General features: G+C 64.1%; 50 protein-coding genes (2 of these 50 cut by a window edge). 28 read left to right on the top strand and 22 right to left on the bottom strand.

The genetic code is table 11. The features are described from left to right. Positions 1-86, bottom strand: partial view of a signal peptide peptidase SppA gene (gene sppA, locus Pla111_RS04505; protein ID WP_146571835.1) — the 5' portion only. Its footprint begins 1,864 nt before the window's first position; 86 of the gene's 1,950 nt are visible here — the first part of the coding sequence; the start codon lies at positions 84-86; the stop codon falls past the left edge of the window. 304 nt (positions 87-390) lie between these two features. Here sppA and Pla111_RS04500 point away from each other — a divergent pair, with 304 nt between their 5' ends. The 3 genes from Pla111_RS04500 to Pla111_RS04490 all read left to right on the top strand — a co-directional run bounded on the left by Pla111_RS04500 (position 391) and on the right by Pla111_RS04490 (position 3,756). After that, a complete protein-coding gene (locus tag Pla111_RS04500) occupies positions 391-1,620 on the top strand; it encodes a hypothetical protein (protein WP_146571833.1) in 1,230 nt (409 codons plus the stop codon). Positions 1,621-1,767: 147 nt separating this feature from the next. Then, positions 1,768-2,391: a non-canonical purine NTP pyrophosphatase gene (locus Pla111_RS04495; RefSeq protein ID WP_146571831.1), complete on the top strand. Its 624-nt coding sequence runs from the start codon at positions 1,768-1,770 to the stop codon at positions 2,389-2,391. Between the two features lie 69 nt (positions 2,392-2,460). Continuing rightward, complete coding sequence (locus tag Pla111_RS04490; RefSeq protein ID WP_146571829.1) at positions 2,461-3,756, top strand: amidohydrolase; 1,296 nt, start codon at positions 2,461-2,463, stop codon at positions 3,754-3,756. Between the two features lie 63 nt (positions 3,757-3,819). On the opposite strand, the gene Pla111_RS04485 is transcribed toward Pla111_RS04490, so the two are convergent. Genes Pla111_RS04485 through Pla111_RS04475 form a run of 3 tightly spaced genes read right to left on the bottom strand, consistent with a single transcriptional unit; the run spans position 3,820 to position 7,887 of the window. Next, positions 3,820-5,046 (bottom strand): ABC transporter permease, encoded by a 1,227-nt coding sequence (locus tag Pla111_RS04485; RefSeq protein ID WP_197524749.1) that lies wholly within the window; start codon positions 5,044-5,046, stop codon positions 3,820-3,822. Between the two features lie 58 nt (positions 5,047-5,104). Continuing rightward, positions 5,105-6,019, bottom strand: coding sequence for an ABC transporter permease (locus tag Pla111_RS04480; protein ID WP_231930734.1), 915 nt, complete (start codon positions 6,017-6,019; stop codon positions 5,105-5,107). After that, entirely contained in the window at positions 6,016-7,887 is a 1,872-nt protein-coding gene (locus tag Pla111_RS04475; RefSeq protein ID WP_197524748.1) for a peptide ABC transporter substrate-binding protein, read from the bottom strand. The genes Pla111_RS04480 and Pla111_RS04475 overlap by 4 nt, the downstream gene beginning before the upstream one ends. A gap of 148 nt (positions 7,888-8,035) precedes the next feature. On the opposite strand from Pla111_RS04475, the gene Pla111_RS04470 reads away from it, so the two are divergent. Then, positions 8,036-8,536, top strand: coding sequence for a TrmH family RNA methyltransferase (locus tag Pla111_RS04470; protein WP_231930732.1), 501 nt, complete (start codon positions 8,036-8,038; stop codon positions 8,534-8,536). Between the two features lie 82 nt (positions 8,537-8,618). Here the strand turns inward: Pla111_RS04470 and Pla111_RS04465 are convergent, their stop codons facing one another. Next, positions 8,619-8,975 carry an ATP-dependent Clp protease adaptor ClpS gene (locus Pla111_RS04465; RefSeq protein WP_231930730.1) on the bottom strand — a complete coding sequence of 119 codons (357 nt, stop codon included), beginning with the start codon at positions 8,973-8,975 and terminating at the stop codon, positions 8,619-8,621. Between the two features lie 242 nt (positions 8,976-9,217). Here Pla111_RS04465 and Pla111_RS04460 point away from each other — a divergent pair, with 242 nt between their 5' ends. The 7 genes from Pla111_RS04460 to Pla111_RS04425 all read left to right on the top strand — a co-directional run bounded on the left by Pla111_RS04460 (position 9,218) and on the right by Pla111_RS04425 (position 16,900). Beyond that, positions 9,218-10,603: a dipeptidase gene (locus tag Pla111_RS04460; protein WP_231930729.1), complete on the top strand. Its 1,386-nt coding sequence runs from the start codon at positions 9,218-9,220 to the stop codon at positions 10,601-10,603. 59 nt (positions 10,604-10,662) lie between these two features. Continuing rightward, positions 10,663-11,988 carry a serine--tRNA ligase gene (gene serS, locus Pla111_RS04455; RefSeq protein WP_146571822.1) on the top strand — a complete coding sequence of 442 codons (1,326 nt, stop codon included), beginning with the start codon at positions 10,663-10,665 and terminating at the stop codon, positions 11,986-11,988. A gap of 299 nt (positions 11,989-12,287) precedes the next feature. After that, positions 12,288-12,734, top strand: coding sequence for a response regulator (locus Pla111_RS04450; RefSeq protein WP_146571820.1), 447 nt, complete (start codon positions 12,288-12,290; stop codon positions 12,732-12,734). A 1,491-nt stretch (positions 12,735-14,225) separates the two neighbouring features. Beyond that, positions 14,226-14,453, top strand: a complete 228-nt coding sequence (locus Pla111_RS04440) for a hypothetical protein (RefSeq protein ID WP_146571816.1) — start codon at positions 14,226-14,228, stop codon at positions 14,451-14,453. Positions 14,454-14,587: 134 nt separating this feature from the next. Further along, complete coding sequence (locus Pla111_RS04435) at positions 14,588-15,298, top strand: type II secretion system protein (RefSeq protein ID WP_146571814.1); 711 nt, start codon at positions 14,588-14,590, stop codon at positions 15,296-15,298. Positions 15,299-15,387: 89 nt separating this feature from the next. Continuing rightward, entirely contained in the window at positions 15,388-16,080 is a 693-nt protein-coding gene (locus tag Pla111_RS04430) for a hypothetical protein (RefSeq protein WP_146571813.1), read from the top strand. Next, on the top strand, positions 16,073-16,900 hold the full coding sequence (locus Pla111_RS04425; RefSeq protein WP_146571811.1) for a hypothetical protein: 828 nt from the start codon (positions 16,073-16,075) through the stop codon (positions 16,898-16,900). Before Pla111_RS04430 ends, Pla111_RS04425 begins: the two co-directional genes overlap by 8 nt. Before the next feature lie 18 nt (positions 16,901-16,918). On the opposite strand, the gene Pla111_RS04420 is transcribed toward Pla111_RS04425, so the two are convergent. Further along, on the bottom strand, positions 16,919-17,713 hold the full coding sequence (locus Pla111_RS04420; protein WP_197524747.1) for a DedA family protein: 795 nt from the start codon (positions 17,711-17,713) through the stop codon (positions 16,919-16,921). Between the two features lie 378 nt (positions 17,714-18,091). After that, complete coding sequence (locus tag Pla111_RS04415) at positions 18,092-19,264, bottom strand: FAD:protein FMN transferase (protein WP_146571807.1); 1,173 nt, start codon at positions 19,262-19,264, stop codon at positions 18,092-18,094. A 108-nt stretch (positions 19,265-19,372) separates the two neighbouring features. On the opposite strand from Pla111_RS04415, the gene glmM reads away from it, so the two are divergent. The 3 genes from glmM (at position 19,373) to tadA (ending at position 21,980) form a co-directional block, all read left to right on the top strand. Next, positions 19,373-20,722: a phosphoglucosamine mutase gene (gene glmM / locus Pla111_RS04410; RefSeq protein WP_146571806.1), complete on the top strand. Its 1,350-nt coding sequence runs from the start codon at positions 19,373-19,375 to the stop codon at positions 20,720-20,722. A 37-nt stretch (positions 20,723-20,759) separates the two neighbouring features. Beyond that, positions 20,760-21,398 (top strand): DUF6624 domain-containing protein, encoded by a 639-nt coding sequence (locus tag Pla111_RS04405; protein WP_146571804.1) that lies wholly within the window; start codon positions 20,760-20,762, stop codon positions 21,396-21,398. A 114-nt stretch (positions 21,399-21,512) separates the two neighbouring features. Further along, positions 21,513-21,980, top strand: coding sequence for a tRNA adenosine(34) deaminase TadA (tadA, locus tag Pla111_RS04400; RefSeq protein ID WP_146571802.1), 468 nt, complete (start codon positions 21,513-21,515; stop codon positions 21,978-21,980). Positions 21,981-22,005: 25 nt separating this feature from the next. Here the strand turns inward: tadA and Pla111_RS04395 are convergent, their stop codons facing one another. Together Pla111_RS04395 and Pla111_RS04390 are read right to left on the bottom strand one after the other, a co-directional pair. Further along, the gene (locus Pla111_RS04395) at positions 22,006-24,327 is read right to left on the bottom strand and encodes a DUF7507 domain-containing protein (RefSeq protein ID WP_146571800.1); all 2,322 of its coding nucleotides are present in this window, start codon (positions 24,325-24,327) and stop codon (positions 22,006-22,008) included. A gap of 179 nt (positions 24,328-24,506) precedes the next feature. Then, the gene (locus Pla111_RS04390) at positions 24,507-26,513 is read right to left on the bottom strand and encodes a BBP7 family outer membrane beta-barrel protein (RefSeq protein ID WP_197524746.1); all 2,007 of its coding nucleotides are present in this window, start codon (positions 26,511-26,513) and stop codon (positions 24,507-24,509) included. A 289-nt stretch (positions 26,514-26,802) separates the two neighbouring features. Between Pla111_RS04390 and Pla111_RS04385 the strand changes: the two genes are divergently transcribed. From Pla111_RS04385 to Pla111_RS04365, 5 genes are all read left to right on the top strand, one after another. After that, positions 26,803-27,444, top strand: coding sequence for a sigma-70 family RNA polymerase sigma factor (locus tag Pla111_RS04385; protein ID WP_146571796.1), 642 nt, complete (start codon positions 26,803-26,805; stop codon positions 27,442-27,444). Positions 27,445-27,581: 137 nt separating this feature from the next. After that, positions 27,582-29,276: a serine/threonine-protein kinase gene (locus Pla111_RS04380; RefSeq protein ID WP_146571794.1), complete on the top strand. Its 1,695-nt coding sequence runs from the start codon at positions 27,582-27,584 to the stop codon at positions 29,274-29,276. A 181-nt stretch (positions 29,277-29,457) separates the two neighbouring features. Beyond that, positions 29,458-30,723: a hypothetical protein gene (locus tag Pla111_RS04375; protein ID WP_146571792.1), complete on the top strand. Its 1,266-nt coding sequence runs from the start codon at positions 29,458-29,460 to the stop codon at positions 30,721-30,723. Continuing rightward, a complete protein-coding gene (locus Pla111_RS04370) occupies positions 30,720-31,718 on the top strand; it encodes a DUF1559 domain-containing protein (protein WP_197524745.1) in 999 nt (332 codons plus the stop codon). Before Pla111_RS04375 ends, Pla111_RS04370 begins: the two co-directional genes overlap by 4 nt. A 106-nt stretch (positions 31,719-31,824) precedes the next feature. Next, positions 31,825-32,703, top strand: a complete 879-nt coding sequence (locus Pla111_RS04365) for a class I SAM-dependent methyltransferase (RefSeq protein ID WP_146571787.1) — start codon at positions 31,825-31,827, stop codon at positions 32,701-32,703. 32 nt (positions 32,704-32,735) lie between these two features. Here Pla111_RS04365 and Pla111_RS04360 read toward each other — a convergent pair whose 3' ends face one another. The 5 genes from Pla111_RS04360 to Pla111_RS04340 form a co-directional block, all read right to left on the bottom strand. After that, positions 32,736-33,773: a PIN/TRAM domain-containing protein gene (locus tag Pla111_RS04360; RefSeq protein WP_146571785.1), complete on the bottom strand. Its 1,038-nt coding sequence runs from the start codon at positions 33,771-33,773 to the stop codon at positions 32,736-32,738. A gap of 164 nt (positions 33,774-33,937) precedes the next feature. Beyond that, complete coding sequence (gene dgt / locus Pla111_RS04355) at positions 33,938-35,092, bottom strand: dGTP triphosphohydrolase (protein ID WP_146571783.1); 1,155 nt, start codon at positions 35,090-35,092, stop codon at positions 33,938-33,940. A gap of 54 nt (positions 35,093-35,146) precedes the next feature. Continuing rightward, entirely contained in the window at positions 35,147-35,704 is a 558-nt protein-coding gene (locus Pla111_RS04350) for an HIT family protein (RefSeq protein WP_146571781.1), read from the bottom strand. Positions 35,705-35,783: 79 nt separating this feature from the next. After that, positions 35,784-36,380 (bottom strand): hypothetical protein, encoded by a 597-nt coding sequence (locus tag Pla111_RS04345; protein ID WP_146571780.1) that lies wholly within the window; start codon positions 36,378-36,380, stop codon positions 35,784-35,786. 104 nt (positions 36,381-36,484) lie between these two features. Continuing rightward, on the bottom strand, positions 36,485-36,994 hold the full coding sequence (locus Pla111_RS04340; protein ID WP_146571778.1) for a DUF4339 domain-containing protein: 510 nt from the start codon (positions 36,992-36,994) through the stop codon (positions 36,485-36,487). Between the two features lie 322 nt (positions 36,995-37,316). Between Pla111_RS04340 and Pla111_RS04335 the strand changes: the two genes are divergently transcribed. Continuing rightward, a complete protein-coding gene (locus Pla111_RS04335) occupies positions 37,317-37,937 on the top strand; it encodes an ATP-dependent Clp protease proteolytic subunit (protein WP_146571776.1) in 621 nt (206 codons plus the stop codon). A gap of 119 nt (positions 37,938-38,056) precedes the next feature. Beyond that, positions 38,057-39,343: a hypothetical protein gene (locus Pla111_RS04330; RefSeq protein ID WP_146571775.1), complete on the top strand. Its 1,287-nt coding sequence runs from the start codon at positions 38,057-38,059 to the stop codon at positions 39,341-39,343. Positions 39,344-39,422: 79 nt separating this feature from the next. Here the strand turns inward: Pla111_RS04330 and Pla111_RS04325 are convergent, their stop codons facing one another. Then, on the bottom strand, positions 39,423-40,094 hold the full coding sequence (locus Pla111_RS04325; protein WP_146571773.1) for a hypothetical protein: 672 nt from the start codon (positions 40,092-40,094) through the stop codon (positions 39,423-39,425). A 512-nt stretch (positions 40,095-40,606) separates the two neighbouring features. Here Pla111_RS04325 and Pla111_RS04320 point away from each other — a divergent pair. Beyond that, positions 40,607-41,413 carry an inositol monophosphatase family protein gene (locus tag Pla111_RS04320; RefSeq protein WP_146571770.1) on the top strand — a complete coding sequence of 269 codons (807 nt, stop codon included), beginning with the start codon at positions 40,607-40,609 and terminating at the stop codon, positions 41,411-41,413. Between the two features lie 49 nt (positions 41,414-41,462). On the opposite strand, the gene Pla111_RS04315 is transcribed toward Pla111_RS04320, so the two are convergent. Both Pla111_RS04315 and Pla111_RS04310 read right to left on the bottom strand, forming a co-directional pair. Then, the gene (locus Pla111_RS04315; protein WP_146571768.1) at positions 41,463-42,065 is read right to left on the bottom strand and encodes a helix-turn-helix domain-containing protein; all 603 of its coding nucleotides are present in this window, start codon (positions 42,063-42,065) and stop codon (positions 41,463-41,465) included. 513 nt (positions 42,066-42,578) lie between these two features. Then, on the bottom strand, positions 42,579-43,196 hold the full coding sequence (locus Pla111_RS04310) for a glycosyltransferase (protein ID WP_197524744.1): 618 nt from the start codon (positions 43,194-43,196) through the stop codon (positions 42,579-42,581). 334 nt (positions 43,197-43,530) lie between these two features. Here Pla111_RS04310 and hisI point away from each other — a divergent pair, with 334 nt between their 5' ends. Both hisI and Pla111_RS04300 read left to right on the top strand, forming a co-directional pair. Then, positions 43,531-43,938, top strand: coding sequence for a phosphoribosyl-AMP cyclohydrolase (gene hisI / locus Pla111_RS04305; protein WP_146572758.1), 408 nt, complete (start codon positions 43,531-43,533; stop codon positions 43,936-43,938). Between the two features lie 108 nt (positions 43,939-44,046). Then, positions 44,047-44,514, top strand: coding sequence for a RidA family protein (locus tag Pla111_RS04300; RefSeq protein WP_146571765.1), 468 nt, complete (start codon positions 44,047-44,049; stop codon positions 44,512-44,514). Between the two features lie 27 nt (positions 44,515-44,541). On the opposite strand, the gene Pla111_RS04295 is transcribed toward Pla111_RS04300, so the two are convergent. Both Pla111_RS04295 and Pla111_RS04290 read right to left on the bottom strand, forming a co-directional pair. After that, entirely contained in the window at positions 44,542-45,867 is a 1,326-nt protein-coding gene (locus Pla111_RS04295) for a hypothetical protein (protein ID WP_146571763.1), read from the bottom strand. A gap of 136 nt (positions 45,868-46,003) precedes the next feature. Further along, a complete protein-coding gene (locus tag Pla111_RS04290; RefSeq protein WP_197524743.1) occupies positions 46,004-47,497 on the bottom strand; it encodes a trypsin-like peptidase domain-containing protein in 1,494 nt (497 codons plus the stop codon). Positions 47,498-47,870: 373 nt separating this feature from the next. On the opposite strand from Pla111_RS04290, the gene metG reads away from it, so the two are divergent. After that, a complete protein-coding gene (gene metG / locus Pla111_RS04285; protein ID WP_146571759.1) occupies positions 47,871-49,979 on the top strand; it encodes a methionine--tRNA ligase in 2,109 nt (702 codons plus the stop codon). Positions 49,980-49,986: 7 nt separating this feature from the next. On the opposite strand, the gene Pla111_RS04280 is transcribed toward metG, so the two are convergent. The 3 genes from Pla111_RS04280 to Pla111_RS04270 form a co-directional block, all read right to left on the bottom strand. Then, complete coding sequence (locus tag Pla111_RS04280; RefSeq protein WP_146571757.1) at positions 49,987-50,373, bottom strand: DUF2237 family protein; 387 nt, start codon at positions 50,371-50,373, stop codon at positions 49,987-49,989. A gap of 205 nt (positions 50,374-50,578) precedes the next feature. Continuing rightward, entirely contained in the window at positions 50,579-52,870 is a 2,292-nt protein-coding gene (locus Pla111_RS04275; protein ID WP_146571755.1) for a polysaccharide biosynthesis tyrosine autokinase, read from the bottom strand. A 345-nt stretch (positions 52,871-53,215) separates the two neighbouring features. Then, on the bottom strand, positions 53,216-54,373 hold the full coding sequence (locus Pla111_RS04270; RefSeq protein WP_146571753.1) for an exosortase/archaeosortase family protein: 1,158 nt from the start codon (positions 54,371-54,373) through the stop codon (positions 53,216-53,218). Positions 54,374-54,916: 543 nt separating this feature from the next. Here Pla111_RS04270 and Pla111_RS04265 point away from each other — a divergent pair. From Pla111_RS04265 to Pla111_RS04255, 3 genes are all read left to right on the top strand, one after another. After that, entirely contained in the window at positions 54,917-55,993 is a 1,077-nt protein-coding gene (locus Pla111_RS04265; RefSeq protein WP_146571751.1) for a polysaccharide biosynthesis/export family protein, read from the top strand. 210 nt (positions 55,994-56,203) lie between these two features. Continuing rightward, entirely contained in the window at positions 56,204-56,986 is a 783-nt protein-coding gene (locus Pla111_RS04260; RefSeq protein WP_146571749.1) for a hypothetical protein, read from the top strand. Between the two features lie 179 nt (positions 56,987-57,165). Beyond that, on the top strand, positions 57,166-57,671 hold the 5' portion of the coding sequence (locus tag Pla111_RS04255; protein ID WP_146571747.1) for an exosortase-associated EpsI family protein. It continues 256 nt past the right edge of the window; 506 of the gene's 762 nt are visible here — the first part of the coding sequence; its start codon is at positions 57,166-57,168; its stop codon lies beyond the right edge, outside the window.

The raw sequence follows: 57,671 nt of genomic DNA, 5'->3' as shown, positions 1-57,671 counted from the left end.
GCCCAAGACGGTGCCGCCGAGCAGAGGGTCAGTGCAATCAAAAACGACGCGATCGAAAGAAGCGCTCCGACGGTATTGAGCCGCATGTTTTTATCCTGGGTTAGCTAGTGGCGAGCCTTACCGGCTCGAGCCGGCTGATCGATCGGGCCTGGCGGATTGCTCCCGGGTTGGGTCACCGAGTCCTTCGCCGCAGGACTCAAAACCTTGCTCGGGGGCCGCCCAGTTTATCTAAGCCGTTCCATCCTACCGCATCCAGCGGGTGCCGGAGTGTGATTCTGCCCCGCAGATCCGTCTGGGACCGCCGCCGCCGGTTTGCTACGGTCCCTGCCCATTCGACCCCCAACCCCGCACCAGAAACGGTGTGCGTTAAAGTCCGAGGAGACCCTCGACATGCGGCCAATCGCCCCCACTGCAACCGTCTTTTTCCTGGCGACCCTCACCGTCGCTACAACGGCCCAGGCCTGGAATCCGTTTGCCTCGAAGGCCAGCGAGCCCCCCGCCGAGCCGGTCAGCCTGCAGCTCACCCAGCAGTCGGGGCCGTGGCTGATCGTGGCGACCACGTTTTCTGGCGAAGGGGCCGAGCAGCAAGCCCGCGAATTGTGCGCCGAGCTGCGGCAGACCCTTCAAACGAACGCCTACGTTCATCAGATGACGTTCGACTTCACCAAGGGAGACGAACGAATCGGACGCGGCGTCGACCAGTACGGTCAGCCGGTGAAGATGCGTTACCGGAGCGGCCAAACACGCCGCGAGTGGGCCGTCTTGGTGGGCGATTATCCGGCGGTGGATGACTCATTGGCAGAAGACCACTTGGACACAATCAAGCACCTGGCACCCGAATCGCTCGAAACGCCCAACAACGGCGAGTCAGCGCAGAACTACGCTCAGATCCGGCGGATGCAGCAGCTCGTGCTCCAGCAACGAGGCAAACGTGTCGATGAGGGCCCCATGCGGACCGCGTTCTTGACACGCAATCCCTTGTTGCCCGAGGAGTACTTCGTGCCGCAGGGCGTTGATGAGTTTGTCTCGAAACTCAACAAGGGGATCGACCACAGCCTGCTGGAATCCTCGGGTCGTTATACGGTTAGGGTCGCCACGTTCCGCGGTCGCGGAACGCTGCTGGGGGCGACCAATGCGCGCTCTTCGCGGGCCCAGAAAAAACGCGACAAAGACGATCCGCTCATGGAGGCCGGCTGGAACGCTCACATGCTCTGCCTGGCGATGCGCGAGGCCGGCTGGGAAGCCTACGAGTTCCACGATCGCACCGAGAGCTACGTCTCGGTCGGATCGTTCGATACGGTTATGAACGGTGATCAGCCGATCCCCGAGGTGATGAAGATCGTCCGCACGTTTGGCGCGCAGCACCCGGGCCCCACGACACCACTCGACAACGGTCGCGAGGGGTCCATCAAGAGCCAAAAGGCCGAAGTCGTGCGGGCGCAGTTCAACCAGATGTTTTCGAGCGAGGTGGGGCAGGTCGCCAACGGCCTGAACCCCAAGTACGCGAACATCGATTTCGAGCCGGGCAAACCACCCCGCCCGGTCACGTTCGACGTCCGACCCTTGGTGGTCGAGGCACCGCGCCGCAACCTCAGCAGCCGCCTCGCTTGGCGCCGATGAGCGCTACGACGGGGCCTTTCCAACGCGCTGAAATCCCACCGCCGGCCTGTGCCGGCGGTTTTTTTCTGCGCTCATGCGGCGTAGCCTCTTATTAATGCCTGCCGAGACCGCTCGGGCGGCACTCCCCCCGCCCTCCTTCACTTCGCGATGAGCAAACCTCGGCTCGTGATCGGCTCGCACAACCGCAAGAAGCGCGACGAGCTGCTCGCGCTGCTCGCGCCGCACGGGATTCCCGTCGTGACGCTCGCCGAGGTCGATTCGAACCTGCCCCCCGCCGTGGAAGATGGCCAGACGTTCGAGGAGAACGCCGCGAAGAAAGCGACCCATTACGCCCGCGCGCTGGGTGAATGGGTTATGGCGGACGACAGCGGTCTGTGCGTGGAAGCTTTGCGTGGCGCGCCCGGTGTCGACTCCGCGCTCTACGCCGGACAGCACGGCGACGACGAGGCGAACAATGCCCTGCTGATCGAGAACCTTGCGGGCGTTTCTGCCGAAAAACGTGCGGCGCATTATGTCGCGGTGCTCGTGCTGGCCGATCCGCTCGGTGCCGTTGCGGCGGTCACCCGCGGCGAGTGCCACGGACGAATCGTTGCCCAGCGCCGCGGCAGCAACGGTTTCGGCTACGATCCGCTCTTCGAGGTCCGCGAGTATCACCGAACCTTCGGCCAGTTGGGCCCCGCGGTAAAGCGCGCCCTCAGCCATCGCAGCCGAGCGATGCGGCAGATGCTCTCGCGGGTGATTACCCTGCTGGGAGACGGCTCAGCGGCGTGACACGGTAACGCTAACGCTGGGCCGATCTGGCTCACCATCTCGCACTGCCTTATCCCCCCTCAGTAAGCCATGGCCCGCACGCTGCTTGCTTTCGTCGCCTTGTTCGCACCCGTGATCGGCGCCCAGGCCGAGGAGATGCAAGATTGGCTCGACAAGAATTTGCCGCACCTCGAGGTGTTCTACCAAGAGCTGCATGCCGCGCCCGAGCTCTCCCTGAAAGAGAACGCCACCGCCGTAAAACTGGCTGAAGCCTGGCGTGAGGCGGGCTTCGCCGTTACCCAGGGTGTAGGCGGCACGGGGGTGGTGGGCGTACTAGAAAACGGCTCCGGCCCAACGCTCATGTTGCGCTGCGACATGGATGCGCTGCCGATCGTCGAAGAGACCGGGCTGCCGTTCGCTTCGGACGTCAAGACACAAGACAATCGCGGGGCGACTGTTGGTGTCATGCACGCCTGCGGGCACGACCTCCATATGACGAATCTGCTGGGAGCGATCCGCTATCTTGCCATGTACCAAAACACCTGGCAGGGCAAACTGGTTGTGATCGCCCAGCCCGCCGAAGAGCTCGGCGAGGGTGCCAAGGCAATGCTTGCCGACGGGCTCTTCGCCCGATTTCCTCGGCCCGATTACGCCGTCGCGATCCACGTCGGCAACGACCTGCCCACGGGGGCCGTCCAAGTTCGTCCGGGGTTTGTCGGGGCGAATGTCGACTCGGTCGACATCACGGTCCGCGGTCGCGGCGGACACGGTGCCGCTCCCCAAACCACGATCGATCCGATCGTGATCGCGGCTCGGCTTGTGCTCGATCTGCAAACGATCGTCGCGCGCGAGATCAAGCCGACCGAGCCCGCCGTGGTAACGGTCGGTTCGATCCACGGGGGCTCGAAGCACAACATCATCAGTGACGAGTGCGTGCTCCAGCTCACAGTGCGCAGCTACTCTCCCACGGTACGCGCCCAGCTAAAGGCGGCGATTCTGCGCAAGACGCTCGCCGCGGCCGCTTCGGCAGACGCCCCCGAGCCCCAGATCGACTACAGCGAAGGAACGCCCTCGTTGTTCAACGATCCGCAGCTGACAGAGCGGGTCGCCGGCGTGCTCCGCCAAACGCTGGGCGACGCGAACGTCTCGGAGGGGGAACCTTCCATGGGGGCCGAAGACTTCAGCCGCTACGGCCGCGCCGGCACGCCGATCTGTATGTTCCGGCTGGGAACCATCGCCCCCGCACGGCTTGCCGAGCTGCAGCGGCAGGCGGGCGGCCCCCCGTCGTTGCACTCAGCAAAGTACTACCCCGACGCGCGTGAGTCGCTACGCACCGGGGTGCCATCGCTGGTGGCCATCACGCAAGATCTGCTGCCGACCGAGTAACGCAACTTCGCCCAAGTCGTAAAGCGTTCCGCGCCGCTACCGAGTCCGCGCTTGGGCGAGAGCTTAGCGCCCCTTGAGACGCGGGTCGAACGCGTCGCGAATGGCGTCGCCCAGGAAGTTCAGCGCGAACAGCGTGACGCCGATCGCCAGACTCGGGAACAAGATCAGCCACCAGTAGATCTTGATCGGCGTAATGACCTGGATCCCCTCGTTGGCCAGCAATCCCCACGAGACATCCGGCGGTTCAACGCCCAGACCGAGGAACGACAGAAACGCCTCGAACAAGATCACGCGCGGAATGGTGAGCGTTAGGTACACCACCACAATGCTCAACAGATTCGGCACGATGTGCCGAAAGATGATTGCGGTTTGCGAAACGCCGATCGAACGGGCCGCCTCGATAAACGGCTCGTTTCGCAGGCTAACCACCTGACCCCGCACAACGCGGGCCATCGTCAGCCAGTAGATGGCCCCCACTACAAAGTAGAAGATCGTGATCCGATCGATGCCGTAGCCCGCCAGCGCGTCTTTGACGCGATCTTCGCTGAGGATCGAGATCAAGAAGATCACGAGGAACACGAACGGCACGCTGTAGAGCACATCGACAATGCGCATCATCAGGTTATCGACCGACCCGCCGACGTAGCCGGCGACGGATCCCCAGGTGACGCCGATTGCCAGCGACACGAGCGTCGCAACAACGCCCACGATCAGCGATACCCTGGCCCCCCAAAAGATGCGGCTCAACAGGTCGCGACCGAGCTTGTCGCGTCCGCACACGCTTGCCAGTTGCCATTCGCCAAACAGCGCGTGACGCGTACGCACCATCCAACGCGAGAGGGGACCGAGGTGTGGGTAGCCCACCGAGGCGTAGGCGCGCTGCTCGAGCGCAACAATCGCGGCCTCGGCCTGACGCAGGTTGCGCCGCGACTGGCTCTCCGCCTCGGGCGTGCGCTTGGCGTCGGCCAGCAGCGACTTGAGCTCAGCCTGCCGAACGCCGCGCTTCTCCAAGGCCGCCGGCAACCGCTCGCGGGCGACGGCGTTCACCTGCGGATCGAAATTAAACGTCTTCTCAAAGAGGCGCTCCGCCGTCGGCTCGGCGAACATCTGGGCCGTTAGGTCGCGATCAGGAGGCTGCAGTGGCAAGAGCGGCGTGAGCACCGCCAGACCGACCACCACAACCAGCACGGCGAACGAGATCATCGCCGTCAGATTCTTCGACAGCCGACGGATCGCATCCTGCGTGAGCGACACACCGGCTCGTTTGGCGTTGAGAGGAGGCGTTGTCATACGATCCCTCCCGCGCGAGCGACAACCCATTTTTTGTGATCAAACCGTCGCATACCGCTCAGTCCCATTCCACGCGAGGATCGAGCAGTCCGTAGCTGAGATCAACCAGGAGGTTCATCGTGTAGAGCAGCCCCGTGTAGAGCAGCACGAGGCCCATCGCCATTGGGTAGTCACGATTGATGGCCGATTGCACAAAGTGCCAACCGAGTCCCGGAATGGCGAAGATCTGCTCAACAACCGGCGAGCCCGTCATGATGCCCGCCACGGCGGGACCAAGAAACGACACCACGGGGAGCATCGCCGTTGGCAGGGCGTGCCGCAGGACGACCGACAACGGCCCCAAACCCTTGGCTCGCGCGGTGCGGATGTGGTCTTGCGAGAGCACGTCCAACATGCCGGTCCGGGCGATGCGGGCGACGTAGGCCGCGTAGGGGGCTCCCAAGCAGAAGGCGGGCAGCACGAGCTGTTCGAGCGATCCCCAGCCCGCCGCGGGGAGCCATTCCAGCACAAAAACAAACAGGATGATCGCGAAGCCCGCGACGACAAAGTTCGGCAAAGCGATGCCGATCGTGGCGATCGACATCAACGCCACGTCGGCGAAGGTCCCCCGTGCGACGGCCGAGATAATCCCGGCGGGCAGCCCGATCGCAAAGGCAATCGCCAGCGCCAACAAGCCCAGCGCACCCGAGACCGGCAGCCCCTCGGACACGATCCGATTGACGGGCGTGCGGATCTTGGTGGAAGAGCCAAGGTCGCCCGACGCCACCTGTTTCAATTTGAGCCAGTACTGCTCGTACAGCGGCTTATCGAGATTGAACTCACGGCGAATGTTCGCCTCGATCTCGGGTTCGAGCTGTCGATCGCTGGCGTAGGGGCCACCGGGAACGGCGCGCATCAAGAAGAACGAGAGCGTGAACACCACCCACAGGGTGATGAGCATCCAGACAAGTCGGCGAGCGATGAAACCGATCAACGGGAGACGCCTCCCCGATCGATCCGGATGTAGCGCAGCGGGTGGGTATCCTGTACGTTGTAGAAGAATCCCTTCACGTAGGGTTTCACCAGATAGCGGGTCGCGTAGAAGAAGATCGGGATCAGCGGACCCTCGGTCATCAGGATCTCTTCCGCGCGGGCGAGCATCGCCAAGCGCTGCGCGGGGTCGCCCTCGTACTTGGCGGCGTCGATGATCCGGTCGTACTCTTCGTTGCCCCAGCCGGTCTGGTTATTTTCACCCCCGGTTACGAACATGTCGAGGAACGTGTTGGGGTCCAGGTAGTCGCCGATCCACGCCCGGCGTGAAAGATCGAACTGGAGCTGACGCGTGCTGGAAAGGAAAGTTTGCCACTCCTCGTTCCGAGTCGAGACGTCGATGCCCAACCCCCGTCGCCATTGCTTGCGGACCAACTCGGCGATCGTTTGATGCTGCTCCTCGAAGTTGTAGAGGATCTCGATCTTGGGAAAGCCTTCGCCCCCCGGGTAGCCGGCCTCGGCCAACAGCCGCCGCGCCTCGGCAAGATTCGTGTCGTCACAACGCGGCGGATCGTATCCCGGGATGCCGGGGGGCGTGAAGGAAAAGGCGGGCGTCTCGATCGAGCCGGCGGTTGCGATGATCTCTGTGCGATCGATCGACAGCAGCAACGCCCGCCGGACACGCGCGTCGTTCAGCGGGGGCCGCGTGACGTTCATTGAGTAGAAATAAGTGCCAAACTGCGGCGCTGGGAAAAAATCTTTCCGCGGCGGATCGGCTTTGACAAGCTCACGTGCCGTGATCGGCGAGACCTTGGTGATGTAGTCACACTTGCCGGTCTCGTACAGATTGAACTGCGTGGTAAGCGACTCGACCGCAAGGGCATCGATGGTCTCCACGCGCACGTCATCGGCGTCCCAGTAGTCAGCGAATTTGCGCAGCCGCATCCGATCGCGAATGCGGCGAAACTCAAGCGTGAAAGGGCCGTTCGTCACGATCTTGTCGGGCTCGGTCCAATCAAGCGGGCCGTGTGTTTCGACGCACGCTTGGTTGACCGGCCAGAGCGGATAAAACCCGACCAGCTGGAGCCAGTAGGGGGTCGGAGATTCGAGCACCATCTCGATGGTGTACGGATCGACTGCTCGGAAACCAACTTCGCTAAAGTCGAGGAGCAGCTGCCGACACGAGTCGGCACCGGCGCGCGCAGCGCCCGGCTCGCCAACACGAAACCGGCGAGAGCGACCCTCGCTCTCAACAACGAACGTCCTCAGCTCGACGTACTTGGCGGGGTCCGCCAGATCGGCCTGCGACGCGTCGGCGTCGGTTTCGATCTCGATCAGCTCGCCACGCAGCACCACCCCGCGGGCGTACTCGCGAGCGCCCGGCGTCCTTTCGTGCAGCTCGACTTCTACCGGATCGCCCACCGCCAGGCTGCGGGCGGCCCGGCTGTATCGCTCGCCGTTCTTCAGGTACCAAGCCTGGTAGGCGTACTCCGCCAGCGTTAGCGGATCGAGAAACCGCCGCATGCTGTAGACAAAGTCTTGCGAAGTGATCGGTTCGCCATTGGACCAGACCGCGTTCTTGCGGAGCTTGAACGTATAGGTCAGGCCGTCGTCTGAGAGGGTCCAGCTCTCGGCGATGCCGGGGCGTGGTTCGCGTTTCTCGGGCCCCAGGCGGACGAGTCCCTCGAACAGGGCCTCGATGATCCGTCCTTCAGGCTGCCCCGTGACAATGGCCGGATCAAGCGACTTGATCTCGGTGTCGTTGTTGAAGGTGAACTCGGCGGGGGGGAGCTGGCCCCGCGCAACGACCCACACAATGCCGGCAAAGCAGGCAAGGGCGAGTCCCAACGCAGCGGCGATCCGAGGCGACATGGGCGTCAGCTTAGGCTGAGGCGATCCGGGTCGCCAGGACAGGCCTGTCAGGGGCATCGGCGATTCGGTCGCACAGCTGGACACCGGCGTCCGAATCGCCACGATGAAGCGACAACCTCCGTTTGTCCCCCAACCCCCCCCGCCCCCTTTGACGTCAGAGCAAGTCCGTCATCGCCCGCCGCGCGCGCTCGCCCAGCCGCGCGAGCTGGTCATCGTCTGCGCGCCGCTGCGTTCGAACGTAAACCTGTCGCGGATCGCCCGGGCGGCCGGTTGCTGTGCGGTCTCGCCGATTATCGCGACAGGGCGACCCATGAAGCTCGATCCCGAGATTGCGCGTGACGCGTCCTCGTCGGTCGAGCTCGTTTGCCGCCGTTCGCTTACGCCGGTGCTCAAAGACCTGCGGCAGCAGGGGTATCAGCTGGTTGGCCTGGAGCAAACCACCGACTCGCAAGACCTGCACCACTACGCTTTCCCGCGACGCACGGCGCTGGTGATCGGGAACGAGCGTTCGGGCATTCCCGATGAGGCGCTCGCGGTGCTGGACGAAACGATCGAGATCCCCGTTTGGGGACTCCCCTACAGCTACAATGCCGCGACAGCCACCTGCATGGCGCTCTACGAGTATTGCCGCCAATGGCCCGACGGTTAGCAGTGCTGAGCTGAGCTGAGGGCATGAGCGCTGACGAGCATGGGCGCTGACGGGCTGGGTCGTCACCCGCACGAGCGACGACTCACTCGGCTTCGATCGAAGCCGACATCGAACCGGCGGTCCCTCGCTCCTCGTCCTTGCCAAAGGCATGGATCTGATCACGCTTGAGCTCCGCGTGCTCAAGCGTGGTCGTGAGCACCACCGCCCGGCCCTCAGCGTCCACCTGCTTGGCGAGTTTCACGCATTCCTGGGAAGAATGCCCAAACAGCTCGCGGAGCATCTGCTGAACATACTCAAAGGTATGGTCCTCACTGTCCCACAGGATGACGTGGTAGCGGGGGACCCGACGCTCGGTGGACTTCGCGGCACGTGCGCGACGGGGGGCCACCACCACGGTCATGCCGGGCTCGTTGTCCGACGGTTCAGAAGGGTCGTCCATATTAAAAATGTTCCACCGCTGCCGAAGGCCCGGAAGCGGTTTTTTGGGGGGGCTATCGGCAGTTAACGCTCAGCAGCAAGCGGTCTCGGATACCTGTTTTCGCCGGGCGCGGGCGTCGCTGAAGCCCCGCCCCCCTGCGCGGCGGCGTGCTGGTGAAGCGGTTCTCAAGTGAGTATATTCGCGGGTTTCGCTGGCGGCCACGCCCGCATCCGCCTTTCGACCTTCTGTTCAAGCTCCCCCTCGTGCCCCCCGAACCCAACGCCCCGCTGGACAGCTCCGTGTTCGCGTCACGTCGCGGAGAACACGAAGCAAAACTCTTTGAGCTGCTGCGGATCCCCAGTGTGAGCGCTGACTCACGCCATAAGCCAGATATCGCACGGGCCGCGGATTGGGTCGAGGCACAGCTGAAAGGGATGGGCTTGTCCGTCTCGCGGCTCTCGACACCGGGCAACCCGATCATCTACGCCGAGTCGCCCCCCGTGCCCGGTGCCCCGATTGCGCTGGTCTACGGCCATTACGACGTCCAACCCCCCGATCCATTAGAAGAGTGGATCACCCCGGCCTTTGAACCCACCGTCCGCGATGGCAGCGTTTACGCCCGCGGCGCGACGGATGATAAAGGACAGATGCTGACGCACGTGCTCAGCGCAGCCACCGTGCTCGCGGAGCGTGGCAAGCTGCCGATCCAACTGAAGTACGTCATCGAGGGCGAAGAGGAAGTCGGCAGCGAGCATCTCGAGGCCGTTGTCGAGCGTGAACGCCAGCGATTGGCCTGCGACGTGGTGGTGGTCAGCGACAGTTCGCAGTTTGCCCCCGGCGTGCCGGCGGTGACCTACGGCTTGCGCGGCATCGCGTACTATGAGCTGCTCGTCGAGGGGCCGAAGCAGGACTTGCACTCGGGCACCTTCGGTGGTGGCGTAACGAACCCGGCCAACACGCTCGCCAAACTCATTGCGGCACTGACCGACGCCGATGGTCGGATACAGGTGGACGGATTTTATGACGATGTCATTCCGCTGAGCGACGCGGAGCGGGCCGAGTTCGCGCGGCTGCCTTTCAGCCAGGAAGGTTTCCAGAAGCAGCTGGGGGTCGCGGGCGTCTGGGGCGAGGCGGGCTACAGCACCCTTGAGCGTCGCTGGGCGCGGCCGACGTGCGATGTCAACGGCTTGTGGAGCGGCTATCAGGGCGAAGGGGCCAAGACCGTGCTGCCCGCCCGCGCGGGAGCCAAAGTGAGTTTCCGTCTGGTCCCCAATCAAGATCCGAAGAAAGTCTCGGCGGGGCTGCGCACGCTGCTCGAGCCACTGGTGCCGCCCGGAATCCGGTTGACGATTGTCGATCATCACGGCGCCCCCGGTGTCGTGTTCCCGCTGGAGAGCCCCTACATGGCGGCGGCGGCGGCGGCCATTGAACACGGCTTTGGCACACCCCCCGTGTTCATCCGCGAAGGCGGATCCATACCGATCGTCAACACGTTTGCGCGCCTGCTAAACGCCGACGTCCTGCTGCTGGGCTGGGGACGCGATGACGACAACACCCATAGCCCGAACGAAAAATTCAACCTCGACGACTTCCATCGGGGCATCACCGCCAGCGCGGCGTTGTGGAACACGCTCAGCCGCCAGGCTTGAGCGCTCGCGCGTAGGTTCGGCCGTCGCTACTTCCCTCTCTCGCACCAACTGCTCCCCTCATGCTCGACACCCGCTTCGTTCTTGAGAACCCGGAAGCCGTTCAAAAGAACTGCGTCGCACGCGGCGTGAAAGCCGACCTGGGCCGCTTTGTCGAGCTGGAAACCCGCCGTCGGGCCCTGCAGCAAGAGGCCGAGGAACTCAACCGCCAAGCGAACGCTGTCAGCAAGACCATCGGCCAAGCCAAAGATGACAGCGAGCGCGAGGCACGCAAGGAAGAAGGCCGCCGGCTGCGCGAAGAGAAAGAGCGGAAGCAGGCCGAAGTTGAGCGGTTCGGGGCCGAGTCAGAGGCAATCCTCCGCAGCCTGCCCAATATGACGCACCCCGAGTCGCCGGTCGGAGCCGAAAGCGCCAGCCGCGAGATCCGGCGGGGCGAACTCCAGCCGCCACGGTTCAGCTTCCCCGTGCTGGACCACGTCGATCTGGCAGCGCAACACGACTTGGTCGATTTTGAAGGGGGAGCGCGGGTTTCGGGGCACGGCTTCTACTTCCTGAAGAACGAGGGGGTGCTGCTCGAGCTCGCGCTGCAACGCTACGCGCTCGATCTGCTGATGCGCGAAGGCTTTACCCCGCTAACAACACCGGACCTCGCCCGCGGCGAGATCCTGCAGGGGGTCGGCTTCATCCCCCGCGGCCCTGAGACCCAGATCTACAGCGTCGAGAACCACGACCTGAATCTGGTCGCCACGGCCGAGATCACGCTGGGCGGACTCTACGCCGGCCAGGTCGTCGATGAGTCGCAGCTGCCAATCAAGCTGTGCGGCATCAGCCACTGCTTCCGCACCGAGGCCGGCGCGGCGGGCCGGGCCAGCCGGGGACTGTACCGAGTCCATCAGTTCACCAAGATCGAGATGTTCGCGTTCACCACCCCCGAACAGAGCGAGGACATGCTCAACATGTTCCTTGATCTGGAGTGCGAGCTGTTTAACGGCCTGGGGTTGCCGTTCCGCGTGCTCGATATCGCTTCGGGAGACCTGGGCGGGCCGGCGTATCGCAAGTTCGACCTCGAAGCCTGGATGCCCGGTCGCGGCACCGCCGGCGAGTATGGCGAAGTCACCAGCACGAGCAACTGCACCGACTACCAGTCACGCCGGCTGAACGTGCGGTACAAAAAGGCGGGCGAGAAGGGGACCCACTTCGTCCACACGCTCAACGGGACCGCGATCGCTTGCAGCCGAGCGATCATCGCGATCCTGGAAAACTGCCAGCAGGCCGACGGGACGATCCTCGTGCCTGAGGCGCTCCGCCCTTACGTCGGTAAGGATCGGATCGGGGCCGTCGCTGATACCGACGACATCGAGAGCCCCGCGGTCGGCACGGCACGCTAACCCCGTGCGCGCAATTTGAACAGCGGCTCGCTCTGATCCGCTTCGGTACCCGCTCGGCCCAGGGGCCCCTGGCATTTCGGGGGCTCCCTCATCGGGCGAAAGTCTGCGATTAGGCCCCGTTCTCGGGCGGTCCTTCGGGAAACCGTCGGACGGATAACCGTGCCCGTTCGCGAATACAAACGCCTAGGGCCACTCCATAAACCAACTTTGTGGCGTCGCACGAGTTGAGTGCCGGTGCCCCTGGGCCCCAATTCCGCCGCGTGCTGTAGCCCCCGCAATCGATCTTCGTTGAGGTAACTATGTTCGCAAATCGCAAGGCGGTTATGCATGTTGACGACGACCAACTAATCACCCGTTTAGTGGCGGAGCAACTGCGCGCCGCAGGATACGAATCCGAAGCCGTTAACGACCCGTTGTTGGCACTCCCGGCGCTCGTGCGGGGTCAGTATCGGATCGTCCTCATGGACATCCATATGCCGCAGCGCTCGGGGCTGCAGCTGCTCAGCGAGATCAAGACGCTCGATGCGGGTATCCAGGTGATCATGCTCACGGGCCTCGTCAACGAAACGACGGTCATCGAAGCGATGCGTCAGGGGGCCGAGGCCTGTCTGTTCAAGCCACTGAGTGACCCGTCGGTGTTGATTGATGCGGTTGATGACGCCTACCGGCGGAACAATCGCTGGTGGGATTCGTTGCGTGATTTGACCCAACGGCGTCGCACCGCCGAGACCGTCGCAAGCGCCTAAGGCAGCGCAACCGGCACAACCCCTCCGAGCCCCCGGGCAGTCTGGGAAAGAGGGGCGAAGTTGGCCGTCTGGCCAAAGCGTGCTAGCGGGCGGGCCGATATCAACGACGGACTCGATTGGGCATCGCTTGCTCGGCCGATCCAAGCCGTCCCGCACTTCGCTGGGTCTCAAAACAAAGATGACCAGCGTTTGGCGGGGAGGCGAAGCCCCGTGTGAATCCCCTCCCCGTTTCGTTAAGGAATTTGCTGATGAACGTTCGTGCTTCACTTTCGTCTTTGTGTTTGGGCCTGGTTGTGGCTCTTGGCAGCGCTTCGAGCGCCGACGCCTTTGGCTTCGGTCTGCTGGGCGGCTGCGGTGGCTGCGCGTCGGACTGCGGTTGCGCGGTTGAGCCCTCGTGCGGCTGCGAGCCCTCGTGCTGCGTCGCTGAGCCGGTTTGCTGCGACCCGTGCTGCGCCCCGCGTTGTGGTCTGCTGTCGGGCCTGAAGGGTCTGTTCCACCGCCACAACTGCGGTTGCTGCGAGCCCAGCTGCTGCGTCGAAGAGCCCTCGTGCTGCGTTGCCGAGCCCAGCTGCTGTGCCGCTGAGCCCTCGTGCTGCGTCGAAGAGGCCGCTTGCTGCGACCCCTGCTGCGCCCCGCGTCGCTGCCGTCTGCTGGATGGGCTCAAGGGCCTGTTCCATCGCCACAGCTGCGGCTGCTGCGAGCCCAGCTGCTGCGTCGAAGAGCCCAGCTGCGGCTGCGAGCCGAGCTGTGCCGCTGCCCCCGGCTGCGGTTGCTGAGATTGTTTTACGAGCAGTAAGCCATCCCCGCCCCCAGCGGACCGATAGGCTAACCTGCTGAAAATAAGCGGACACCAACAGCCGTCGTCGGGCTCCTCTGCCCGACGACGGCTGCCGTTTTTTCTGCTCTAACGCCTTCGCTCGAAGATGCGTCGGCCGCAATCCTCCTTGCCGTGACATTCTGTCACCTGAAGCACGCGCTCCGCCATCGTCGGTGGTCAGGTAAACTCGCTGCTTACCTTTCCACGCGATTCAGTCACCACGCTTGCGGATGACGGCTCAGCGGCTCATTGCGACACTCCTCGCCGGCTGGACGCTGCTGCTTGTTAGCGGAGCGCCGCTGCCGCTGGCCGCGTTAACTTCTCGCTCAACGGTGCCTTCCACCGAGCGGTTCCCCTGCGAGAAGTGTCCGTGTGGCTGTGGCACGGCCGAGCACTGCTGGAGCCAGTGCTGCTGTCACACGTTGCCACAGCGCTTGGCCTGGGCACGACGTGAAGGGGTCACTCCCCCCGCCGCTGCCCTTGCCACCGCGGTGCGGGCAGGCCTCGATACAAGCTTCTGGACAGGTGCAGCCTCCACACGCGGCGTGAAAGCCTGCTCTGCAATAGTTGCCCCGCCCTGTGAAGCAGAAGCGGCACCCGTGCGAACGTGCTGCTCTACGAAGGCCAGCCGTCCCTCATGCTGCACGGCGAAACTGCCTGCTGAAACCCAATCCATGCCAGCTGCGTCTGCTCGTGCCAAGCCGGCAGTATCGGTGATTCGTGCGCTGGCTTGCCAAGGCTTGGTCGAGCTGTGGCTGTCGCTCGGAGTGTTGATTCCGCCGACGCCTGCCGAGGTGATCACGCCTGACGTGTCCGTCGAGTACGTCGGACCGGTTAGCGCCCTCTTCGTTGTTCGTCTTGCTGAAAGCCCCGACACCCCACCGCCCGAAGGGCGTGTGTGAGGCAAGATCGGTTTCGCAAAGCATCAGTTTGCCCCGGCTGCAAACCGGCGGTGCGATTTCTTGACCGCTTGTGATCTGTCCTTGGTAGCGCCTGCGCTGAGGCAGATTACTTCACCTGCGGCGGAGGGCATCCAGTGCTCCGCAATCCCTACGAAAGAGTCGGCTACACGCTGATTGAGCTGCTTGTTGTCGTAGCGGTAATAGGGATCCTGATCGCGCTGCTCTTGCCAGCCGTTCAGGCCGCCCGAGGTGCCGCTCGCCGCGCTAAGTGTCTGCACCAACTCCGTGAGATCGGCGTCGCGGTGCATCTGCACTTGGAGGCTCACGAGGGGCGGTTCCCGCGCAGCTCACACTCGGCCTACGCCGTGGGCGAAGCGCCGTGGGCCTGGTCCCTCGCGGCGACACTCGACCCCACGTTCGACTCCCTACGCGACGCGTATCCCACGGGCCTCCTCGACGGCGCTTACCGCTGCCCCGAGGACGACCGCCGCGGGCACTCGGCGTGGAGTTACGGCAAGAACGTTTGGTTCGAACTCGATTCGTACGAAACGCAGTTCGCACTGGGCTTGCCGTGGAACGAGGCGGGGCCGACCTATCAGCGGCTCAATCGGGTGCCGGCAACGGGCCGCACGGTGTTATTCGCCGAGGTCAGGGGAGCGCAGGACCACCTGATGGCCCACTTCTGGCTCACCGGGGGTGAACCCGAAGTCGCTGCCGATCGGCACGCTGGTGTGAGCAACTACCTGTGGGTCGATGGTCACGTCACCACCGCCGCGTTCGAAACGACGTTCGCCCCCGGCGAGCGTCTCGACCGCTGGAACCCCGACACCGCGGCCGAGCTTTAGCGAAGCCGGGGTGCGCGCTTTCTCGCCTGTTCTCGGCTGACTCCGGGGCGGCGTTAACTCAGCAACTTCAACTCCCGTGAGGGACAATTATGAAACGTAACTCAACACTACTCCTTCTCGTGCTGGCCTCGGCTGCGCAGGGCACCACCGTTATGCCGCAAATGGGGGGTGCCCAAGTCCCCATGATGCAGGCTGGCATGAAGCACGCTGGCATCGACTTCGATGGATCATCGCTATCGGTTCATATCGATGAAATGGTGGCGACCCCCGTCCTGCGTGAACTCGACCCCGCCGACTCCTTTGATCCGACCAAGCCGTGGGCTGTGCTGGAAGACATGGCCTACAACTTTCAGTACGGCTGGGTGGCCGATTCCATCTGGGCGCCGCCGGCGGGACTGGCCGTTTTCATTGAACCCAACTTTGTGACTCCGGGTCTGGAGGTGTACGACCGCAGCTGGATCACCAGCGGGATGAGCTTCAACGAAATGTCGTACGAGCCCCTGTTTGTCGGGGGCGCGGCGTGGCGCTGGAACGGCAGGATGACACACCATGCCTATGCCGTCAGCAACCCAGCGCTAACCGAGTACGAGGCGAGCTATCGCGTTTTCTTGGCCGACGAACTTACGGGCGTCGAATCGTTAGATGGTTCCGGAATGCCTCTCTACGGCTCGGGCTTTGCGACATTCTACTTTGCCGCGACGCCGATCCCTGAACCCGCTTCGCTGCTGCTGGCAGGCGCCGTTGTAATGAGCTTCTGTGCAGGAGGGCGTCGTCATGCGTAGCGCACTCTGGATTTATCTGTTGGTCGCCCCGGCTTCGGCCGGGGCGGCCTTGGTAGCCCCGCAACTCGGCGGCGGCTCACCCGGCACAACAACCGCCATGAAGCACGCCGACATCTTCTTTGAGTCGGGATCGCTCGTTGTGCATCTCGATACGTCGGTGGCGACCCCGCGCCTGCGTCCGCTCTTGCCCGCCGACGCCTTCGATCCGGCGGCCCCCTACGCCCTGCTCAGCGGCAAGGCTTACAACGCGCAATACGGCTGGAACGCGGGAGGCTTCATCTCGCTCCCCCCCGGTGCCGGTATCTGGATCGAGGTGCTTCAATCAACGCCCGGCCTGGAGGTCTATCAGGCACCGGTGGACGCCAACGGCTACGCGCCAATCCTCGGCACACAGGGCACCTCGCTTCGCTGGAAGTGGAGCGGACGCATGTCGCACAACTACTATGCGGCAACAAACTTCGCTTCGCAGTCGCACGAGGCGACGTACCGGGTTTACTTGGGGGATTCCTCTTCGGGAACACCACTGGCCGGCTACGGTTCGACCGAAGTGACTTTCGCGTTCGCTCCGCCGGGCGACTACGACGGCAGCGGCAGTGTCGATCCGCTCGACAAATACTTGTGGCAGCAGCAGTATGGTGCCACCGGCCCACAACTCGCCGCCGATGGCACCGGCGACGGCCTGGTCGACGTGAGCGACTACACCGTCTGGCGCGACGCCCTCGGCGCACAACTCACGCCCGCGACGCAGACGATTCCCGAACCGTCAACGGTTGGCTTAGCGATCCTCGTTACCGCTTTTGCACCGCTTTTGCGGCTATAGCAAGCCCGAAACGCTACGCTAGCGCTCAGAAATCGACTTGGGCGGCGTTGCGCTTGTCGGTTGCCTGCGGCTTCGGCCCGCTGCGTTCGGCTCGTCGGAGTCTTGGTCTTCTTCGTGGCTATCGTCGAAGTCGGCCGCGGCGTCGGCGTGCGCGACACCCCCTGACTCGGCCTTCTCGCGTGCTGCGGCTTCGGCGTCGTGCTGCGCAATCTCTTGCAGCGCCGCCGCCATCCGCTTGGTCTGGCTCTTGTACAGGAAGAACAATCCGACGCTCGCCAGCACCAGCACCACGCCGATGGTGAGCAACTCTTCCGCATTGTGGATGATCTTGGCGATCGGCTCGCCGAAGCGATAGCCCAGCCCGAAGACCACCCCAACAACCAACGTTGCGCTGACCAAGTCCCACAGCAAGAATCGCAGGTAGGGCACTTTCGCTGCTCCCGCGGCGTAGTACACCGGCCCGCGCACCCCCACCAAGAAGCGCGTCAGCAGCAACACCTTGAAGCCGTGTCGGCCGACGGCGTGCTCAAACATCTCTTCTTTGTCGGCGTTGATAAACCGCGCGACCGACTTGTGCTGCGTCAGCCAACTATGCCCCAAGCGCCGACCGATAAAGTACATCATCGAGTCGCCTAGCAACGCTCCGGACAGGCACGCCGAAAAAGCGAGCCAAGGCTTCAGCGTGCCCTGCGAGCTGAGCACCCCGGCAAGCACCAGCGGGGCCTCTTCGGGTACCGGAATGCCGCAACCGCACAGCGCCAGGAACGCGACGATCCCCAAGTACCCAAGATGGTTTACGAGATAGTCGAGCACGATATCGGGGGGTGTAATTGCGGAGGGTCAACGCTCGGGGGCTGGTCGCCCCGCTTCTGCCCGTTGCGGCAAGAGCCGGGCAGCCACTGCGGCAAGAGCGGGGGGGAGAGCACCGAATTGTAGCTAGGCAATCGCCAAGGCAGTACCGGCCGGCCCAGCGTTCTGCCGTGCAGCGCCTCGGGCTAAACCGCTCGAACCGGCGACAAAACGGGGAAACCCCTTAAAAAATCGCGGGGGACAGCGGGAGAGGTCTGAGCTTGCCCAGCGGGCCGCTAGCGTCCGAAGTTGGGGCGGGATCGTTTCCACTCTTCGCCGCTAAGAAAACGCTGGCAGACCAGGGCTCCCCCCCCGTCCGCGAGCCATGCCCACCTTCGGACCTTAACGACATCCGCCGCTGAGCACCTCGACGCCCTCCCGAAACGGATGCGGCTCGTTCGGCCTTGCTCGCTGAAAGTTGAAGGCGTGGATCCTGACCGACGGAGCACCGTCGGCGTCGGTCGCCGGTGCCAGCAGCACCGCGCACAAGTCGGGGCGGCGCTCGCACAGCTCGGCCGTCCCCTCAACACCCAAGATATAGCAGGCGGTCGAGAGTGCGTCGGCCTGGGCCGCGGTGGGTGCGATCACCGACGCGGAATGTAGCCCCTCCGCCGGCCAACCGGTGCGCGGATCGATCAAGTGACCGTAACGTCGCCCCTCATACTCAAAGAATTGCGTGCCCGAACCCGAGGTCGAAAACGCCTCGTCCCGCAGCACGAACTTTGCCAAGCGCTGGTCCGGCTGGGTCGGATCGCCCAGGCCGACTTCCCAGCCAGCGCCCTCGGCCAGGGGGTTCACCCCCCGCGCCAGCAGCGTGCTTGTCCCCCCGTGCATCAGGCTGGCCTCAACACCGCGTTCGCTCAGCAGCTCACCGGCGCGATCCAGGGCGTAGCCTTTGCCGATGCTGTTGACGTTGATCTCGATCCCTTCCCGCAGGTACTGAAGCGTGCGCTCCGCAGGATCCAGCATCACGTCGGACCATCCCACCTGTTGCAACGCTGCAAGCCGAGCGTCTTCTTGAGGCAGAACGCCGGCGCGTTGCGCGAAGCCCCACACCTGCGAGAGCGGTCCGCTCGTCAGATCGAACGCTCCGCCTGTCTCGTCGTAGAGTTCGCCCGCCAATTGCAACAGCTCGAACAGCCGGGCCTCGACCGGCCAGGGGGTCGCTGCGGCGTTTCGGTTAATATCGATCAGCTCGCTGTCGTCGCGATAGACGGTGAGTTGATCCTCGAGTCGCTCGACCAAGTCGAGCGCCGCCATGCCGGCCGTGGTCTCGTTCTGTTCGCGTGACACCACCAGCCGCAGCTCCCACTCGCATGCCATCGCCCTGCGCGCGAGCGTGACGATACGCTGCTCGGTGTGGCGCGGCAGCGCGGCGGGGGGAGGCGATTCGGGGAAAACGTTGCCGATCGCATCGGCTGCGGTGTCGATCGCGGAGCCGATCAGATCCGCAGCGGCACCCAGCGCAGAGCGGCCGCGGAGAAAGTCTCGACGTGATTGGCGACGGTGATCCATACCCGCTAGTCTACCCACCGCGCCCCCTCAAGGCACTCGGGGTATAAGATAAGTACAAAGTGTGTCGAACGATCTTTTGCCCGTGCCCCTTGCTTGAAGAGCCGTACCATGGACCAGCCCATCATCAGCGTTTCGGGGCTACGCGGCGTAATCGGACAGACGCTAACCCCCGAGATTGCCACCCGCTATGTCGCCGCCTTCGCGGCCATGCTGCCGCGGGGCAAAGTGCTCGTTACGCGCGATGGCCGCAGCACCGGGCCGATGATCGCTCAGGCGGCGCGGGCCGGCATTTCCGCGGCAGGCCGCGACGTGCTGGACGCCGACGTGGCGGCAACCCCCACGGCCGGCGTTCTTGTGCAGAGCGAGGGCTGCGTCGGCGGGGTGCAGATCTCCGCCAGCCATAACCCCGCCGAGTACAACGGGCTGAAGCTCTTCGGAGAAGACGGACGCATCATCCCGGGCCCCGCCGGCCAAGAGGTCAAAGACCGCTACCTCTCCGGCCAGATCGCCTACGCCGACCACGCGAACCTGGGCGCGTTCCATGTGCTGACGGACTCGCTCAGCGAGCACCTCCGGCGTGTCGAAGCGATTGTCGATACCGAGCGGATCCGCTCGCACGGGTTCCGCGTGCTGCTCGACTCGAACCACGGCTCGGGCTGCGTGCTGGGCCGCAAGTTGCTGGAACGTCTCGGCTGCGATGTGTGCGTGCTGGGGTGCAGCGCCGACGGGCAGTTCGCTCACCCGCCTGAGCCCACCGAGGGCAATCTGGCCGATGTCGCGCATCAGGCGATCGAAGGGGGCTACGACGCCATCTTCTGCCAAGACCCCGACGCCGATCGGCTGGCAATCATCGATGGCGAAGGCCGCTACCTGGGCGAAGAACTGACGCTCGCGCTGTGTGTCGATCACCAACTGCGCAAGCGTCCGGGGCCGATCGTCTCGAACTGCTCAAGCAGCCGCGTGACGCGTGACTTGGCCGAGCGCTACAACGTGCCGTTCACCCAGTCAGCGGTCGGTGAAGCGAACGTGGTCGATGCGATGCTCCGCAGCGGGGCCGTGCTCGGCGGCGAGGGTGCCGGCGGGGTGATTCATCCCGAGGTGGTGCTGGTACGCGACAGCTTTGTCGGCATGGCCATGGTGCTCGACGCGATGGCCGCGCGCAGCCTGCCGCTGGCCGAACTCGCCGACGAGCTCCCCCAGTACGCGATCCACAAGACCAAGGCGACCTTGGCCCCGGAGCGACTCGAAGCGACACTGAGCAAGCTGCAGAAGCAGTTCGCCGGTGCCGAGGTTGATCGGCTTGACGGCTTGCGGCTCGACTGGCCGCACGAAAAGAAATGGCTGCTGGTACGGGCCAGCAACACCGAGCCGATCGTGCGGCTGATCGCTGAGGCCCCCGAGCGCGACGCCGCCGTTGCCGTGTGCGAAGCGGCCAGCGCCGTGATCGCCGCGAGCTGAAGCTCCTCGCGTTTACTCACCAATCAGGACGCGCTTTATGCCTCGCCACCTGCGCCTGCTGCCGCTGGGGAGTCTCTTGTTAGCCACCACGCTTGGCGTCGCGGCACCACCATCGGCCAACCCGGTCGATACCGAGCTGTTAGCGGAACTTGTCGCCCGCTACGAACGCGATCAGTTCATCCGCAGTCAGTTCTCGGGTGGTGTGCTGCCGATCGAGCACCACGCGATAGCCGCTGCGCTCACAATTCAGCTGGTCGGCACCGCGATCGACAGAGAGAACACCGCTTGGCTGGAAGGGATTGTCGCAGAGCGCGGTTGGCCCTCGACGCAACTCGTTGGCCAGCGTGGCGCTCATTGTGCGTGGCTGCTGGTGCAGCACGCGGACCTTCGCCCCGATTTTCAGGAACGTTGCCTCGAACTCATGCGCGCCGCCAGCGACGAGAGCGTCGCCCCGCAAGAGCTGGCCTATTTGGAAGACCGCATCGCCGTCGGCCAAGGCAAGCCACAGCGCTACGGCACACAACTGCATATGCAAGAGGGCCGCTTAGCCCCGCAACCACTCGCCGATCCGCAGCGGGTTGACACGCTCCGCGCGGAGGTCGGCCTCCCGCCGCTCGAGGAGTACCTACGCATGGCGAATGCGTTCTTCTTGCACGAGGCAAACGGTCAGCCGTAGTCGATAGACAACGGCTTCAAAGCCGGCGTTCTGCGTACTAAAGAATCTCCTGCGCCACACACCGCGGCGCTCTCACCTACCCCTTGCACCACGACAAACCTTTAACGGCCAAAGATGCTCCTCGATCCCCTCGATGACCAGCTCTACATGCAGCGCGCGCTCGACGAGGCGCGCGCTGCGGCGGCGGAGGGGGAGGCCCCCGTGGGGGCGGTGATTGTCTCCCGGGGCGAGATCATCGCCGCGGCGCACAACCTGCGCGAAACGCTCCGCGATCCGACGGCCCATGCCGAAATGATTGCCATCACGCAGGCGGCGGAGTCGCTCGGTGCGTGGCGGCTCGAAGGCTGCACGCTCTATGTAACGCTCGAACCGTGCCCGATGTGCGCCGGAGCGATCGTCCAAGCACGCGTGCCACGCGTAGTGTACGGTGCCATCGATCCCAAAGCGGGTGCCGCGCAGAGCCTGTATCAACTGCTCACCGACGAGCGGCTCAACCACCGTGTTGACGTCACAGCCGGCGTGTTGGCCGAGCCGTGCGGAGAGATCCTGCGTGAGTTTTTCCGCGCGCGGCGGGTGCGTTAAATCGACCTACCGAATGCGTCCGCGATCAGGCGATGCTGGTCGAGAGGAACGCGCGCTTGCTAATCGGCTGGCGCTGGATCACGACGTCGGCGTCGTCCAGGTTGGGCAGCACGTCGTTCTCCACCTCGGTGGTCGAAAGCAGCTCAACCCGGGCGTCGTTGGTATAACGGGCCGGCGTGTCATCCACGACTTGCGCGCGGAAGCGGATCGTCTGCGTGGCATTGTTCGCGAGGGCCCCCAGGTTATAGACCAGCTGGGTTCCCGTCGCGGTTGCCGACACCACAGGCTGCGGCCCGGCGGTCGTGTCGAGATAGGTTAGACCGGTTGGCAGATCATCGACGACTCGCACCGACGAAGCGTCGGAGGGACCCGCGTTGCGTGCGACCAGCTCAAACGTGACGATCTCGTTCAGTTCAACCGTCCCGCCCGTCGTGTTCTCTTTGGTGATCGTTAAATCAACCGTCGGCACCACGGGGGTATCGACCAGAGCCGCATTGTTGGCCAGGTTGATATCGCCGGGCGTCGAGACCGACACGTTGTTGCGGAACGGGTTGGCCGCTGTGGCACCGACCGCCGCTAAGATCGTGATCGTCTCTGATTGACCAATGGCCAGCGTCCCCAGGTTGGAGGTGACGGTCTGGCTGGCAGAGCTGCCGATGACCGACTGGCCGATGACGCTCGTTGTACCCGAGACGAAGGTCAGGCCGGCCGGCAAGGTGTCCGTGAGCGTCACACCGGTCGCTTGTTTGTTTCCGTTGTTGGTGACAACCATCGTGTAGGTGATGTTTTGACCGACACTGGCCGAACCCGTGGGCGGGATTCCGTCGTCCTTGGTGACCGTGATGTCAGGTGCCAGAAACGCAAAGTCAACCAGCTGATTGCCATCGGTTCCATCGCCATCGACGCCCGCGGCAGGCTCAGCGCCGCCCACCAAAGTCACGGTGCGCGAGACAACGCTGCCATCACCGGCGGCCGTGCCGCGATCCTTGTTGTTATCGAAGGGAGCATTGTCGACGTCGGGCGCCAGGCCTCCCGACTGATTCGAGGTGCTCGTCATTCGGCCCAAGAGCGGCCCGCTAGTGAAGTTCGCCGCATCGACCTGCACGATGTAATCGCTCGGCAGCAGCCCCGTGAACTGATAGAGGCCGCCGCCTGCGGTGGTGGTGGTTGCCAGCGGGGTTTCGTCGGTGTGGTCGTTGTCGCCATCGGTGTCCTCGTACAGCGTCAGCGCGACGCCATTGAGCGGCACGTCGCCCGCCATGAACATCGAGTCTTCGGTACCGACCTCGACCCATACCTGGTTGCCGAGAGCGAGCGAGGGGTAAACGGCAAGGTTTGCGGTTTCGGTCGTGAAGCCAACAACGCCAATCAATCCAAACTGCGCGTCGAGGGCTTCCGAGCTGAAGTCAATGAACAGCTCAATCGCCCCCACGTTGGAAAGGTCTGCCCCCGTGCCCGACGTCGTGACAAAGTTGAGCGAGTTGAGGGCGATTGATATTTCTTCGCCTGGATCGCCGTCGATGGCGGCGTCGCCAATATCTACGACTGGAACCGTCGCCGTAGAAATATTTCCAGCCCCGCTATAGAGCCGGACAACAAGATCAACCGCTTTGTCGGAAGAGGCGACAATGCTCAGCGCGTCGTTTGCTCCGCCGTTCAGCAAGTCGAGAGATAGCCCGCTTGGATTGATCGTGGTTGCGGATCCGTCAGTGCCATCCCAAACAACGCTGGCCGATCCTGTTGCGCTCCCAGTGTTACTCAGATTGAGTACGTTGTCCGTAAGGAAGTTCGACACTAAGTCAACCGTGCCTGTCCCGCCGGTGATCTGCACGAACATGTCGCGGACCCCCGCGTCGCCGGCGTTTGCCGTATCAACGCTGGTTCCTGTGGTGGGGCCTGCCGAAGACGCCGCCGCGGTCGCAGCCGTGGCGAAGGAATCGACGGTAAGATTCAGACTTCCCATCACCTCCGTGGCGTCGAGCGCGATCAGCGACGAGACGCTGTTCACCGCCCCGCCTGAGGCGCGTGTCAGCCGGCCATCGGGGTTGTTGCCGGTCAGGTTGACCCGGGTGAAGTAGTTGCCTTCGATCAGGTTATCGAAGTTGTAGGCCCCGCCGGCCCCGGTGTTCACATCATCAACGAACGTATCGCTGGCGGCGTTGAAGACGCTATCGCCGTTGTCACGCCACAGCTCAACGGTCAAACCGACCGGTGCTGAGCCCACGGTTACCATGTCGCCCGACAGGTCGAGCGCCACGGTTCCAACAATCTGTCCGAGATCGGAAGCCAGCATCTGGCGTCCCTCAAGCGACTCGAGACGCAGACGACGTTGGTGGGGACGACGCATGATCCGTAGACCTCGTTGCTAGCAGCGCTGGCGCCGATGAGGGCGCGTGCACGCAGAGAGTGGGGGCTGTATCGACCGTATCGGCTGCGCCGTCGGGGCAACTTGTGCCGATTGTGCGGGGCGCGAAGCTTTGGCGGGGAACCGCCTAAAGACCGCTCGCGTCCGCAGACGCCGGTGAGTCAGTACTGGTAATCCAGCCCGAAATTGAACCCGTGCGCCCAGATCGACGTGTCATTGAACGCGAAGTTCGGATGCCGATACGTGTCGGGCGACCCGATCGCCGGCTCGATCACGCGCGAATCGACCGAGAAGTCAATCTGGTCACCCGGCCGGACAACGTTCGACCAGAACAACAGCGAATAGGCCACCGAGGCGCGTAACCGGGGCGTGATCCGATAGGCCAACCGCGCAGAGAGCTCCGGGAGGACGCTGAACTGGTCACGGCTGTAGACGCCGATGTTGGTCGATTGTGCGAGCAAACCGCCGTTGCTTGTCACGCCGTTGGAAGTGGTCGTGCCGTTGATGCGCACCTCTTGGTCGGTTACGCCCAGCGCGATCTTGCTCAACAGTTCCAACGCCCAGCGCCGGGACTCCCACTCGTAGACAAACCCCAGATCGACGCCGTGGAAGTCGTTATCCACCGCAAACGATTCGTTGAGCGTGAGGGATTGCTCACTGTCGAGCAGCGTTGCGTTCTCGCTGAAGCTCAGAAACTCGTCGAGGCTCGTGTAGCGATAGCCGCCGATGAAATCGATCCGGCTGATCGCCGTCGGCCTGCCCCCGCCGCTGTTAATCGGGCCACAGCTGCTGCAGCTATTGCAGCCGCCACAGCCGACCTCGCGGCAGCAGATGCCGGTTCGCAGGCGGATGCCGACAGACTCGAACTCGCTGCGCGCCGCCACACCCACGGTGCCACCGACCACCTCTGGCAGGGTGACCAACTGCACGTTCTGACGCGGCGTTGAGGGAATACCACCAATAATCGGCGCGATATCGTAGAACGGCCGACCGATCGAAACGATGCCGTCGCCGTCCGGATCGCCGGCGGAGTAGAACTCGGACTCGGTTTCCATAAAGAGGTAGTCCCCCTCGATGCCGAAGTCACGCTGATCATCGAGCCACGCACCGAGCGTAAATCGGAGCCCGCTACGCGCATCATCGAGCAATTCTCCACCGTAAAGCACCTGCGTACCGGGAGAAGCGAGATCGGGGCGATTCGGTTCCGTGTTGCGCGTCACAAGCGGGGGGGTATCCATGCCGTCGAACCACCACAGCAGGTACTCGGCTCGGCCGTACAGGCCTCGCCGCGATGCGGGGTTGCATGACGGGCCGCACCACCCTCCCCCGCCACAAGTGCGACACGTTGCCGGTGCCAGCACCTGCCGAGAGCCGCGGCACTTGTCGCAATCGCAGGAGGGGCTGTCGTAATCGACGATCGGGGCCGTGTAGCGACCTCGCCCGTGTTGATAGTCGCTGTGCGCGTAGTCCTCGCCGTCGATGATCACTTCACCCTCGTAATGATCGAAGGGACCATCGTAGGAGTCGGTCGGGATCGGTTCCAGCTGACGCTTTGATTTAGCACGGGCAGGCGCCGGTAGGTCATCAGCCGGCTTGGCCGCATCGCCGATGAGTTCTTCCAGCACAATCGGATCGTCGGCCTCGGTTGGAGTCTCTTCGGCAAACTGCACGCGTCGCACGCGGTCGCGGCGTAGCGGCTGAAGCCGTTCGGCGTCGCGCGCTGGCGTGAAACGAGCGGGACGCTCTTCACGCGTTGTGCTGGCGAGCGGCTCCAACCGATCGGGCAAATCGAGCTGCGTCGCGAGCAAGGTCTTGCCGGTATCGTGACGGACCCGCACCTGTGTGCCGACAAAGCGTTCCAGATCGACCCCCGGCGTTGGCTCGACGTAGCGCCGCACGCGGCCGAACTCGTCGGCCAAGGCGTAGGGGGGAGCCCCCGGATCGCTATCCGCGTTGCGGATGAGCAGCGCCCGTGGGCCCTCCACCTCAGCGCGCTGGTCGGCGTCTTGCACCGATCGGGTGCGCTCGCCGGCTGTGCGACCCGAAGGGGTCCAACCATCGGTCAGGCGTTGGTCCGCAGCGCCGGCAGCGCCGGCAACACCGAGCAGGATCGACAGAGTGAGGTACCGACAAGCCGCTGTTGCGGCGTTAGGCGGGGCATGACGCATTGGCGTTGGCTGCCTAGCTGGCTGAAGGATCGGGCCGCGGGCGAAACGCCACCCCGGCACGTGATTGCGGCGGCTTTTATCAGCGGCGCGCAATCGCCAACAACCCCAGATTCCTCGCACTTGAGGCAACTTGCCTAAAATTCGGGGTCCCGCAGGCGTTGTCACTCGAGTGCCAGCGGTCGATACTGACTTCATACAGCTCGTGCAGCGCCTACCTCCGATAGCCTTTGCGCCGCTTCGTTAGCTACTGCCTGCCCGAAGTTTCACTTTCCGCCCCGGTGTCGCCCCTATGTGGCCACGTTCTGACGACACCGAGAAGCTCCTCAATAACGTCCGCGGCGGCGATCCCGACGCCCGCAATCGTCTGTTTGATCGCCATCGCGAAGCGATCCGCCGGATGATCGACCTGCGGATGGATCGGGTGCTGGAGCGGCGCGTGGATGCTAGCGATATCGTCCAAGACGTGCTGATCGAGGCCAACCGCCGCCTGACCGATTACCTGAAGAATCCGGTCATGCCGTTTCACTTGTGGCTCAGGCAGATGGCCAAGGATCGGCTGATCGACGCTCATCGCCGGCACCGCGTGGCGGCTCGGCGGAGCATGGACCGCGAGCAACCGCTCAACGCTGCCAGCAAAGACGAGCAGTCGGCGATCGATCTGGCGGTGCAGCTCAGCGATCGCGAGCTGACCCCCGCCGCGGCGGCCACATGGCGCGAGCTCCAGCGGCGCTTCCAAGAGGCGTGCGACCAACTCGATCCCCAAGACCAAGAAATCATCGTCATGCGGCACTTCGAGCGGCTGAGCAACACCGAAGTGGCGGTCGCCCTGAACCTGTCGGCCCAGGCGGCCAGCATGCGACACCTACGGGCGATGCGTCGGCTCCGAACGTTTCTTGAGGACGAGCAGCCGACCAACGAAGGCAACAAATGAATCGGCACCTGTGGTGAAATAGCGCCACCGATTTGCGGTCCAACTTGAGGGGCAATCCGGGGGGGCTGCCTGCTCCCCTCCCCGCTCTAGCCCTCCCCGCTCTATGCTCCCTTTTGGTCCTCTAATTCTTTGTCGTCATGGCCGAAGCCGCCGAAGCCCAGCTCGCGACACTGCTCGACGAGCTGACCGAAGCCGCGGAGTCGGGCGATCTCTCGAAACCCGAGAGCTTGTGCGCCACCCACCCCGAGCTCGCGGATGACATCCGCGACCTGTGGGGCGCGTTGATGGTCACCAGCGCCGTAGCAACCCTCTCGGCGACCCTTGAGCTGGACAACGAGGCGGGCATTGCTCCGGGCCCCGCGCAAGAGCTCACGCTCCCCTATCGGCTGGGCGACTACGAGCTGCGCGACGAGGTGGGCCGCGGTGGCATGGGGATCGTGTACCGCGCGAGCCAACAAAGCCTGGGGCGATCGACCGCCGTCAAGCTCATCCTGCGTGGGGCCCTGGCCTCGGCAGAAGATCAGAAACGCTTCCGCAGCGAAGCGGAATCGGTCGCGCGGCTGGAGCACCCCGGCATCGTTCCGATCTATGAGGTCGGTGAGCACAACGGGCAGCTCTTCTTCAGCATGCCGTTTGTGGAAGGGGAAACTCTCGCGCAGCGGCTCGCCAAAGGTCCGGTGAACGATCGCGAAGCCGTCCGACTAGTACGCGATGTCGCCCGAGCGATTCAATACGCCCACGAGCGCGGCATCATCCACCGCGACCTGAAGCCGGCGAACATCCTGGTTGATCGCGAGGGGCGCGTTCACGTCACCGACTTCGGCCTAGCCAAACGCCTCACGACCGACAACGCCTCGACGGCGCAGCTCACCAACACCGGCGCGATCCTTGGCACTCCGTCGTACATGGCTCCCGAGCAGGCTACGGGCGGGCGGGGCGAAGTGGGGCCGCTGAGCGACGTCTACAGCCTAGGGGCCCTGCTGTATGCGCTCGTGACCGGTCGGCCCCCGTTTCAGGGAGCCTCGCCGGTCGACACCGTGCTGATGCTGCTCGAGAACGACCCCGTGGCACCGCGGATGCTCAACGGCCGCATCGACCGCGATGTCGAGATGATGATTTTGCGCTGCTTACAAAAACCGTCCGAATTGCGGTACGCGTCGGCGGGCGAACTCGCGGCCGATCTGGATGCCTTCCTGCGCGGAGACCCGATCAGCGCCCGTAGCGGACAGTTTACCCAGGTGCTGGCGCGCGTTTTTCGCGAGACCCACCATGCGACGCTGTTAGAAAATTGGGGCCTGTTGTGGATGTGGCACGCCGCCGTGCTGCTCTTTATCTGCGGCGTCACGAATTGGTTCCTGGTGCGTCAGCCCGAGTGGAGCGCGATGCAGACAACCACACCGTATGTGCTGCTGTGGGGCGGGGCGTTAGGCGTTTGGGCACCAATCTTCTGGAAACTCCGTCACCGGGCCGGGCCTGTCACCGCGGTCGAACGGCAGATTGCTCACGTGTGGGGAGGCAGCGTTGTCGCGGTGATGATGCTGTTTTGGGTCGAGAGCGAACTCGGTCTGCCCGTGCTGACCCTCTCACCTGCGCTGGGCCTGATCTGTGGGATGGTCTTCGTCGTCAAGGCAGGCATCCTCTCGGGTGCCTTTTATGTGCATGCCGCCGCGATGTTCGCCACCGCGATCGTCATGGCCTACATGCAGCGCCACGGCTGCGAATACGGGCTGACACTGTTCGGCCTGACCTCGGCAGCGACGTTCTTCCTGCCGGGCCTAAAGTACTGGCGTCAGAGCCGATCGGGTCGGCGTGGGGTTGGGCAGAAAAACTGAGGGCCTTGTTTCTCCGGCCTCCCGAGCGTGGCTCGCGGCAAGATTCACCGCACCGGCGGGGCGGCTGGGCCGCCCGAAATCGCCAGCCGATTGCCCGTGGCTCCTGGCGATCAGTTATGCTGGGCGGGCGGAACATCCGCCCGAACAGCACCTCGAAGCACGACAACTCAGGGAAGCAGGCATGCAGGCAACACACAGCTACCGCTACGCACTGAGGGCACTCCTCCTGAGCGCCACGCTCACCACCGCCCCCAACGCCCCCAACGCGGACGCCCGACACGTCTTCGCGACCACCTTCTACCAGTTTGGGAATGTCCCGGCCGGGGATCCCGATCCAACGCTCAACGGCGTCATCAAGATCGACCTGGACACCGGGGTTGCCACGCCCTTCATCGCCGAAGTGCCTAATCAATTCCAGCTGCTTACCGATGTGGCCGTCGGGCCTCACGACGGACTGGTCTACGTGTCGTCGCTGTTCGGAACGATCAGCCGATTCAATGCCACGACGGGCGCGGCGGTGGACACCTTTGCTTTCTTCGACGGAGGCGTGAACACGCTACGGTTTGCTGACGATGGCACGCTCTACGCCGCGGTCAACAACAACCAAACGGGCGTCGGCGACATTGTGCGTTACGACCCCAGCGGAGTACGCCAACCCGATATCGCAACGGGTTTGACCTTTCCCTCGGGCATCGCCCTTGACGCCGCGGGAGAGGTCTACGTGGCCACGGGCGACGTCGGCGGGCCGGGTCAAGTGCGCCGGATCGACGCCGGTGCCGGCAACCCGCTCGTGTTGGGCTCGGAGCTGCCCGGCAGCTTGATCGGCGGTGCCTCGGGGTTGACCTATGTGCCCGCTCAAGGCGATTACGACGCCGACAACGATGTCGATACGGATGACTATGCGGCATGGCAAGCCGCTTATGGTGCCCTGGGGGCTGACGGCAACGCCGACGGACTGGTCGATGTGGCCGACTACACCGTGTGGCGTGACAACGTGGGGCAAGAGGGGCGTCTGATCATCACCGATTTCGATTTCAACTCCGATTTCATGGGCGGGGTGACGGGCACAGGCAACGAACTGGTCGAATGGGGCCTCGCCAGCCAGAGCGGCGGCACCTTCGCGACGATCCCCATCGCGCTGCCGACGGTGCTCCCGCCGCCACCGAATGGCTGGCCCACCAATTTCCCTTCCGAGGCGCTGCTCACCCCCGAGCGGACGCTGCTGGTAAGCACATCGGGCCCCACTCAGCGTCCGCTGAATAACGGAGCCGTGCTCGAATACGACCTGGAAGGCAATCTGCTGGGAATCATCCGCACGAATCTGCCGCCGCTGACCGGTATCGCGCTGGTGCCGGAGCCGATCTTGGTCTCCGCGATTCCTGAGCCCACCACCGCCGTGATCGCTCTGCTGTTGCTCAGCGGTTGCGTGAAAGGAAGAACGCGTTGAGGCCGCGCGGCTTTACGCTTGTCGAGTTGCTGGTGGTGGTCGCCATTATCGGCGTGCTGGTGGCGCTGCTGCTGCCCGCGGTGCAGGCGGCTCGCGAGTCAGCGCGACGCACGCAGTGCGTCAATCGGCTGCGCCAGATTGCGCTCGCAACGCAAAACTATCTGGCGGCGCAACGCGTGTTCCCGCCCGGTGCCGTTGCCCGTCCGCGCCCCGACAACCCCAGCACACCGTGGACCTTCTACCGCTGGAGTGCGCTGGCAAGCCTGACTCCCTACCTTGAAAACAACACGGTCCGCGACGCGCTGAATCTCGAGCTGCCGCTCTATGATTCGTCGTTCGGCGTGTCGCCGGAGAATCGCGAGGGCGTACGCCTTGTGGTGCCCGACTTCCTCTGCCCGAGCGACGCGGAGCAGCGTGTCGTCGAGTCGTTCGGCCCGACGAACTACGCCGTCTGCAGCGGATCGGGAGAGGGGGATCCCCAGATCGCGAACGACGACGGGTCGCCGCTGGCGACCGACGGACTCTTTGCGGTGAATTCACGCACGCGTCCGGGAGAAGTGACCGACGGGCTCAGCAAAACCGCGTTGGCCAGCGAAAGCATCTTAGGAGAAGCACGCAACACTGCGCCACACGACCCCCAAACCGAGTATCAATTCGTCACGGCCGCGCCGCTTCGACAAGCGACCTGCCAAGCCTCGCAGAGCTGGAACTTCACCGACCCGCGCGGCTTCTCTTGGGCCAATGGCGAATACCGCTGCGCGCTGTACAACCACCACGCGACGCCCAACGCGAGCGAGCCCGACTGCTTAGGGGTGAGAATCGGCGGGAGCGTTGAAGTCTTATTCACGCCGTTCGGCTGGCGTGCCGCACGAAGCCGTCACCCGGGCGGCGCGAACCTGGTCTCAGCCGACGGTGCTGTCAAAACCATCGACGAGCAAATCGACCCGGCGGCCTGGAACGCCTTAGCGACGATCGCCAGCGGCGATTCGCTCTGAGAACCCGGTGGTGCCCCGAGGCCTCTCCGGCCGAGTGCCACCGAACGCTTCCCCACGACTCCCCGGCCACAACGCTTCCTGGCACCTCACTCTCGCGTTTGTCCTCATGGCGGATTGGCCCGATTACGAGTTGATCGACTTCGGTACCGACGGGCTGGGACGCGGACGGCGACTGGAGCGGTTCGGCACGCTGGTGCTCGATCGCCCGTGTCCTGCTGCCGATGGGGTTACCAAGCAGCGTCCCGACGCCTGGGCCGCCGCGGTCGCCCGCTACGACGGTGCCCGCGCGACGGATGGCGTCTGGAAACCCGCGCCCAAGAAGTGGGCCCCCGCTGCGGCGTGTCGCGTGCCGATTGGGCAGGGGCTCACGCTCGGCCTGACGCCAACGCCAGCCGGACAGATCGGGATTTTCCCCGAACAGTTCATCAACTGGCGGTGGATGTACGATCGACTCAATCGCTACGAGCGCCCGCTGCGCGTGCTCAACCTGTTCGGCTATACGGGGGGCAGCACTCTGGCGGCTGCCGCCGCGGGCGCTCAGGTCACCCATGTCGACGCCTCGAAACCCTCGGTTCAGTTGGCGCGCGACAACGCCGAGCGATCGGGAATGGCAGCGGCCCCGATTCGCTGGATCGTTGAAGACGCTGCGGCCTACTGCCAACGAGAACTCAAGCGCGCCTCGTTTTACGATGCGGTGATCCTTGATCCACCAAGCTACGGCCACGGGCCCAAGGGAGAGGCGTGGCGGCTGGAGCGCGACCTACCGCGGCTGCTTGAACTGTGCCGTGACTTGACCGCGGCGTCGCGGTGCTTGTTTCTCGCCACTTGCCACACGCCGGGAATCGGACCCGCCGAGCTGTCGGCTTACCTGTCTGACGCCATCGTGGGCGATTGTAGCGCCCCGCCGGCCAGCGGCCGGCTGTGGCTCAGCACGCCGGAGGGCCGGCGCTTGGAAAGCGGCGTGTTCGCGCGCTGGCCGAGCTGAGGCGGACTACGCCTACGGCTCGAATGTCGGGTTCAAGAGGCTTGCCGCGGTGGAGCTAGCTGCTCAAACCGCGCAAAAACCATCCGCCCGGCTGAGGTCTGCAGCACGCTGGTCACCAAGCCGAGCATTTCTTCGCCCATGTGCTCGCGGCCGTTTTCGACCACCACCATCGTGCCATCATCCAGATAGCCGATCCCCTGGTGCGATTCCTCGCCGGGCTTCATCACCCGCACCGTGATCGATTCGCCGGGCAAGAAGATGGGCTTCAGTGCGTTCGCCAGATCGTTGAGGTTCACCACGCCAACGTTCTGCAGCTTCGCCACCTTGTTGAGGTTGTAGTCGTTCGTGACGACCTTGCCTTCAAGGTGCTTGGCCAAAAGCACCAACTTCTGGTCCACGGGCTGATCGCCGAACTCGGGCAACTCGCGGTCGAAGATGATGAGCTCAACCTGCTTGTCGCTCTTCAGCCGCTGGAGCACATCCAGCCCGCGACGACCCCTGGTGCGGCGCAGCTTGTCCGACGAATCGGCAATGTGCTGCAGCTCGGCGATCACGAATTGCGGCATCACGAGTTGATTCTCCACGATGCGGGTCTCGACCACGTCCGCAATGCGGCCGTCGATCACCACGCTCGTGTCCAGCACCAGCGGTTTAAGCCCCTTCGTTTTTTTCTGGAATTCGACGTAGGGGATGATGAATCGAAAATCGTCCTTGGTCTGCATCAGCACGCTGATGCAGGCGTAGCACAAAGACATCCCGAGCACCATCGGCAAGTAGGTGGTCCAAACCCCTTCCTCGCGCGGCAGAACGGGCGTCAGCGCCAGCTTCACGACATACGTGAGGAACAACCCGATCGTGATGCCGAAATAAACGGCCGTGATCACATCTAGCCGTTTGCGGCGGGTCACGACATCGATCGCGATGACCGCGATCCCCGTCATGAACACCACCCCAAAAACGAGGGTTGGCAGATAGGTGGGGTACTTAGGCAGCAGGTCGGAGTTCGCAACCTGCGCACCGAGCCCCGCCGCCACCATGAGGAAGACGAGGCGTAGGATCAGCAGTGCCATGCGAACCGGCGACGAAAAACAAGGAAGGAGAAACGGGAAACCAACGCTCTGTAGTCTAATCGTTAGGAGGGAACTCCCCCAACGCGCATCGCCCCTGGGCGAGCAGGAGACCGCTGCCCACACGGCGCCGCATGCCGACAACCCGCACAACCCGCACAGCCCGCTCAGCCGGCGGTCGCGCGACGCCAGCTTTCCAGCACGGCTCGGTCGGTGAGGCTCGAAATGTGGTCGGCAACAGCCCGCTCGGGCGACTCCTCGCGGGCAATCTGCGGCAGTGGCGGGGGGAGCCGCTCGACTTCTTCGGCACAGCGATCGAAAGCCGCGGTCAGCGCCGCCCGCGCTTCCACGCGATGAGCCAACACTTCCGGGTGGCGATACACGCGGCGAAACAGCAGCGACTCCAGCTCCAGCTTCCCCTCGGCCAGTTCCTCGGTGTGCTGGATCAGGGTCGGCGTCGCACGAACCGCCCGGACTGAATCGATCCCCGAACCCTCGATCCGTTTCTGCGACTGTGTGACCAGATCGCCCACCTGACGGTCGATCAGCTCACGGATCGCGGCCCGACGCAAATCCTGCTCTGGCAGCGCGGCAAACTCGACCCGCACGCGGGCGACGGCCTCACGCCACAACCAGGATTGCTCAAGATCGTCGAGCGTGAGCAGACCGATCTCGAGCGCGTCGTCGGCATCGTGTGCGTCGTAGGCAATGCTGTCGGCCGCATCGACCACCTGCGCTTCGAGCAGGGGGGTGTCGCCCTGTTGATCGCGTTGCGGGGCAAGTTGCTCGGCGGTGCGAGCGGGCTTGGTGCCACGCTCCCGCTGACCCTGCAGCACCTCGGCTGTCAGGTTGAGCCCTTCGCGGTCGGCGTAGCGGCGTTCGAGCCGCTCAAAGATCCGCAACGCTTGGCGGTTGTGGTTGAACCCGCCGCAAGTGGCAAGCCGCTCGTTGAGCAGCTCCTCGCCGGCATGTCCAAACGGCGGATGCCCCACGTCGTGCGCAAGCGCGAGCGCTTCGACCAGATCTTCGTTGAGCCGCAGCGTGCGCGCAACCGTGCGGGCAACCGATGCAACTTCCAGCGTGTGGGTCAGGCGTGTGCGATGGTAATCGCCCCCGGTGCCCCACATCGCGAGGTCGCCCGTAAACACTTGGGTCTTATGGCTGAGCCTGCGATACGCCGCGCTGTGCGTGATCCGATCGCGATCGCGCTGATAGGGCGACCGATAAGGATGGTCCGGTTCAGCCGTGCAGCGACCGTCCGAATCCTTCGCGTGCATCGCATACGGAGCCAGCAGCAACGCTTCGCGTTCGGCGTAATGCACGGCTTGCCATCACTTTCTTGTCGCACGCAGCGGGGAGAGGGGGGAACGGACCGCTCAGCTTTCGGTTGGGGGGGCGAGCCCCGCATGGAGCAGCTCCCACGCCGCATCGAGCGACTGGGGCAGAACCCGCACGCCAGCGACCGTTGCCATGAAATTATGATCGCCCGCCCAGCGCGGAACGACATGCCAGTGCAGGTGCCCCGGAACTCCTGCCCCGGCAACATCGCCCAGATTGAGCCCCACGTTAAACCCCTGGGCACCCACCCGCTCGGTCATCAACTGGGTGAGCCGCGTCACGAGTCGCATGGCCTCCAGGTGTTCAGCGTCTGTCAGATCGGCCAGGGTCGCGACGTGCCGCCGCGGCGCGACGAGCGTGTGGCAGTTGCTGTAGGGGTAGCGGTTGAGCACCACCACGCCGTGTTCGCTCCGGTGGGCAACCATCAGCTGCCGGTCGGCCTCTTGGTCGAACGGTTCACCCGCGGCGCGACACAAGAAGCAGGTGGTCTGAGCATCGGACAACCAGGCGGCGGGTTCGGGGGGTGCCGCCGGGGCGTCGGTCCCTTTGATGTATCCCAGGCGCCAGGGGGCCCATAAACGCGATGCCTTGTCCATCTCAAAACCAGGGGAGCACGGTCGCGTCGTTTAAAACATAAAGGACAGATAGGTCTCCGCACGGCACTCGCTGCCGACCTCAGCGAAGCTCTAGCGAGGCAATCATCGCCCGAAAGTCATCGGCAACCGGATCGACCGTTGCGGCGGGTCCCACCAGCTTAAAGAAGTACGCGCGTCCCTCGGCAAGCGGCACGATCGCTCCCAGCAGCCGATAGTCTGCTCGTGGCGTCTTGGGTCCCCGCGGGGGTCCGTCAAGATAGATGCCCTTCATATCGACGAGCGTTACTTCCGTCGTCGTATCGGCCAGAGCGGTGGTCTTGATGTCGGCGGCGCTCAGGTCCGACCCGCCTTCGCTCCCCTCGAATTGAGCGATCCAGCGCTGCACGTTCTGATCGATGCTGCCACCAGCCGCCATCATGGTCAGCCGTGCTGGGTCGGCGTCGCTATCGGCGGGCGGAGCGATGGAGAGTTCGCCCTCGAGGATCATGCTCGCCGGTTCTACCGACTCCCACCCTGCGGGGGCCTGCGCAATCAGTCGCCCCCGCGCGAGCGTGAGGGTCTGTTCGGCCGCGGCACTGAACGACATGCTCAGACCGATCAAGAGCGCCCCTCCGAAAGCGAACGACGGGAGGAGCGTGCACAGCGGGGCTGCGGACGGATGCGGGCGGCGGTTCATCGGCGGGGAGTCCTAGGCGAAGAGGGCAAGCGACGATCCTGTGCGGAGACAGCTGTGCGGAGACCTTGGTGTCGAAAGCCCCGAAACCAATCCTCCCTCCGGTTCTAGCCGCTCGTCAGCAACACGACCAGAACCGTCACCATGATGAGCACCAGCGCCAGCAGCACGGCAGCGATCAACGTCTGGCGTCGGCGGACCTGCTTCCGGCGTTGACTGTATTCGGTCGTTGAAGTGCGCTCCCGCTGCGGCGATAGCGGGCCCGTAACGGCCGGGGGAGCCACTCTCGCGGGGGGGGCAGCCACTTGCGAGGGGGGAGCTGCTGCTCGGGGCCGAATTCCCACCAACGGGGCCGGAAGATCGGGACCTGCCTCGGCGGCGGTCCGCCAATCGGGCCAATCCGAGCGCCAAACCAGCCAATCGGGCCCGATCCGCCCCTCCCGAATCCACTGAGCGAACAAGACCGGCACGGTCGGTCCAAACTGCTCGCCCGCGGGCGAGGCCGCCCGCCACTCGATCGCTGCCGGACGATCCGGCAGTATCGGCGGGCGATCCGGTGGCGTTCCCCGCCGAGCGGAGTCGTCGCCTTGGTCGCCGAGGGGGAGCTGATCGGGCAAAGCTGGCTCGTTGAACGGGGGGGAAGGCAATCCGTCAGCGCGTCCCGAAAGCCCTTTCAGTCGGCCCTGCAACGGTCGGTTACGTCGATTATGCCGAAGCAACGGCGGCAAGGGAGCCCGTGGACCATCTTTTGGGGCGATAAAGCTAGAGCGAATGGCCCGTTTTTCCTAAACTGCATCTTCAGACAGGCTGTTGGGCTTCCCCGCCGCGGGGAACGCTCAAGCCGATCGATTCGAGACCCATTAACTCTTTCGCGTGCGAAAAAGCCTCATATTTTTCGCCCGCGAAGACCCCCACCCCCCTGCTTTTCCCCTCATCGCGATGCCACGCCAATCGGAAGAAGCAACCGAAGAAGAAGGCCCGTTGGAGATCGCTCTGGTTGGCGATCTAACGGACAGCGAGAGCGAACTCACGGATCGCCTGCTGGGCGTTGCGCCGGGCGAACAGTGCACCATCTACTTCGACTCGCCGGGGGGAAGCCCCTACTGCGCGATGTCGCTGATGTCGCTCATCAAGTTGCGGCGGATCCGCGCGACCGGCATCGTCACGGGCGAATGTTCCTCCGCCACGTTGTGGCCCTTTGCGGCTTGTGAACGACGCATCGTCACCCCCTACAGCGTGCTGCTCTTCCACCCCATGCGGTGGCAGAGCGAAGAGAACGTGGGCCTGGCCGAGGCCGCCGAATGGGCCCGCCACTTCGGCGAGCTGGAACGCGATATGGACGTTCTCCTGGCTCGCATGTTCGGCGTTGACCCCCAACTCATGGATCAATGGATCAACCCGGGACGCTACGTCTCGGGAACCGAACTCGCCAAGGCGGGGATTGCCGAGCTGGTGCAGTTCGACGATCTCGCGGACCTTTGTCCCACGCCGACCGTCGTCGCCGACAGCCACGCCGCGAGACAAAAGTCGATCCGCCCGGCAGCCCGCCGCGGCAACTAACTCCTTCGCCATAACGAATAGCCCCCCACCGCTGCGGTGATCTCGAACAGGCTAACCTCGGCACCTAGCCGGCGGGTTGCCATCGTTTCCTTAAACCGATCTGAGCAGGAGGCTCTCTCATGCGGCCAGCGGCCCGCCGCCTTGGCTCGCCCCCAGCACGCCTCGCGCCGCCGCGGCGGATTGCGTTGGCTATCGCGATTGCTGCTGTCGGCCTGAACGGATGCAACAGAGGCCCTACGTTCGATGATCAGGTGCGTGCCTGCGCGAAGCTCAGCGGGGCCTCTAATTCAGAGAACCCTCAGCTACGCGGGCTGATCGGTGCGGTGCGACAGCAGCGGGCCGGGCCCGAACAGCTCGAACCGCTTGGCTTCCAGCCCCCGCGCGAAACCAACGCGGCCGCTCTGCTGGCGGAGGTCTTCTCGGACGTGTTCCGCAAGCAGCTCGGCGAAAAACTCCTGCTGCTCGTCAACAGCGACGCCTCGCCGGCCGAGCTCCTCAAGAACCATGCCCCCGCGATTAAAAAAATCGAGGAGGCCGGTTCTCTCGAAATGTGTCGCTTCTCGACCGACGCAAGCCTCGGCTACTTTGCGCCGCTACGCTACCTGGACGATGTCGCGCTCGCGGCTCGCTTTGAGCTGCTCCGCAGCCGCCATGCTTCGGAACTCGACAACGCCGCGACAGCGCTCGAATGCTGGCGACGCGGCCTTCGCTGGTGCGGCTGGCTGGGCAAGGTCGAGAGCGTCTCCGCGCGTGTGCTCGCCGCGACGCTTCGTCAAGAACTGCTCCTCGAACTGCAAGTACAGCTAGAAACGCGGCTCTACGGCCGGTACGAAGCCGAGACGATCTACGGCCTGCTGCGCGATCAATTGACCGATTGGCCAAGCGACCACCGCATGCTCACCGGCGATCGCGCGATGGTCCTGCATGCTTACGAAGCCATCCGCACCGGCTTGCTCGACCGGATGGTCACCCTCGAAGAACGCAAGCAGCTTCGCGCCGCCGAGGTCTACGATCGACTCATGAATCCTGTGCCAGAAGAACTCGATCAAGACGAGGTCAACTACTTGCTCGCGATGGATCGCCTGATCGGGACCACCAGCGGACCGTACTACACGCGACGCGACGCGATCAACGAAGCCCATAGCTTGGTGACGGCAGATCCCCACCTCGCCGCTGAGCGGATGTTTTTCTCCGGGCTACCCGAGTCGCTGCTGCTGACCGCACGCGATCGGGCACGCTGCGAAGCCTGGTGCATCGCCCTGGCCGTAGCGGCAGAATTGGTGACGCCACCCTTCCGAGAGAACCCCGTTAACGGCAAGCCCTACGAGGCCCAGATCGACGTAACTAGCGTCCGGATTAGCACCGAAGATCCCGACTGCCGCGATCCTGAATGCCCGATGTTGTAGGTGCCTCTTTCCGCGAGTGCGACACGCTCGGGCCGAACAAAGGGGGGGTCCAAACAAGATGTCCCCCGCGGCAGTGGGATTAAGTCGTTAGCGGAAGCGGAGCCGTGGCGAGCTCAACCAAAGCCGCTTGGACCGTCTCGGCAACGAGCGGCGCTGGGGCGAGGATCGCCACGAACTGCGCCCGGCGGATCACCCCTTTCTCAAGAAACGGAGGGGCAAACCAGAGCGTTGCTCCGCTTCGGTCGACTGCGAAGCTGGTCTCGGCCGCATCATCGGGCAGCGGCGCGATCGCCACCCGATCGCTGTGCCCAAGCACAACCGGAGCGTCTCCCAGTTGGTGAGCGTCGTCCAGTAACGAACGCACGGCCACGCGGGGGGAGCCGTCCAGTCGATTTGTCTGGAGCGATAACGTCAGCGTCAGTGCAACGCCGCCCAGTCTGGGCAGCGCTCGGCACGAGCGATAGGTTTGACACCGGTAGGCGAAACCCGGCGACGAGGGATGCGTTCGAACGAGGTCGGTTCCACGCAGATAGGCGTCGCCCTTCGGCAAGCGGACCTCCGCACCCTTGGTGCTCCCGATAACGCTGAGCAGCTGCAGCTTCGCGAGGCTCGGATCGGTGCCGGGCCAGCGGATGTCGCTGAAGCCCGCTCCGCCCTCCTCTCCGCCGGCAACGCGTGCTCTCAGCAAGCCGGCATCAAGCAGCGCGACACCGTCGCACCAATCCCAACAGGGACCACGAAATCCGTCCAAGAACCAGCTCTCTTTTTGGGTAGGGCGAGTAAGGGCAAACAGGGCGTCGCACGGGGTCTTTGCCGGTCAGCGCGGGAACGGCGTGCTCTTCTGCGAGCACAGGAGGTGACGCAACCTCAGGGTACAAAAAAACCCCGCCGTCTGCCCGAGGGCGAGACGACGGGGCCGGAACAGAGAAGAGGCCGTCGGTGGGTGGACCGGGAATAATAAGGATTAGGCAATCGCCTCTCGCCATCGGCGAGTAATCCCCAATAACAGCCGTCCTGTTCACTTAACTCTATCCTAACAATCGGGGAGGTCGTGTCCAGAGAATTCCAGGGTGGGGGGCGAACTTTTCTCGAGACGATCCGTAACAGCAATCCGCCCAATCGGCCCGAGTCGCTGATCGTGCCTTGCTCGCCTTTTTCGCAAGCCGGACGGGGTCCCGAGGATCGGCGTTTTCCTCGTGTTTTGGCCCCCTTCCTTGAAGGCCCCGTGGCTTCAAGGACCTGTGGCTGCTAGGACTGGTGACCATGCCCCGCACGCCCCTCGCTGATCAACTCCTGGAAGAATTGCTCGAAACCGCTCAGCTAGCGGCCCGCACGGGTGGGGCGGTGCTCCTCCACTGGCGCGGGCGATTCGAGATCACCGAGAAGGGCCCCGCCGACCTCGTAACCGACGCCGACCACGCCTCTCAGCACGCTATCCAGCGGCTGCTAGAAGAGCGTCGTCCCCAGGACGCCTTCGTTGGCGAGGAGTCACCCCGCGGTGCTTCTCCGCCCGCCGATACCGTCTGCTGGGTGGTTGATCCGCTCGATGGCACGACCAACTACGTCCACGGATTCCCTTGCTTCGCGACCTCGGTTGCCGCGGTCATAGGCGGCCGAGTCGTCGCGGGAGCGATCTACGATCCGCTACGCGACGAGCTCTTTAGCGGTGCCGAGGGACTGGGCGGAACGCTCAACCGCGAGCGGCTGCGTGTCAGCCAGCGCACCCAGATCGCCGAATCGTTGGTGGCGGTCAGCCTGCCGCCTGAAGTCTCGGCGGGATCGCCGGACCTGGCCGACTTTGTCTGGATCGCTCACCGGGCCCGCGCGGTGCGACGAACCGGCTCGGCAGCACTGAACCTGGCGTATGTTGCCGCAGGACGGCTCGACGCCCATTGGGCACACCTAATCCACCCCTGGGATTCAGCTGCCGGCGTCTTACTTGTGCAAGAGGCGGGCGGGGTCGTCACGGCCCGCCACGGCGGACCGTACGAGGTTTGGCAGGGCAACTACGCGGTCGCTGCTACGCAAGCCCTGCACGAAGAGCTCCTCGCCGGGCTTCATAAGCCTTGAAGCCCGGCATTGGGAGCCTCTTTTTCTGCCGCTCCTGCCACCTCGCCGTCTAGCGCAAAGCGTCGGAAGCAAAGGTCCGCGAAACGGGCCGCTCGGCGATGCGACCCGACTCATCCTGGGTGCGGCGCTGCCCGACCGAGTGCCAGGCCGTCACGTCGTCCAACTCAGGCATCACTTCGAGCACCTGCTGCTGGAGCATCTCGGCCATGCGGGTGACGCCCTCCGAGGCGTTGGACTCCATCAGCGCCTTGACGGTCTTCATGAGCCGCAGCCAGCGGGCACGGGCCATTACCGGGGCCGACAGGGGCCCCGTGTCTTCCACCAGAAGGTCAATCAGCGGAACTTCGAGGGCCTCCTGCCAGCGGATCAGGTCCGCGAGCGAGAGATTGGCGTCGGGCTTCTCCTCACGCCGGACCTGCTCCATTGGCACGCCCATCCGACGCGCGGCGCTACGGACCGAGAGGCCCTGCTGCTGACGGATCTTGGCAATGCGGTGAAACCGCCGTTTGGTCGGCTTGCCGCTGGGCTGCGGCACAGGGGAAGTAGCGGGGGAAGTCGAGGGGGCGATCTCGGATCGCTCCGGAGCTGTGCCCCCAGCCAGGGGACCGGGGACGAAACTGCCGCCCATCGTGTAGCTGTCGGTTGCGTTCATGCGACTTGCCTCCAAACCGTTCGCGAGAAGAGAAGGATTGGTAGTGGGCGTCAGCCGGTGTCTCGCTGAAGGATCACCGCTGCGTCCCACACCTGCGATCCTAGGCGCCGACCGGGGCCCTTACAAGCGACGTAAGGTCTTTACACAAATGGGTTTAGAGGCCGCCTGCAGCGATGCGCATTAGAATGCGACGCGCGGCCATGACCCCACTACGGAGGTCGGACCAGGGTGTACCAAATCGCTACACGCAAGCGACGCAGAAAGCGGCGCGCAAAAAACTTTCAGTTTTTTTTCTTGTGGTGTACCCGGCCGCCTGCCTGAGCCACTTTTGACTGCGCAGCAAGCCGGTCGGGACGAGAACAGGAGGCTCGGCGCGGCCCCACGCGGGTGGCGGGCTTGAATTCGGCGATTCGTGCATCGGGGCGTCGCAACCCCTGCTTCTTGCAGGTTAGTTGCTTCGGAACCGACGTCGACTTAAAACGAACAAGGTCCGCCCGGAGAGATCGGTCGGGCTCATTCACCCAGCGCAAAGTTGCTCAGCACGCCAAAAACATTCTGGCCGGGGAGGGAAGGGATCCCTCCGACGCCGCGTCGCGGCTTGGGCTGACCCGCTTCGTCGCGCCGTCGCAACTCGTCGGCGTCCAGTGCTTCGACTGCCGCATCGTCGGCACGCTGAAAGCCCATCAGCCGGCGATGCGCGGCTTCCAGCGCTGGCTGTGTCCGGCCGGGCCGACGCAGGTCGGCGAACGACACGCCGCGTCGCGGGTCTTGGCCGTCGCGGCAGGCCTGCAGCAATTGCTGCTGCGTCCACACCAGCCGCATCTGCTCAACGTTCACGCGCGACCCGCCATCGTGCACGATCACCACATCCGCAAGGATCGATGACCGCACGGCTCGGACCGCGTCCGCAACACCCCGGCGATGGCTGTTGCGAATCACCCGCACCTGTGGGAACTCAGCCGAGAGCTCGGTGGCAATCTCAAACGTGTCGTCGTGCGAGCCATCGTCGATCACGACCAACTGCACGTTGTTGGTCAGATCGGCGGCAGCTTCGAGCACGCGATTAACGTCCGCCCGCAGAGTCCGTTCGGCATTAAAAATCGGCAACAGAACGGCGAGCGATTTGTCCACGGCAACAACTCCGGTGAGACCGCGGCGCACGCGGCTTATGAGAAACACACGGTGAACGAGTTGGGGAGAGCGCGAACTCAGAGCACCGCTCCGGTCCGTGTAGCTAGCATCGACTGGCCGCGGAACAAAGCTTCATTCGATCATCGACCCGATGGTCTGGGGCGACCTTTTGCGTTGCAGCGGTCGCACCGGCGACGACTGTCTGCCACGATCCCGCGGGCCAACGGATAGCCTGCGGCAGAGGGCTGGATTAGTCTCCATGACAGATCTAACCGCTCACCGCGGCACCGGGATTTTTTACCGGTGCCTTTCGCCCGATCCCTTGCTGCCCGCCATGGCCCCAACGCCGATACCGCCGGATCCCGCCGCCCCGGTCTTTGCCGACACCCAGACGTTGCTGCCGGTGATCGCCCAGGATGACCAGACGGGCGAGGTGCTGATGCTGGCGTACATGAACCGAGAGGCGTACGAGGAGACGCTGCGCACCGGCCAGGCTGTCTACTACAGCCGGAGCCGGGAGGCCCTGTGGCGCAAGGGAGACACCAGCGGCCATGTGCAGCGAGTGCGGGCAATCCTGCTCGATTGCGATCGTGACACGATCTTGCTGAGGGTTGAGCAAGTTGGTGCCGGAGCCTGCCACGAGGGGTATCGCTCGTGCTTCTTCCGCCAAGTCACTCCGGAGGGGCTCCGAGTTGTGGCGGAGAGGGTGTACGATCCCAACATCACTTACGGGCCCGGCTAACGCGGTCTGTCGCGCTCAACTCGGCACACATCCTGCTTGAACGCACCCTACTAGCACGCGACCGTTTTCTTCTCGTCGCACCGTCCCCCCTGTTTTAATTTCACTGCGATGTCGCACGAACAACGCTTAGCCGATCTCGGCATAGAACTACCCGCGGCCCCTGCGGTGATGGGCCTCTATCGCCCGGTGATTGTGGTCGAGGGGTTTGCCACCACCTCGGGCCATGGCCCTCTCAAGCCCGACGGCAAACTGATGACCGGCCGTGTGGGCGCTGACCTCGACACGGCCGCAGGTGCCGAGGCCGCCCGGCTCACCGGGCTGGCGATGCTCGCCTCGCTGCGGGCGACCCTCGGCAGCTTAGACCGTATCGACTGTCTCGTGAAAACGCTGGGCTTGGTACAAGCCACTCCCGAGTTCACTCAGCATCCGGCGGTTATCAACGGCTTCAGCGAGTTGATGAGTCAGGTCTTTGGCGACCAGCAGGGGGTGGCGGCGCGCAGCGCGTTTGGCGTCGCTTCGTTGCCCGCCGGCATGGCGGTCGAGATCGAAGCGGTCTTCCGCGTGCATCCCGCCTAGCCACGACGCGCTCACCTCCCCGGCGCATCACACCTGGACGGTGCGTGGAGAGGTTTCCACCTTCAATTCCGGCAGCGGAGTCGGGAAGGCTCCGTCGTGATGGAACGTGCGATTCGTGCCAAGCCGCAGGGACTCGTTCAGTGCCGTTTCTAGTCGGCTCTCGACCGTCGGACGGTCGTCGCCCGCGTGGGTCTCGATCAGGCCGCAGGTGACCGTTGCTTTGAGCTTTTGGCTTCCGACCTGGTACTCGATCGCTTGCATCTGCTGACGGAGTTGCTCCATCCGCTTGGCGGCCTGCTCGAACGTGTCGCCATTGAGCAGCACAATGCAGCGGTCGCCGACACACTGCGCTCGCGACTCGCCGAGCAACTCGGTGGCGGTTGTGGCAAGCGTTTTGAGGATGGCTGCCTCGGCGGCGGCGGGGTCCTCGATGCCCGTAAGGTCGAGTTTATCGGCCCGCACTTCCGCGACGAGCACGTCGGCTTCACCTTCCGCTGAAGTGAGCAGCGTTTCTAGCTTATCGAAGACTTCATCGATCGAGGCGAGCGGCGAGGCGGCGCTTGCATCAGCAGGCTCCTGGATGCCGTCTTCGGCATTCTTCGCGGTGCTGCCGGTGAGCAACTCGTTGGCATTATCCTCCGCGGCAGCCAGAGCCGACTTCGCCATCGCTTCTCCTGCCGCGATCTGTTCATCGACTTTTTCGACCGCAGCCTCGGCCGAGCTGGAATTCTCAATCGCCACGTTACGCATCGAGATCGATTTTTCGATCAGCTCGGCACGCGTGGTCTCGTCCATGCCTTTATCGATAATCTGATCGATCTGACCGCTGATGCGTTTCGCCTCGCCGATGCCGCCCGAGACCACTTCTCGCGCTGCACTGGCAGAAGCGTCGCCCTCTTCACTGAGTTCATCCAGACGATCGACCGCGGCATCGACCTGTTCGAGATAGTCGTGATTGACTTCTTGCAGTTTGTTGGCGCAATTGTCGAACCGATTCGGATCGTCACGGCTGAGCTTCAGCTCGACACTCGCGGCGCTGAGCTTGTCACGAAACGCGGCAATTCCCGTCATCACCTCGGGCGTGGAGAGCTTGGACTTCTCGGCCTTAGGTGCCGACGCGGCGAGCGACTGCGGTTCAATTGCCGGAGTGGACTCAGCTACCGGTTGCGGCGCAGAGAGAAGCTCTTCGTCATTGTCTTCAGAAACCTCGTCCTCAGCGCGTGGATCAGAACGACGCTTCGAGATCTTCGGCGCAAAGCTTAATAGCGGCCCGAATGCGCGAGAGGCCCCCAGCGCGTACCCCACGGCGAGGTTGGTCGTCGCGATCAAACCGATGATGAGCAGCGGCAGCATTCCGAAGACGCCAACAGGCCAAAGGGGGAGGCATGCCGACCACCACGCACGCTGCGGGGAGGTCGGTTTTTTGAAGCCTAGCTTGCTCTGGCAGCCTCGGTCGGCGGCTCGGTCCGGATGTGCCGGATGCGCCGGCTTAGCGGACTTCGGTACGCTCACCGAGTGACCGTAGCGCCGCCACAAACGCGGGCGAAGCCGCGTCGATGGTCACCACTTCGGTTGTCCCCCCCGGCTCATTCGCCCGGATCATCAGCACCACTTCGGACGAGGCAGCGCGGCGCGAGATCTCGGCCAGAGTGGCCCGCTCTTGGACCGACAGGCCTCTGGCAAGCTCCCCTGCCGACGCCTCGGGGCTCTGACCCCGCACCACCGGTGCCGGCCAGCTGTCGTTCGGATTGGCAGCGACCGTATTATCCGCAACGGAATTGGCGGCGGCCAGCGGCTCCAACCGGCTGGGGGCATCGGTGGCCAGCAGCGATTGCTGCTCGGCGCGCAGCTCCGCCTGAGGGTTCGTGCTGGCCAGGTTGGTCGAGGGGGCCGATCGGTAGAGTTCCTGCAGTCCGACCTTATCCAACTGGGCGTGCAACGAGGCGAGCCCCGCGTAGAGCCCTTCGTCGGCGGCTTCGTCGGCGGCGTAGCAGACCCCCACAAGGCGTCCTGCCGCATCGAACAGTCCGCCACCGCTGCGCCCCTGCACCGGCGCGCCGGTGGCTTCGAGGTTCGGCGGGCCGTTGTACCGATTGAGCGACACCACCTGGCTGGCACGCACCGTGGGAGGGGCCCCGAGATCGCACCCGACGCTGGCGACCGTGTCGCCTACGCGCGGCGCTTCGGCGGGCGCAGCGACGCGCGCCACTTGCAGGCCCTCGCTGGCCCAAAAGCTAACGAGCGCCACGTCGGCCTCCATGTCGTAACTCACCAGATGACCGGCGACCCGTTTTATCGGCTGGGGGGTGCCCGACGCGGCGGCGTCGAACAGCTCAAGCGTGAGGCGTCCCTGTGTATCGATCACCTGGCCATCCGCCCCACGGAATAAATGCGCGCAGGTTATGACCAAGGCAGCACCCTCACGCGAATCGATCACGGTGCCCGTTCCGAACGCACGGCCTGCGGGGTCTTCCACGGTGATCCGCACCGAGGCCGCAATAAGCCCCGCTCCGGCTGAACCCGACCCGGTCGAGACCGAACGCACGGGGGGAGGTGCCAGCCCGGGGCCGTGATCCGCACCTACCGCGAACGAACGATCCCCCGGGGCGGGGGCGGCAGCGAAAGTTTGGTTGACCGGCGACGCTGACTGCGTTGCAACCGCCGAGGCGTTTTGAACCAATTGCACGAGCGCCGCGTGGGTTGTTGCTCCCTCGATACGGCCCCGCTCTTGGCCATCGACTACCGCGACAAACGTCGGATAACTCTGCACGCCGTATCGCTGCGCGACCCCAACATCGCGCGAGCCGTCGATCTTCTGAACCGGCAGCCCTGCGGCGGCGAGCCGGTCGATGGTCGGTGCCATTGCCCGACAGGGCGGACACGTGGGCAGATAAAAATCCAGCAGCTCAACCCGTTGGGCCGAGGCGGCGGTCGAAAAAAACAACGCGCTGTACAGCGCAAACGTGAACCGATGGGTGACCATCCGCATCCCTCCTTGGACGACGTGGTCTGCGATTAGTAATCAGCTGACACGAGATCGCCCGGACGCATCCTGCGTCGGGTTGCCCCCGGCGAGCGGGGACGCTGACCTCAACCAGCCACGGCAATTTGTTCCACTTGGGTAATTCCTACAAGGTCGGAAACCGCTTGGCTGCTAGCACCTACGGCGATAACCCTCTGAAAAACCTATGAAATCGGGGCGAATCGCGGGCGAGACGCCGCTAAAGACATATCACCATGCACCTGCTGTGCCGAGTTGCCTCGTGCCGTGGAGAGGGTCCCGATAGAATGCCGCCTCGTCCCCTGCGCCGCTTTGCTGACGGACCGCTCTGCTTCCCCTCCGCTATTTTTTGCCCATGCCGGATCCCACTCCACGCCGCCTGCTCGTCACCTCGGCGCTGCCCTACGCCAACGGGCCGATTCACATCGGTCACCTGGTCGAGTACCTCCAAACGGACATTTGGGTGCGTTTCCAAAAGCTGCGGGGAAACCGGTGCGTTTACGTCTGCGCCGACGATACCCACGGCACGGCGATCATGATCCGGGCCCGACAAGAGGGGCGAACCGAAGCCGATCTGATCGCCGCAATCAAGCAAGAGCACGAAAGCGACTTCGCCGATTTTCAGATCGAGTTCGACAACTACGGCAGCACGCACAGCCCCGAGAACGAGCGCCTATGCGGCGAGTTGTGGGCCAAGATCCGCGCCGCCGGGCTCGTCACCGAGAAGAACGTCGAGCAGCTGTTCGACCCCCAGGCGGGAACGTTTCTGGCCGACCGCTTTGTGCGCGGGACCTGCCCCCAATGCGGTGCTACCGATCAGCCGGGCGACAACTGCAGCAGCTGCGGTGCCGCGTACACGCCGGCCGAGTTGATCCATCCGCGCAGCACGCTGAGCGGCGCTACGCCCGAGGTGCGGTCGGCTCCGCACGAATTCATCGCCTTAGAAAAGCTGCACGGCTTTCTGCGTGAATGGGTCGATACCTCGGGTGCGCTACAGAACGAGATCGCCAACTACTTGAAGGGGCATTTCCTCGGCTCGAAGGACAAACCGCTAGAGCTCCGCGATTGGGACGTCAGCCGACCGGCCCCGTACTTCGGGTTCGAGATCCCCGACTCACCGGGCAACTACTGGTACGTTTGGTTCGACGCTCCGATCGGCTACATCGCCAGCACCCAGCAATGGTGCGACAAGCAGGGCGAGTCGCTCGACGATTGGTGGCGGAGCGACGCCTGCGAGATCCATCACTTCCTGGGTAAGGACATCACCTACTTCCATACGCTGTTCTGGCCCGGAATGCTCAAGACCGCCGGCCTGTCGCTGCCCACAAAGGTCCACATCCACGGTTTCCTCACCGTGGACGGTGAAAAGATGAGCAAGAGCAAGGGGACCCTCGTCAACGCGCGCACCTATCTGAACCACCTCGATCCTCAGCCGCTGCGCTACTACTACGCCTCGAAGCTTTCCAGCCGCGTCGATGACTTTGATCTAACGCTGGACGATTTTGTTACGAAGGTGAATACCGATTTGGTGGGCAAGGTCGTGAACCTCGCCAGCCGCTCAGCAAAATTCGTGGAGAAGACCGGGCTTTCTGCCAAATACCCCGACGATGGCGGCTTGTTCGCCGCGGGGGCCGCCGCCGCAACCGAGATCGCCGCCGCCTATGAGCGCACCGACTACAGTCAGGCGATGCGGTTGATCATGGCGCTGGCCGATCGGGCGAACCCGTTCGTTGAAGAAAACAAGCCGTGGGCGCTGCGCAAGGATCTGTCTCAAGCGGATCGGGTGCAAGACATCTGTACGATCGCGCTGAACCTGTTTCGCCAGATCGCCATCTACTTGGCACCGGTGCTGCCGCGGTTGGCGGAACAAACCGGCGCGCTGCTGGGCGAGCCGATCACCCGCTGGGATCAGTCCCAAACGCCGCTTGTCGGCACACCGGTCAATAAGTTTCAACACCTCATGCAACGCGTCGAACCCGAGAAGGTACAAGCGATGATGGAAGAATCACTAGCGGAAAGCGTCGACAAGAAGGCCCCCGCCGAGACCCCCGCCACCGCGGGGAACGACGCCCTGACTGCCGCGCTCGCCAAGTACAACGACGGTCCCGAGCCGCTCACCGCCGAGCCGCTCGCGGAAGAGTGCGTCTTCGACGACTTCCTCAAAGTGGACCTGCGCGTCGCGCGGGTGGTTGAGGCGAACCACGTCGAGGGAGCCGACAAGCTGCTCCAGTTAACGTTGTCGCTCGGCGGCGGGGTCACCCGCAACGTGTTCGCGGGGATCAAGAAGGCCTACCCACCCGAGGAGCTCGTGGGGCGACTCGTCATGTACGTGGCGAATCTTGCCCCGCGCAAGATGAAGTTCGGCATCAGCACCGGCATGGTCGCCGCAAGCGGCCCCGGCGGCGAAGAGGTGTTCCTGCTATCGCCCGACGAAGGGGCCAAGCCGGGCCAACGCGTCCACTAGACCGCCTTCACTCCTCGATCGCGTGTTCGCTCAGCTCTTCGAGCGTCGCGAATTCGAGCGACGAAATGTGGCATGCTGCCAAGAGCACCCGCGGTGCCATCCCGGCATCGTAGGCCTCTTTCCACCGCGCCGCGCACAGGCACCACCGATCTCCCGCCTGCAAGCCGGGGAACTCGTACTCTGGCACAGGGGTCGTGAGGTCGTTGCCGCGTGACCGCGAGAACGCAAGGAAGTCTTCGGTCATTTCAGCGCACACGGTGTGAACCCCCACGTCGCCCGCCCCGGTGCGGCAGAACCCGTCGCGATAGAAGCCGGTCAGCGGATCGGTGCAGCAGCCAATCAGTGGCTTACCCAACACGTTCTTAGGCTGCGGGCGGGCCGAGGGATTTGCCATGGTAATAATTCGGGGAGTTGAGAATCGCTTTTAGCGTTGAGTGTCGAAGCACGGATCGAAGAATTTTTGCCTTACAGCAACCTAGCGAGCCCGTGAAGAAGGGCAAGCCGCCTTGCAAAGTTCGATCGTGCGCAAAAAAAGGCGGGGCCCCGGGGGGCCCCGCCTCGCTCTCCTCTCTCCCCAGAGTGGATTCGCTTACACCTGTTTACCCGTCGATCGTCTCGAGCTTCGGCTGCGAGCTCTTCGACGCAACCTGTTGCAGGTGGGTGACCCGCCGATCCGCCTTGCTCGACACGCCGTTGACGACCGAGCCGATCAGTCGCACTCCGACGCTGCGGAGCAGGTCGGCCGCTTGATTGACCTTCGGCACATTCGAGAAGTCCTTGAGCACCGAGAGGATCACACCGTCGCAATGCTGGCCGAAGAGCAGCGAGTCGCTCAGGCCGAGCACCGGCGGTCCGTCGATGATGACAAAGTCGTAGCTGTCGCGGAGCTGCTTGAAGATCGGCTCGGCCTGGTCCGTGGCCAGTGCCTTGACCGCATCGGTGTCGCAGTAGCCGGCGGTGACAACCCACAGCCCCTCGGTCGACTCCACAGGCCGCGCGACATCGGTCGCGTCGGCCTCGGCCCGCAGCACCTCGCTGAGGCCATCCTCTAGCGGCAGGTTGAACAGCGTGTGGAGAATCGGACGACGCAGGTCGCCGTCCACAAGCAGTGTCCGTCTTCCGGCCCGGGCCAGGCTGGCAGCCAACTGACTGGCAACCGTCGTGCGGCCCTCACCCGTGGTGGCACTGGTAACCATCACCAACCGCCGTGCCTTCTTGGTCGATTCGTGCATCAGGGCGGTTCGGACGCTGTCGATCGATTCGCTCAGCTGAGCCACCACCGGGTGACGCGGGTTGAGCGCCTTGCGGCCCGACAGCGAGGGCAACGTGCCGATCACACGGATGCCGAGCCCTTCGTCCACCTGCTCGGGTCCGTCCAGGCGCCGGTTGTTGAATTCCATGAAGCCGATGCCAAGGCACGTGAGCATGAGCGCTCCTAAGCCACCAATCGAAGAGATCGCCGCACGAGCCAGCAGGTTGCGGGCGCTCGAAGTCTCGGCTGGGGCGGCACCCTGCGGGTTGCTAAGGGCCGAGATGCGGGCAGGGGCCTTCAGCTCGACCGCCAGATTCTGGATCTTGGTGGCGATGCTCTGCTGAATGTTACGCTGCTGCTCGATCTTGGTCTGACGGAGCATGAGGTCGGTATTGTTGACGGCCTTCTCGAGCAGCCCTTCTTGCAGCTCGGCGATCCGCTTCTCGATCCGTTCCAGCTCGCGTGACAGCGTGCCCCGGGTCAGCGCGAAGCTGGTGGTTTGCGCTTTCAGGAGCGGATTGGGCTCGTCCGAGTTCTGCCCCGCCAGCTGGGCCCGCATCTGGTCACGCATCGCGGCGATCTGCTGGTTGAGCTGATCGCGCTGACGGAGCAGGCGGCGGACCTCAGGGGAAGAGCCTCGCTTAACAGTCGTGCGGAGCTGCTGGATCTGGAGGTCGAGTCCGAGCACCTGAGCCTGCATCTGTCCAATCGTCGGATCGGCGGCCAGTTGCTGATCCACCTGAGCGTCGATGTACGAGGGGTCGTTGATCTGCCGCTCGAAGATCTGATACTCCATGGTCGCTTGCATGAGTTGCGTCTGGAGCTTCATCTGCTCGCCCTGCATCCGCGTGATCTCGGCAAGCATGAGCTTCGTCTCCGGATCGAAGCCGTCGGAGTACGCTGCGCTGGTGCCGCTATCCTCGGCCAGCTGCTGGTAGGCGATCATCTCGTCGCGGATTTCTTCTTCCAGGTCGGCGAAGCTCTCCTTAAGAATCTGCAGCGGTTGCTGGCGGAGCACCCGATCGCGATAGACCACTTCGTTGTAATACGACTCGCTGACGGCCTCGATGATCTCCTTCAGTTCTTCACGCGGGTAAGGCCCCGCAACCGAGATCTCGAGCAGCTCACCATCGTTCGGGAACGAAACCTGGAGCTGGTCACGCAGCCACATCACCTTGTCGTCGCTGGGATTCTGCGGGAAGAACTTGTGACGCCCGATGTTGCTGTTGCGGAGCGCGGCCGAGAGCACATAGGGGCTCTTGATCGACGCGATCTGGGTCGCCCGGAAAACGTCGAAGTCGCTGGTTTGGTTGGCGGCTCGTGAGTCGACGAGCGTGACCGGATCGCTCGCAACCTTGTAGTACGCCTTGGCGGAAAAGGTCTCAGGGAACAACAGCCACAGGCCAGCACCGGCGGCAAGCCCTGCCAGAGTGCTCATGCACGTGGCGAGCAGCCAGCGACGGCGCAGGGCGTTGAGCAGCCCGCTGCGATCCATGCCGCCTTTGATAACGTCCTTGGCCGCGGCGGCGCCCATTCCCGCAAAGGGGGACGCCAGCGCGCCGCCAGAAGCCGATCCCGCCTGCACCATGGCGGTGCCGGGACCAGCGGTGGACACGTCTCCGTTGTCGTGGGTGGTCATGAGTGAGCGATCTCCAAGTCGGGCCGCTCCCGCGTTGCGGCGGGAGCCAAAGGGCCTTGCCGGCGTAGCCGTCGGCAAGGTTTCGTAAGCAGCGGTTGCCGGGCTGCCTCGCGTCGTCCCCCGCTTAGGGGGCGTGCGAAACGGCTCGGCGTGACCGCACTGTGGCAAGGCGGATGCCAGTCCTTGGCGAAAGCTGGCGAATCAGTCGCAAGCTGTTTAATATCAAGCACTTATGTCTTGGCGTCGATTCGCGGCAAGCCACTGGCTTGATGCAAAAAACCCACGCCTGTCGATCCTCTGCGACACCCGTCTGCTGCTTGTGGAGCGCCCACCTATCTCATTCCGCTAGCGGATCGGGGCGGGGCCCATGCCAATCGCGCGAGCCTCGATCCCCTCCTCGGGCACCGTGAGCTTCGCAAGCACCGTCTGCTCCAAGTAAAGCAAGCCGAGCGCCGGGATCATCATCCCGAAGCCAGCAAAGTCGTGGACCATCTTGTGCGCCAGCTCGCTATCGAACACCCGAAACAGCAGAGCCGTCACGACAATCCGCAAGATATTCACAAACAGGGCGATCGGGATCGCGCTGAGCAAGACGGTGAAACGGTCCCACCAAGGACGCTTGATCAAAAAGACCATCGCGACCGCTAGGCCCAGAAAAATGGTCATCATCCGCATGCCGCTACATGCCTCGGCAACTTCCATCTCCATTCCATCGACGATGATCACGCTTCCGTTGCGGACAACCGGTTGCCCCAAGATCACCAGGACGACCTCGCTGAGGGCCGCCGCGACCCGCTGAAGCCATCCCAGCAGGGGACGTTCGAGCATCGTCGGCAGCGGATACATAAAGAGCAGGAAGCCCACGGCGGGGCCTGCCCAAGCGATCAGCCGCCAGCCCCCCACCAGCAGGAACACGCCGAACAGGGCCACCACAAAGCTCATACGATTGAGCGGTTCAATCTCGTACTCGGCTGCAACCAGGATCCGCAGCGCGTAGCCTGCCAGCAGAATGCCCGCGCCGGTGTAGCGGGCCGCTGTTGAGACCTTGAAGAAGGGTTGGCCGATCAACACGTAGGCGAGTCCCCCCACGCAGAGAATCGCCCAGCCGAGCCCCTCGAGCAGATGGTTTTCCAGCCACCAGCCAATGCCCGTTGCCACCAAGCCGCCACCGACAATCGCCTGTCGGAACTGCGACGCGGGCATGAGGTTCAAGAAGGTTTCTTCTTGACCACCGCGGGGAGGCTCTTGCGCCACAGGGTTCGGCCGCCGGAACCACATCAGGTACAGCGCAATCAGCGGAATAATGTAGCCGTGCGAGTACTGTGGCTTCTCCCACACCTGAGCGGTGAGCTCGAACATGTTCCAGTACGAGTAAACCAGCAGGGCGCTCAGGCCCACCAGCGCGAAATAGCTGGCCTTTTGGGTGGCATCGGCCCACGAAAAAGTGGGGGCTTCTTCGGCGGGCGCTTGCATGGCACCCGGGGTGAGAAAATCAACAGCCATGAGAGCTTCGACGGGTTCGGTAGTGGTCGAGGGGGGGGAAGGGGGAGTGACGCTTCTCGCGAGGACTCAATCGGGCACCGTCACTCCGGAAACCCGAGAGGTGTGACGCCTTCGGCCGCGGCCAAGTTCCCGACACAGCCAAGTTCCCAACGCTGCCGGTAAAGACCTTCGCCTTAGACGTTTCTGTGCTGGCAGTGGGGCCAAGGGCTCACCCTGCCTTTGAGGCCGCAATCGCGGCCAAGGCGGCTGATCCCTTGAAGCTACGCGGGGCCAACGGGAGTGTCAAACACGCGGCGATAGCGTTGCCCGAGCCTAGCTTCCAATGGGGTTGAAGGGGCCCCTAGGGGATACACGGATGTAGAGCCTATCGCTGCCGGCGGTTCCGATTGGGAGGTTTTTGCGGACCAGGCCAAAGTTCCGGCCCGTGGCGTCCGATTAGTACGACTGTGCCGCCTATTCCGGGCGGGGCGTTTGGGCGCTGCTGGCGGTCGTGGGACCGCTGTCAACGCCAGCACTCACCGCGAGGACGAGGCCAAACCTGCTATGAACGGCGACCTCACCACGCCATCCGTACGTCTCCGATCGCATCGAGCGATCGTCCATCTGGTTCTGGCCGCTTCGGTTGTCAGCAACGGTTGCACGGCGTTCGTCGCTCCGCGCGAATCGCTGCCGATCACGCCGGCCGAACCCTCTCCGCTGGCCCCGGCGCCGCGCGAGCTAGAGATGATGACTCTCGAGCGTTATCGCATCGAGCCACCGGATGTGCTGCTCATCAACGCGATCAAGGTGGTTCCCAAGCCGCCACACACGATCGAGCCTTTCGACGGCCTGCTGATCCGCGCCGCCGGAGCCCTGCCCGATCAGCCGATCGCCGACGCTTTTGCTGTCGACCCTGAAGGAACGGTGGACCTGGGCCCCTCATACGGCAAGGTCAAGGTTTCCGGCCTGACGATCGACGAGGCGCAAGACGCGGTTCGCAAGCAGCTTGCCGAGGTGCTCGAAGAGCCCGAGGTGAGCGTGTCGCTAGCGTTCTCGACCGGTGCTCAGCAGATCGCTGGTGAGCATTTGGTCGGACCCGACGGCCGCGTAAATCTGGGCACCTACGGCTCGGTCTATGTGACCGGCATGACCCTCGACGAAGCCAAAGCGGCGATCGAGGCCCGGCTGGGTGAACAGCTCATGAATCCTGAGGTTGTCGTCCAGATCCTGGCCTACAACAGCAAACGCTACTACGTGATCACGCAGGGTGGCGGATTCGGTGACAGCATTGTCCCGCAACCGATCACCGGCAAAGAAACGGTCCTCGACGCACTGAGCGCCATCGGCGGCATCAGCCAGCTGTCGTCCACCAAGATGTGGATCGCCCGGCCTGCCCCCAACGGCGTTGGCTGCGAGCAGATCCTGCCGATCGCCTACAACGACATCACCCGCGGTGCCTCGACCGCAACCAACTATCAGCTGCTGCCGGGCGACCGACTGTTCATCGCTGACGATCCGATGACTCGCTTCGACGCGGTCCTCGGCAAGATCACACGACCGCTTGAACGTGTCTTCGGTGTGGTGTCACTCGGCACCGCGACAATCAACCGGATCGACCGCTTCGGACTGGGTTCTCTGTAACGGGTCTCGCAGCAGCCGAGGTAGCATCACCCCCCCTCTGCCGGCATGAGTGCCTGCAGGGGGGCCCCGGAGAGGCCACCCCCGCATGATCGAGATCACGCTCGGTCAGAAACACGAACGACGCACGAAGAAGCCGGACAGTCTTTCGCCGGCAATGACTGACAACGGGCACGCGATCGCGTCCCGCCGCTTTAGCACGGAAGCTTCATGATGAACCGAACGCTCGCAGCGTTAACCCTCGCCTTGAGCTGGATCGTCACAACCCCCGCGGCGGCTTCGTCCGCCGGTGGCTCGCTTTACCGGCCGCGTCCGGTGGTGCAGGCGTCGGCTTCGATGCCCTGCCAAACGTGCCAGTCGGGGAAACCCTGCTCGACGTGTCCGCTCACAAGGGTCGATCCGCCCTCGCCACCAGCCTGCTCGGTGGATGGCGTGTGCCGATCGAAGGCCGACACCTTTGGCTTCTACCAAACCAATTGGCGCCGCTGGCCCTCGGATGTTGATTCCGATACTCCCAAACCGGCTGCCAATCCTGAGGACGCCCTGCTGGGCCCCTTCGATCCGCCTCCGGCCAAGGAAGAGGATCAGCAGGCACCCCCGCCGATCGAGGAGCCGTCCGACGAACAAGACGCTCCCGTACGGGAGATCGAACTGCCCGCCCCCTCGGCACCCAACACCGATGGTCCGCCAACGCTGCCGTTCGGTGCGACGACGCCCCGCCTGCCGGTTCGAGGTCAGCAGTACCGTTTGCCCGAGGCATCGAGCCCCGCGATGAGCCTGCCCAGCGCCGCGATCGCCAAGACTAATCGCAAGCCCAACCAGCAAGCCAATCAGGACCTGCCACAGCTGCCGCCGAGCCTCGCTCGGACGCCCGCCACCGAGATGCTCCGGCGGCTGCCGGCCCTCGACAGCTCGGGATCGGCCCGCGACTCCGCCATTTTGCCGGCCAGCTATCGCGAAGCCCAGCAGGCCGGCAGCGGCGTGGTGAACCCCTGAGCGATCGGTTGCACCGCGTACAACCCGACAGGGAAACCTGTTCGAAACACCACGGCCTGTGCCGCGCTGCTTGACCGGCAGCCACGCCAGGCCTACGGTTTTCTCTAGCGGCCTGCCTCGCGGCAGGCCGCTCTTCGTTTACGGTGTTCCTTCATTTCGTGGACCGAGAGTCCCTTGTCATGGGTCGAATCCTTCCTTTTGTGCTCGCGGCGGTCGCGGTGATCGCTCTCACCCTGGTTGAAGGGCTCAAGACGGGCCGCTGGGTCGATCTGGACCGCAGAACCGCCTACTGCGCGTCACTTTTAACGCAGATCCCGGATCGAGTCGGCGATTGGGTCGGCGAGGACTCGACCGTCGAAGAAAACATTCTGACGACCGCCGGTGCCGACGGGTACATCTCGCGCAATTTTCAGAATCTGACCTCGGGCGAACGAGTGAACGTTTGGCTGATCGTGGGCCATGCCCATGATATCGCCGAGCACACGCCCGACTCTTGCTATCCGTCGCAAGGGGCCAGCCAGCGGGCACCGCACGAGAACTACACCATCAGCATCGAAGGGCAGCCCGACGCGGTGTTTTGGACCGCCGTCTTCGACCCCAAGAATGCGGCCGTCCCGTCGGCTCGCGTCTTCTGGTCTTGGTTTCAGCCCGAGACCGAGGGTGAGTTGCGCTGGATCGCGCCCAG

The organism is Botrimarina hoheduenensis (assembly GCF_007859815.1).
Lineage (GTDB): Bacteria > Planctomycetota > Planctomycetia > Pirellulales > Lacipirellulaceae > Botrimarina > Botrimarina hoheduenensis.
This window is presented reverse-complemented; position numbering and strand designations above follow the sequence as displayed.

What these genes read in the sequence shown, in the direction of transcription:
- Pla111_RS04350 (WP_146571781.1), bottom strand. Translation starts at nt 35,704, where the DNA reads ATGGACAAGGCATCGCGTTTATGGGCCCCCTGGCGCCTGGGATACATC.
- Pla111_RS04485 (WP_197524749.1), bottom strand. Translation starts at nt 5,046, where the DNA reads ATGACAACGCCTCCTCTCAACGCCAAACGAGCCGGTGTGTCGCTCACG.
- serS (WP_146571822.1), top strand. Translation starts at nt 10,663, where the DNA reads ATGCTCGACACCCGCTTCGTTCTTGAGAACCCGGAAGCCGTTCAAAAG.
- Pla111_RS04265 (WP_146571751.1), top strand. Translation starts at nt 54,917, where the DNA reads ATGAACGGCGACCTCACCACGCCATCCGTACGTCTCCGATCGCATCGA.
- Pla111_RS04315 (WP_146571768.1), bottom strand. Translation starts at nt 42,065, where the DNA reads ATGAACGCAACCGACAGCTACACGATGGGCGGCAGTTTCGTCCCCGGT.
- Pla111_RS04300 (WP_146571765.1), top strand. Translation starts at nt 44,047, where the DNA reads ATGTCGCACGAACAACGCTTAGCCGATCTCGGCATAGAACTACCCGCG.
- Pla111_RS04270 (WP_146571753.1), bottom strand. Translation starts at nt 54,373, where the DNA reads ATGGCTGTTGATTTTCTCACCCCGGGTGCCATGCAAGCGCCCGCCGAA.
- Pla111_RS04405 (WP_146571804.1), top strand. Translation starts at nt 20,760, where the DNA reads ATGCCTCGCCACCTGCGCCTGCTGCCGCTGGGGAGTCTCTTGTTAGCC.
- Pla111_RS04495 (WP_146571831.1), top strand. Translation starts at nt 1,768, where the DNA reads ATGAGCAAACCTCGGCTCGTGATCGGCTCGCACAACCGCAAGAAGCGC.
- Pla111_RS04500 (WP_146571833.1), top strand. Translation starts at nt 391, where the DNA reads ATGCGGCCAATCGCCCCCACTGCAACCGTCTTTTTCCTGGCGACCCTC.
- Pla111_RS04320 (WP_146571770.1), top strand. Translation starts at nt 40,607, where the DNA reads ATGCCCCGCACGCCCCTCGCTGATCAACTCCTGGAAGAATTGCTCGAA.
- Pla111_RS04490 (WP_146571829.1), top strand. Translation starts at nt 2,461, where the DNA reads ATGGCCCGCACGCTGCTTGCTTTCGTCGCCTTGTTCGCACCCGTGATC.
- Pla111_RS04290 (WP_197524743.1), bottom strand. Translation starts at nt 47,497, where the DNA reads ATGGTCACCCATCGGTTCACGTTTGCGCTGTACAGCGCGTTGTTTTTT.
- tadA (WP_146571802.1), top strand. Translation starts at nt 21,513, where the DNA reads ATGCTCCTCGATCCCCTCGATGACCAGCTCTACATGCAGCGCGCGCTC.
- Pla111_RS04380 (WP_146571794.1), top strand. Translation starts at nt 27,582, where the DNA reads ATGGCCGAAGCCGCCGAAGCCCAGCTCGCGACACTGCTCGACGAGCTG.
- Pla111_RS04395 (WP_146571800.1), bottom strand. Translation starts at nt 24,327, where the DNA reads ATGCGTCGTCCCCACCAACGTCGTCTGCGTCTCGAGTCGCTTGAGGGA.
- Pla111_RS04475 (WP_197524748.1), bottom strand. Translation starts at nt 7,887, where the DNA reads ATGTCGCCTCGGATCGCCGCTGCGTTGGGACTCGCCCTTGCCTGCTTT.
- Pla111_RS04375 (WP_146571792.1), top strand. Translation starts at nt 29,458, where the DNA reads ATGCAGGCAACACACAGCTACCGCTACGCACTGAGGGCACTCCTCCTG.
- hisI (WP_146572758.1), top strand. Translation starts at nt 43,531, where the DNA reads ATGGCCCCAACGCCGATACCGCCGGATCCCGCCGCCCCGGTCTTTGCC.
- metG (WP_146571759.1), top strand. Translation starts at nt 47,871, where the DNA reads ATGCCGGATCCCACTCCACGCCGCCTGCTCGTCACCTCGGCGCTGCCC.
- Pla111_RS04440 (WP_146571816.1), top strand. Translation starts at nt 14,226, where the DNA reads ATGCCAGCTGCGTCTGCTCGTGCCAAGCCGGCAGTATCGGTGATTCGT.
- Pla111_RS04260 (WP_146571749.1), top strand. Translation starts at nt 56,204, where the DNA reads ATGAACCGAACGCTCGCAGCGTTAACCCTCGCCTTGAGCTGGATCGTC.
- Pla111_RS04385 (WP_146571796.1), top strand. Translation starts at nt 26,803, where the DNA reads ATGTGGCCACGTTCTGACGACACCGAGAAGCTCCTCAATAACGTCCGC.
- Pla111_RS04345 (WP_146571780.1), bottom strand. Translation starts at nt 36,380, where the DNA reads ATGAACCGCCGCCCGCATCCGTCCGCAGCCCCGCTGTGCACGCTCCTC.
- Pla111_RS04465 (WP_231930730.1), bottom strand. Translation starts at nt 8,975, where the DNA reads ATGGACGACCCTTCTGAACCGTCGGACAACGAGCCCGGCATGACCGTG.
- Pla111_RS04450 (WP_146571820.1), top strand. Translation starts at nt 12,288, where the DNA reads ATGTTCGCAAATCGCAAGGCGGTTATGCATGTTGACGACGACCAACTA.
- Pla111_RS04280 (WP_146571757.1), bottom strand. Translation starts at nt 50,373, where the DNA reads ATGGCAAATCCCTCGGCCCGCCCGCAGCCTAAGAACGTGTTGGGTAAG.
- Pla111_RS04335 (WP_146571776.1), top strand. Translation starts at nt 37,317, where the DNA reads ATGCCACGCCAATCGGAAGAAGCAACCGAAGAAGAAGGCCCGTTGGAG.
- Pla111_RS04415 (WP_146571807.1), bottom strand. Translation starts at nt 19,264, where the DNA reads ATGGATCACCGTCGCCAATCACGTCGAGACTTTCTCCGCGGCCGCTCT.
- glmM (WP_146571806.1), top strand. Translation starts at nt 19,373, where the DNA reads ATGGACCAGCCCATCATCAGCGTTTCGGGGCTACGCGGCGTAATCGGA.
- Pla111_RS04295 (WP_146571763.1), bottom strand. Translation starts at nt 45,867, where the DNA reads ATGCTGCCGCTGCTCATCATCGGTTTGATCGCGACGACCAACCTCGCC.
- Pla111_RS04360 (WP_146571785.1), bottom strand. Translation starts at nt 33,773, where the DNA reads ATGGCACTGCTGATCCTACGCCTCGTCTTCCTCATGGTGGCGGCGGGG.
- Pla111_RS04430 (WP_146571813.1), top strand. Translation starts at nt 15,388, where the DNA reads ATGAAACGTAACTCAACACTACTCCTTCTCGTGCTGGCCTCGGCTGCG.
- Pla111_RS04390 (WP_197524746.1), bottom strand. Translation starts at nt 26,513, where the DNA reads ATGCGTCATGCCCCGCCTAACGCCGCAACAGCGGCTTGTCGGTACCTC.
- Pla111_RS04330 (WP_146571775.1), top strand. Translation starts at nt 38,057, where the DNA reads ATGCGGCCAGCGGCCCGCCGCCTTGGCTCGCCCCCAGCACGCCTCGCG.
- Pla111_RS04425 (WP_146571811.1), top strand. Translation starts at nt 16,073, where the DNA reads ATGCGTAGCGCACTCTGGATTTATCTGTTGGTCGCCCCGGCTTCGGCC.
- Pla111_RS04365 (WP_146571787.1), top strand. Translation starts at nt 31,825, where the DNA reads ATGGCGGATTGGCCCGATTACGAGTTGATCGACTTCGGTACCGACGGG.
- Pla111_RS04275 (WP_146571755.1), bottom strand. Translation starts at nt 52,870, where the DNA reads ATGACCACCCACGACAACGGAGACGTGTCCACCGCTGGTCCCGGCACC.